General features: G+C 42.6%; 48 protein-coding genes and 5 pseudogenes (2 of these 53 cut by a window edge). 34 read left to right on the top strand and 19 right to left on the bottom strand.

Annotated features, from left to right (window positions below):
• From ACSLFW_RS09540 to ACSLFW_RS09500, 9 genes are all read left to right on the top strand, one after another.
• Positions 1-6,680: the 3' portion of a YDG domain-containing protein gene (locus tag ACSLFW_RS09540; RefSeq protein WP_436555557.1), read on the top strand. It extends 772 nt beyond the left edge of the window; only the last 6,680 of its 7,452 coding nucleotides appear in the window; its start codon lies beyond the left edge, outside the window; the stop codon is at positions 6,678-6,680.
• Positions 6,568-7,704 carry a hypothetical protein gene (locus tag ACSLFW_RS09535; protein ID WP_436555556.1) on the top strand — a complete coding sequence of 379 codons (1,137 nt, stop codon included), beginning with the start codon at positions 6,568-6,570 and terminating at the stop codon, positions 7,702-7,704. The genes ACSLFW_RS09540 and ACSLFW_RS09535 overlap by 113 nt, the downstream gene beginning before the upstream one ends.
• Complete coding sequence (locus tag ACSLFW_RS09530) at positions 7,655-8,173, top strand: T9SS sorting signal type C domain-containing protein (protein ID WP_436555555.1); 519 nt, start codon at positions 7,655-7,657, stop codon at positions 8,171-8,173. Before ACSLFW_RS09535 ends, ACSLFW_RS09530 begins: the two co-directional genes overlap by 50 nt.
• A 147-nt stretch (positions 8,174-8,320) precedes the next feature.
• Entirely contained in the window at positions 8,321-8,455 is a 135-nt protein-coding gene (locus ACSLFW_RS09525) for a hypothetical protein (protein ID WP_436555554.1), read from the top strand.
• A gap of 161 nt (positions 8,456-8,616) precedes the next feature.
• Complete coding sequence (locus ACSLFW_RS09520) at positions 8,617-9,165, top strand: phage tail protein (protein ID WP_436555553.1); 549 nt, start codon at positions 8,617-8,619, stop codon at positions 9,163-9,165.
• Between the two features lie 22 nt (positions 9,166-9,187).
• The gene (locus ACSLFW_RS09515) at positions 9,188-9,736 is read left to right on the top strand and encodes a phage tail protein (protein WP_436555552.1); all 549 of its coding nucleotides are present in this window, start codon (positions 9,188-9,190) and stop codon (positions 9,734-9,736) included.
• An 87-nt stretch (positions 9,737-9,823) separates the two neighbouring features.
• The gene (locus ACSLFW_RS09510) at positions 9,824-9,901 is read left to right on the top strand and encodes a tail fiber protein (RefSeq protein WP_436557420.1); all 78 of its coding nucleotides are present in this window, start codon (positions 9,824-9,826) and stop codon (positions 9,899-9,901) included.
• Positions 9,902-9,960: 59 nt separating this feature from the next.
• A complete protein-coding gene (locus tag ACSLFW_RS09505; RefSeq protein WP_436555551.1) occupies positions 9,961-10,284 on the top strand; it encodes a hypothetical protein in 324 nt (107 codons plus the stop codon).
• Positions 10,285-10,399: 115 nt separating this feature from the next.
• Positions 10,400-10,831: a hypothetical protein gene (locus ACSLFW_RS09500; protein WP_436555550.1), complete on the top strand. Its 432-nt coding sequence runs from the start codon at positions 10,400-10,402 to the stop codon at positions 10,829-10,831.
• On the opposite strand, the gene ACSLFW_RS09495 is transcribed toward ACSLFW_RS09500, so the two are convergent.
• The gene (locus ACSLFW_RS09495) at positions 10,820-11,002 is read right to left on the bottom strand and encodes a hypothetical protein (protein ID WP_436555549.1); all 183 of its coding nucleotides are present in this window, start codon (positions 11,000-11,002) and stop codon (positions 10,820-10,822) included. The two genes, ACSLFW_RS09500 and ACSLFW_RS09495, sit on opposite strands and share 12 nt — an antisense overlap.
• A 108-nt stretch (positions 11,003-11,110) precedes the next feature.
• On the opposite strand from ACSLFW_RS09495, the gene ACSLFW_RS09490 reads away from it, so the two are divergent.
• Positions 11,111-11,470 carry a T9SS type A sorting domain-containing protein gene (locus ACSLFW_RS09490; protein ID WP_436555548.1) on the top strand — a complete coding sequence of 120 codons (360 nt, stop codon included), beginning with the start codon at positions 11,111-11,113 and terminating at the stop codon, positions 11,468-11,470.
• Here ACSLFW_RS09490 and ACSLFW_RS09485 read toward each other — a convergent pair whose 3' ends face one another.
• Genes ACSLFW_RS09485 through ACSLFW_RS09465 form a run of 5 tightly spaced genes read right to left on the bottom strand, consistent with a single transcriptional unit; the run spans position 11,471 to position 13,902 of the window.
• Positions 11,471-12,139, bottom strand: coding sequence for a response regulator (locus ACSLFW_RS09485; protein ID WP_436557419.1), 669 nt, complete (start codon positions 12,137-12,139; stop codon positions 11,471-11,473). It lies immediately after the preceding gene.
• Between the two features lie 26 nt (positions 12,140-12,165).
• The gene (locus ACSLFW_RS09480; RefSeq protein WP_436555547.1) at positions 12,166-12,402 is read right to left on the bottom strand and encodes a sensor histidine kinase; all 237 of its coding nucleotides are present in this window, start codon (positions 12,400-12,402) and stop codon (positions 12,166-12,168) included.
• Positions 12,402-12,950, bottom strand: coding sequence for a histidine kinase (locus tag ACSLFW_RS09475; protein ID WP_436555546.1), 549 nt, complete (start codon positions 12,948-12,950; stop codon positions 12,402-12,404). Before ACSLFW_RS09475 ends, ACSLFW_RS09480 begins: the two co-directional genes overlap by 1 nt.
• Positions 12,928-13,581, bottom strand: coding sequence for a hypothetical protein (locus ACSLFW_RS09470; protein ID WP_436555545.1), 654 nt, complete (start codon positions 13,579-13,581; stop codon positions 12,928-12,930). Before ACSLFW_RS09470 ends, ACSLFW_RS09475 begins: the two co-directional genes overlap by 23 nt.
• Before the next feature lie 6 nt (positions 13,582-13,587).
• The gene (locus ACSLFW_RS09465) at positions 13,588-13,902 is read right to left on the bottom strand and encodes a hypothetical protein (RefSeq protein WP_436555544.1); all 315 of its coding nucleotides are present in this window, start codon (positions 13,900-13,902) and stop codon (positions 13,588-13,590) included.
• A 731-nt stretch (positions 13,903-14,633) separates the two neighbouring features.
• Between ACSLFW_RS09465 and ACSLFW_RS09460 the strand changes: the two genes are divergently transcribed.
• The 7 genes from ACSLFW_RS09460 (at position 14,634) to ACSLFW_RS09430 (ending at position 29,229) form a co-directional block, all read left to right on the top strand.
• Positions 14,634-18,368, top strand: a complete 3,735-nt coding sequence (locus tag ACSLFW_RS09460; protein WP_436555543.1) for a beta strand repeat-containing protein — start codon at positions 14,634-14,636, stop codon at positions 18,366-18,368.
• Positions 18,329-19,330 carry a T9SS sorting signal type C domain-containing protein gene (locus ACSLFW_RS09455; protein WP_436555542.1) on the top strand — a complete coding sequence of 334 codons (1,002 nt, stop codon included), beginning with the start codon at positions 18,329-18,331 and terminating at the stop codon, positions 19,328-19,330. Before ACSLFW_RS09460 ends, ACSLFW_RS09455 begins: the two co-directional genes overlap by 40 nt.
• A gap of 370 nt (positions 19,331-19,700) precedes the next feature.
• Positions 19,701-20,873: a hypothetical protein gene (locus ACSLFW_RS09450; protein ID WP_436555541.1), complete on the top strand. Its 1,173-nt coding sequence runs from the start codon at positions 19,701-19,703 to the stop codon at positions 20,871-20,873.
• Complete coding sequence (locus tag ACSLFW_RS09445) at positions 20,821-21,315, top strand: fibronectin type III domain-containing protein (RefSeq protein ID WP_436555540.1); 495 nt, start codon at positions 20,821-20,823, stop codon at positions 21,313-21,315. Before ACSLFW_RS09450 ends, ACSLFW_RS09445 begins: the two co-directional genes overlap by 53 nt.
• An 11-nt stretch (positions 21,316-21,326) precedes the next feature.
• Positions 21,327-22,436 carry a hypothetical protein gene (locus ACSLFW_RS09440; protein ID WP_436555539.1) on the top strand — a complete coding sequence of 370 codons (1,110 nt, stop codon included), beginning with the start codon at positions 21,327-21,329 and terminating at the stop codon, positions 22,434-22,436.
• Positions 22,437-22,441: 5 nt separating this feature from the next.
• The gene (locus ACSLFW_RS09435) at positions 22,442-28,777 is read left to right on the top strand and encodes a GEVED domain-containing protein (RefSeq protein WP_436555538.1); all 6,336 of its coding nucleotides are present in this window, start codon (positions 22,442-22,444) and stop codon (positions 28,775-28,777) included.
• A gap of 62 nt (positions 28,778-28,839) precedes the next feature.
• Positions 28,840-29,229: a hypothetical protein gene (locus ACSLFW_RS09430; protein ID WP_436555537.1), complete on the top strand. Its 390-nt coding sequence runs from the start codon at positions 28,840-28,842 to the stop codon at positions 29,227-29,229.
• On the opposite strand, the gene ACSLFW_RS09425 is transcribed toward ACSLFW_RS09430, so the two are convergent.
• Together ACSLFW_RS09425 and ACSLFW_RS09420 are read right to left on the bottom strand one after the other, a co-directional pair.
• Complete coding sequence (locus ACSLFW_RS09425; RefSeq protein ID WP_436555536.1) at positions 29,154-29,573, bottom strand: hypothetical protein; 420 nt, start codon at positions 29,571-29,573, stop codon at positions 29,154-29,156. The genes ACSLFW_RS09430 and ACSLFW_RS09425 overlap by 76 nt on opposite strands.
• A 179-nt stretch (positions 29,574-29,752) precedes the next feature.
• On the bottom strand, positions 29,753-29,878 hold the full coding sequence (locus tag ACSLFW_RS09420) for a hypothetical protein (protein WP_436555535.1): 126 nt from the start codon (positions 29,876-29,878) through the stop codon (positions 29,753-29,755).
• A 341-nt stretch (positions 29,879-30,219) separates the two neighbouring features.
• Between ACSLFW_RS09420 and ACSLFW_RS09415 the strand changes: the two genes are divergently transcribed.
• From ACSLFW_RS09415 to ACSLFW_RS09390, 6 genes are all read left to right on the top strand, one after another.
• Positions 30,220-31,260, top strand: coding sequence for a hypothetical protein (locus ACSLFW_RS09415; RefSeq protein ID WP_436555534.1), 1,041 nt, complete (start codon positions 30,220-30,222; stop codon positions 31,258-31,260).
• Positions 31,248-33,563, top strand: a complete 2,316-nt coding sequence (locus tag ACSLFW_RS09410) for a GEVED domain-containing protein (RefSeq protein WP_436557418.1) — start codon at positions 31,248-31,250, stop codon at positions 33,561-33,563. The genes ACSLFW_RS09415 and ACSLFW_RS09410 overlap by 13 nt, the downstream gene beginning before the upstream one ends.
• 187 nt (positions 33,564-33,750) lie before the next feature.
• Positions 33,751-34,749 carry a hypothetical protein gene (locus ACSLFW_RS09405; RefSeq protein WP_436555533.1) on the top strand — a complete coding sequence of 333 codons (999 nt, stop codon included), beginning with the start codon at positions 33,751-33,753 and terminating at the stop codon, positions 34,747-34,749.
• Positions 34,655-36,085 carry a hypothetical protein gene (locus ACSLFW_RS09400; protein ID WP_436555532.1) on the top strand — a complete coding sequence of 477 codons (1,431 nt, stop codon included), beginning with the start codon at positions 34,655-34,657 and terminating at the stop codon, positions 36,083-36,085. The genes ACSLFW_RS09405 and ACSLFW_RS09400 overlap by 95 nt, the downstream gene beginning before the upstream one ends.
• 221 nt (positions 36,086-36,306) lie before the next feature.
• Positions 36,307-37,152 carry a T9SS sorting signal type C domain-containing protein gene (locus tag ACSLFW_RS09395; protein ID WP_436555531.1) on the top strand — a complete coding sequence of 282 codons (846 nt, stop codon included), beginning with the start codon at positions 36,307-36,309 and terminating at the stop codon, positions 37,150-37,152.
• 463 nt (positions 37,153-37,615) lie between these two features.
• A complete protein-coding gene (locus tag ACSLFW_RS09390) occupies positions 37,616-38,224 on the top strand; it encodes a hypothetical protein (RefSeq protein WP_436555530.1) in 609 nt (202 codons plus the stop codon).
• Positions 38,225-38,237: 13 nt separating this feature from the next.
• Here ACSLFW_RS09390 and ACSLFW_RS09385 read toward each other — a convergent pair whose 3' ends face one another.
• A complete protein-coding gene (locus ACSLFW_RS09385; RefSeq protein ID WP_436555529.1) occupies positions 38,238-38,498 on the bottom strand; it encodes a hypothetical protein in 261 nt (86 codons plus the stop codon).
• 97 nt (positions 38,499-38,595) lie between these two features.
• On the opposite strand from ACSLFW_RS09385, the gene ACSLFW_RS09380 reads away from it, so the two are divergent.
• From ACSLFW_RS09380 to ACSLFW_RS09340, 9 genes and pseudogenes are all read left to right on the top strand, one after another.
• On the top strand, positions 38,596-39,102 hold the full coding sequence (locus ACSLFW_RS09380) for a hypothetical protein (protein ID WP_436555528.1): 507 nt from the start codon (positions 38,596-38,598) through the stop codon (positions 39,100-39,102).
• 227 nt (positions 39,103-39,329) lie between these two features.
• Entirely contained in the window at positions 39,330-40,868 is a 1,539-nt protein-coding gene (locus tag ACSLFW_RS09375) for a hypothetical protein (protein ID WP_436555527.1), read from the top strand.
• A 273-nt stretch (positions 40,869-41,141) separates the two neighbouring features.
• A complete protein-coding gene (locus ACSLFW_RS09370) occupies positions 41,142-42,980 on the top strand; it encodes a T9SS sorting signal type C domain-containing protein (protein WP_436555526.1) in 1,839 nt (612 codons plus the stop codon).
• Positions 42,981-43,111: 131 nt separating this feature from the next.
• The gene (locus tag ACSLFW_RS09365; protein WP_436555525.1) at positions 43,112-44,383 is read left to right on the top strand and encodes a tetratricopeptide repeat protein; all 1,272 of its coding nucleotides are present in this window, start codon (positions 43,112-43,114) and stop codon (positions 44,381-44,383) included.
• The gene (locus ACSLFW_RS09360; protein WP_436555524.1) at positions 44,371-45,138 is read left to right on the top strand and encodes a sensor histidine kinase; all 768 of its coding nucleotides are present in this window, start codon (positions 44,371-44,373) and stop codon (positions 45,136-45,138) included. Before ACSLFW_RS09365 ends, ACSLFW_RS09360 begins: the two co-directional genes overlap by 13 nt.
• Before the next feature lie 30 nt (positions 45,139-45,168).
• A complete protein-coding gene (locus ACSLFW_RS09355; protein WP_436555523.1) occupies positions 45,169-45,582 on the top strand; it encodes a response regulator in 414 nt (137 codons plus the stop codon).
• Complete coding sequence (locus tag ACSLFW_RS09350) at positions 45,579-45,899, top strand: LytR/AlgR family response regulator transcription factor (RefSeq protein ID WP_436557417.1); 321 nt, start codon at positions 45,579-45,581, stop codon at positions 45,897-45,899. The genes ACSLFW_RS09355 and ACSLFW_RS09350 overlap by 4 nt, the downstream gene beginning before the upstream one ends.
• Positions 45,900-46,000: 101 nt before the next feature.
• Complete coding sequence (locus tag ACSLFW_RS09345; RefSeq protein ID WP_436555522.1) at positions 46,001-46,465, top strand: hypothetical protein; 465 nt, start codon at positions 46,001-46,003, stop codon at positions 46,463-46,465.
• 45 nt (positions 46,466-46,510) lie between these two features.
• A pseudogene (locus ACSLFW_RS09340) lies at positions 46,511-47,520 on the top strand (pesticidal protein Cry7Aa).
• Here ACSLFW_RS09340 and ACSLFW_RS09335 read toward each other — a convergent pair.
• The 9 genes and pseudogenes from ACSLFW_RS09335 to ACSLFW_RS09295 form a co-directional block, all read right to left on the bottom strand.
• On the bottom strand, positions 47,497-47,736 hold the full coding sequence (locus ACSLFW_RS09335) for an alpha-glucosidase C-terminal domain-containing protein (protein ID WP_436557416.1): 240 nt from the start codon (positions 47,734-47,736) through the stop codon (positions 47,497-47,499). The pseudogene ACSLFW_RS09340 and the gene ACSLFW_RS09335 sit on opposite strands and share 24 nt — an antisense overlap.
• Before the next feature lie 63 nt (positions 47,737-47,799).
• Positions 47,800-48,203 (bottom strand): annotated as a pseudogene (locus tag ACSLFW_RS09330) (alpha-amylase family glycosyl hydrolase); the annotation flags it as partial.
• Between the two features lie 29 nt (positions 48,204-48,232).
• Positions 48,233-49,057 (bottom strand): alpha-amylase family glycosyl hydrolase, encoded by an 825-nt coding sequence (locus ACSLFW_RS09325; protein ID WP_436555521.1) that lies wholly within the window; start codon positions 49,055-49,057, stop codon positions 48,233-48,235.
• 114 nt (positions 49,058-49,171) lie between these two features.
• Positions 49,172-50,719 (bottom strand): replicative DNA helicase, encoded by a 1,548-nt coding sequence (dnaB, locus tag ACSLFW_RS09320; RefSeq protein ID WP_436555520.1) that lies wholly within the window; start codon positions 50,717-50,719, stop codon positions 49,172-49,174.
• Positions 50,720-50,860: 141 nt separating this feature from the next.
• Positions 50,861-51,814: pseudogene (locus ACSLFW_RS09315) on the bottom strand (acetyl-CoA carboxylase carboxyltransferase subunit alpha).
• A gap of 140 nt (positions 51,815-51,954) precedes the next feature.
• Positions 51,955-52,838: pseudogene (locus tag ACSLFW_RS09310) on the bottom strand (DMT family transporter).
• On the bottom strand, positions 52,825-53,907 hold the full coding sequence (locus tag ACSLFW_RS09305) for an LptF/LptG family permease (protein WP_436555519.1): 1,083 nt from the start codon (positions 53,905-53,907) through the stop codon (positions 52,825-52,827). Before ACSLFW_RS09305 ends, ACSLFW_RS09310 begins: the two are co-directional and overlap by 14 nt.
• 86 nt (positions 53,908-53,993) lie before the next feature.
• Positions 53,994-55,123 (bottom strand): annotated as a pseudogene (gene tgt / locus ACSLFW_RS09300) (tRNA guanosine(34) transglycosylase Tgt).
• Positions 55,124-55,304: 181 nt separating this feature from the next.
• A complete protein-coding gene (locus ACSLFW_RS09295; protein WP_436555518.1) occupies positions 55,305-55,562 on the bottom strand; it encodes a hypothetical protein in 258 nt (85 codons plus the stop codon).
• Positions 55,563-56,020: 458 nt separating this feature from the next.
• Here ACSLFW_RS09295 and ACSLFW_RS09290 point away from each other — a divergent pair, with 458 nt between their 5' ends.
• Complete coding sequence (locus ACSLFW_RS09290) at positions 56,021-57,028, top strand: glycoside hydrolase family 30 protein (RefSeq protein WP_436555517.1); 1,008 nt, start codon at positions 56,021-56,023, stop codon at positions 57,026-57,028.
• A 26-nt stretch (positions 57,029-57,054) separates the two neighbouring features.
• A complete protein-coding gene (locus ACSLFW_RS09285; RefSeq protein WP_436555516.1) occupies positions 57,055-57,300 on the top strand; it encodes a glycoside hydrolase family 30 beta sandwich domain-containing protein in 246 nt (81 codons plus the stop codon).
• On the opposite strand, the gene ACSLFW_RS09280 is transcribed toward ACSLFW_RS09285, so the two are convergent.
• A protein-coding gene (locus ACSLFW_RS09280) for an ArnT family glycosyltransferase (RefSeq protein WP_436555515.1) crosses the window boundary here: on the bottom strand, positions 57,284-57,671 show its 3' end. 854 nt of this gene lie beyond the right edge of the window; the window shows 388 of its 1,242 coding nt (coding positions 855-1,242); its start codon lies off the right edge, out of view; its stop codon occupies positions 57,284-57,286. The genes ACSLFW_RS09285 and ACSLFW_RS09280 overlap by 17 nt on opposite strands.

Below are 57,671 nucleotides of genomic sequence, written 5' to 3'. Positions count from 1 at the left end.
TTGGTTCTGCCAACACTATCGTACGTTTTACTAATTCAGGTGGAGTATGGAGTGCAGCATCGGCTGGTTTTACACTTAATGCCGCAACTGGATTAGCCGTTGACTGGAATGGTTATTCTTTTTCAACAGGTGCAAATGGCGCCAAAATTTATGCTTGTAACGGCACAACTTTAGTTTCTGGTAATGATAACGGAACAGCTGCAATTACGACAACGACATTGCGCACTTTAACCGGTAATAACGCTTTCCGCGGATTGGCTTTTTCTCCTGTTAAGGAAACCATCAACTTGGGTGCATCGACACCAGTAGCAGGAAATGTTTTTCAGGGAACAAATGACAAAGTATTATTCCAACTCACGCTTACTGCGGATGAAGGAAACTCAACCGTTAAGAAATTAATCGTTGCGCAAACCGGAACTTCTAATATCGCTTCAGATTTAACAAGCATCAGACTCATAGACGATGCTAACGGAAATGGTATTTTTGACGGAGGCGAAACAGTATTGTCAACCGGTACAGTTTCGGGTTCAAATATTACTTTCGACGGAATTTCTCAAACTTATATTACCGAAAGCAGCAGCAAAAACTATTTAGTCGTTGCTAATATTTCGGCTTCGGCTACAGGAACATTCATTCCTTCTGTAGCGACAAACAAAACCTTAAATTCGATTAACTATACTTCAAATGTTGTCAACGCAGGAGGAAGTTTTGTCACTATTGGTGTTACGCCACCAACCGGAAACGCACTTACATTTGTAACTGCTGCTACTCCGGTTATTGCACACACAGGAACATTAGCTGCACTTTCCACAACATACGGAACTGCCTCATCAACAACTTCATTTGACGTTTCAGGAACGGATATGACGGCCGGAATTTCTGTAAATCCACCGGCTGGTTTCCAGGTTTCTACAACTTCTGATTTTTCTGCCAATGTTGGAAGCAACGGTTCGCCGATTACGGTTGGCGCTGCAGGAACTATCGCTTCAACTACGGTTTATGTACGTTTATCTTCAACAGCGACAGTAATCAGCTCACCTTATTCAGGTGATATCGTATTGTCAAGTACCGGTGCTGCGTCACAAAATGTGGCTGCGGCTTCAAGTACTGTTAGCACAAGGGCGCTTACTATTACTGGAATTACTGCGAATAACAAACAATTCGACGGAAACGATACTGCTACCTTAAGCGGAACTGCAACTTTAGTTAACGTTGTAAATGCTGACAACGTAGCATTGACCGGTACGCCAACGGCTACTTTTACAAGTTCTGCGGTGGGTACTGCGATTCCGGTTACGGTTACAGGTTACAGCCTTACAGGAAGCACTGCGCCAAACTATACGCTTAGTCAACCAACAGGATTGGCTGCGAATATTACAGCTTCAGGTCAGACGATTACTTTCGGAGCATTGCCTTCTAAGTCTGTAAGCGACGATCCGTTCAATTTAACGGCTACTGCAAGTTCAGGTTTGACTGTAACCTATGCCAGTTCGAATGAAGCGGTTGCAACAGTAAGTGGCGATACAGTTACGATTCACGGCGTTGGAGATACAGTCATTACAGCTTCACAAGCTGGGAATGCTGAGTATGCCGCCGCTGCGGATGTACCTCAGACTTTAACTGTTGTTGGATTGGCAGATCAGACGATTACTTTCAACGCGTTAGCCAATAAAGTTTACGGTGATGCTACATTTGAATTGACTGCTACGGCTTCTTCAGGATTAGCCGTTAGTTATTCAAGTTCAAATCCTGCTGTTGCGACAGTTTCAGGAACAACCGTAACTATCGTTGGTGTTGGAACAACTAACATCACCGCTTCACAAGGAGGTAATGCGACTTACAATCCGGCTCCGAATGTAATCCAGCCATTTACTTCTACTGCGAAACAACTGACTGTAATCAATGCCGCCGTTACGCCAAAAGTTTATAACGGAACAAATGCTGCTACCATCACCGGCGCAACTTTATCCGGAACAATAGGAAGCGACGTCGTTACACTGAACGGCGGCGGTACTTATGATGATGTGAATGTAAATACCGGAATCAACGTAACAACAGCCTTTACTTTAGATGGCGCTGATGCTGCGAAATATACTGTTGCACAACCAGTTTTGACCGGAGATATCACTAAAGCTTCACAAACTGTTGTATTTGGTGCTCTGGCACAGAAAACAATTTTCGATGCCGATTATACAGTAACGGCTACATCTGCAACTTCGGCAACAAATACAATTACTTATTCAAGTTCGAATCCTGCTGTTGCAACTATTACCGGAAACACTGTGCATATTACAGGTGCCGGAACAACTACGATTTCAGCGTCTCAGGCATCAAGCCAGAATTACAATGCTGCTAACACTGATCAGGCATTGGTGGTCATATCCCCATTGTACCTGAATCAATTTACGGGAACTGCTGCTTGTCCGACACAAGGCAATACGCCTTCAGTTCCTACGCATGTTACCGGAACTCCTTTGACAAGAACTACAATTTTGTGTAATTCTACAGGAAACGTATTCAACTCTAACACATTAAATAATACTGCAGCTGTAAGCAATACTTCATACATCGAATTCTCTGTTTCAGCGGCTACAGGATACAAGCTGAACCTGACCGGAGTTTCTTTCTTCAGACAAGGCAGCAACACAGCGCCAAACAGTCTGGAAGTGCGTTACAGTACAGACAATTTCGCTACTTCAACTTCATGGGGCGCTGCGCCATTGACGCCAACTGCAGGTACAGTTGCCACGTGGGATTTTGCCGATTTCAGTTCTGCTACAAGCGGAACAGTTACTTTCAGAATTTATCCTTATGGAACACAACGTGCAGATTTAGGTGCCGGCGCTGCTGCTGCATCAGGAACTTTCAGATTGGATGATGTGACGGTTTTAGGAACTGCAACACTTGTTCCAACCCCGGTGATTGCATCAACCGGAACGCCTGCGGCGCTTTCAACAATTTACGGAACTGCATCAACTACAACTTCATTCAACGTTTCAGGTGCAGATATGACTGCTGGAATTTCGGTAAATCCACCTGCTGGATTCCAGGTTTCAACAACTTCAGATTTTTCTGCAAATACAGGAAGCAACGGTTCACCGATTACAGTTGGTGCTGCCGGCACGATTGCTTCAACTCCGGTTTACGTGCGTTTATCAGCTACTGCTACACCTATCGCTTCCCCTTACTCAGGAGATATCGTATTGACAAGTACAGGCGCTGCGACAGTAAATGTTGCTACCGCTTCAAGTACAGTAAATACAAAAGAATTGACCATTACAGGTCTTACTGCCAATAATAAGGAATATGACGGCAATACAACTGCTACTTTAAGCGGAACTGCTGTATTGAATGGCGTTGTAAATTCTGACGATACGACACTTACAGGAACACCAGCTGCTACTTTCGACAGTGCCGCTGTTGCGAATGCAGTTCCGGTACACGTTACAAGTTACAGCCTTTCTGGCACAACTGCTGCTAATTATACTTTGACGCAACCAACGTTGTCAGCTAATATTACAGCTTTAGGACAAACGATTACTTTTGCTCCGATTCCGACAAAAACAACAAATGATGCGCCTTTCGCGTTGACTGCTACCGCAAGTTCAGGACTTACCGTTACTTACGCAAGTTCGAACCCGGCAGTAGCTACCGTAGCAGGTGATACTGTTACGATTGTAGGTACAGGTACAACAACTATTACCGCTTCACAAACTGGTGACGCCACTTATGGCGCTGCACCAAATGTTGACCGTACATTGACAGTAAATGCATATGTACCACAATTTACACCGGGAAGAATCGTTGTAACACGTGTTGGTGCAACCGGTTCAGGAACTGCGCCTACAAGTGCTGCCAACCCTGTATTTTTGGATGAATATACAACTTCGGGAACTGCAGGTGTTTCATTTGCATTGCCGACAACTTCAGATGCAACTGTAAACAGGATTACAGATAGTGGAAGTGCAACTTCAGAAGTACAATTGAATCTTTCTGCAGACGGACAATACCTTACTCTTGGCGGATACGATGCTGCTGTTGGACAAACCAGCGTTAACAGTACAGCCAACATCAGAAGGGTTATCGCACGTATCAATAACTCTGGTGTGGTTTCGACGAGCGTAATGCCGAGTACCATCCACGGAAGTGGTTTCAGATCGGTTACTACAGTTGACGGTTCACGCTACTGGACTGGCGGAAACGGAACCGGTGTTACCTCTTTAACACACCAGGGAAATACGACTACGGCTACGCCAACTACAATTTCATCGACAGTTACTAACCTTCGTACGGTTTCAGTTTACAACAACCAATTGTATGTAAGTACAGGTTCAGGAACAACAGGTGTTTATAAAGTAGGAACTGGCTTGCCTACTACAACCGGACAGGTTTCAACCGTTAATTTAGCCGGTGGTGATCCATATGCTTATTATATGGTCAACAGAGGTGGAACCAACTGGAACACTTATGTTGCTTACGTAACGGTACCGGGAATCTACAAATGGTCATCAACCGACAATGGTGCAACATGGACGGCCCGCGGAAGTGTAACCACTACTCCTATCGCCGGCATCATCGCACAGGTAAATGGTTCAGATGTAGATATCTACGCAACTTCTGCTGGAACTGCAGGAACAACGCCGGTTGCGCCGGTGATCATTAAATTGACAGATACCGCGCTTTTTGATGCAGCCATAACAGGAACAGCTTCTGTAATTGCAACGGCTCCTGCAAATACTTTCTTCAGAGGAATTGCATTTGCTCCGGCATTACTTACTCCGGCGATTTCTAACACTACATTGGTTGCTTCAGGAACTGTTGATGCTACTTTCAGCAATTACACGATCACTGCAGTAAATTCTCCTGACAGTTATGATGCTACAGGTTTACCCGCCGGATTAACGGTTGACAGCATTACTGGCGTCATCAGCGGAACACCAACAGTTGCAGGAACTTTCAACGTAACGATTTCTGCAACAAACGGCGCAGGAACAGGTTCGGCCACTTTAGTAATCACCGTTGCAAAAGCAAACCAAGTGATTACTTTTAACGCATTACCAGGCAAAGATATCAGTGATCCTGATTTCGTATTGACAGCGACTTCTGCTACTTCAGCAGTGAACCCGATTACTTATACAAGCTCAAATCCGGCGGTAGCAACAGTTACTGGCGATACGGTTCACATCGTTGGTTCAGGATCAACTACAATTACAGCGCACCAGGCAGGAAATGCGAACTATAATGCTGCTGCGGATGTACCACAAATCTTGAATGTAACGAACGGCGGACTTTCAGACCAAACCATTACATTCAACACTTTACCGAATGCGGTTTACGGCGATGCTAACTTTGCTTTGACAGCGACAGCTTCTTCAGGATTGACAGTGAGTTATATCAGCTCAAACCCTGCAGTTGCAATAGTTTCCGGAAACACAGTAACAGTTGTCGGAATCGGAACAACCAACATCACGGCTTCACAAGCAGGAGACGGAAGTTACAATCCGGCTCCAAACGTTATTCAGTCATTGACAGTTACAGCAAAACAACTTACCGTAACAGGTGCTTCGGTAACTGCTAAAACTTATGATACCACAACAGCAGCTACAATCACCGGAGCTACGCTTTTCGGAGTTGTAGGTTCTGATGTTGTGACTTTAAACGGCGGTGGTGCTTTTGACGATGCCAACGCAGGAATAGGCAAAAATGTCACTACAACTTATACGCTTGGCGGTGCTGATGCGGCGAAATATACATTGGCACAACCAACATTGACAGGTGACATCAACAAAGCCAGCCAAACGATTACATTTCGCCCAATTTCTCAAAAAACAACGTTCGATATAGATTTTGCACTGACGGCTACTTCGGCTACATCTGCCATAAATCCGATTACTTATTCGAGTTCAGATACAAATGTGGCCACTGTCACAGGGAATATGGTTCATGTCGTTGGAACCGGAACAACTATTATCACAGCTTCACAGGCAATGAGCCAGAATTACAATGCTGCTACCAGCGTTGACCAGTCAATGGTTGTTGTAAATGCGTTATACCTGAACCAGTTTACAGGTGCGACAGCTTGTCCGACACAAGGAAATGTGCCTACTACTGCCGCCAATGCTACAGGTTCGCCTTTAACAAGAAGTACAACAACTTGTCAGTCTACAGGAAATGTATTCAACTCGACAACGCTTAATAACACAGCTGTCGTAAGTAATACTTCTTATATAGAATTTTCAATCAAGGCGGCTGCGGGCCACCAATTGAACCTGACTTCGGTTTCATTCTTCAGGCAGGCAAGTAATTCTGCGCCAAACCGTATGGAAGTACGTTACAGTACAGACAATTTCGCAACCTCAACTTCTTGGGGCGCTGCACCGGTTTCTCCGGTTGTCGGAACTGTAGCCACTTGGGATTTTGCCGATTTTATTGCTCCGGAAGGCGCAACGGTATATTTCAGGATTTACCCTTACGGAACACAACGTGCCGATTTGACTGCTGCTGCAGCTGCTGCTTCAGGAACTTTCAGGGTTGATGACGTGTCGATTTTCGGAACAGTTACCGAAGGTGTTACCTGGAACGGAACCGCATGGTCTAATATTACCGGACAGAACAGCAGCTTTAAATACCAGAATCGAAGGCACATACAATACCGCTGCAAATGGAGAATTCACTGCTAAAAACTTAAGTGTTAATTCTGGTTCATTTACAATCAGTACAGGAACAGATATTTCTGTAATCGAAGATGTAACCAACAACCTCAGCGCTGCTAATTTTGTAGTAGAAAACAACGCCAACCTTATCCAGACAGGAAGTATCAATAATAACGTTGGCGCAATTACCGTTAAACGCAATGCCGTGATGAGAAGATTGGATTATGTATACTGGGGATCACCGGTTGCGGGACAGTCTTTGAAATTGTTCTCTCCTTACACCGTGTCTCCTGTAAATGCTCCGGGCTTCCCTACTCCAACCGGCGCATCGCGTTTCTATACGCTTGATGAAACTACTAACAGTTTTGCAGTTATTGCTGATCCACTCAACACTTCATTTGAATTGTCGAAAGGTTATATGTTGCGTGCACCGAACAATTTCCCGGCTGCCGGTACTCCGCAAACTTTCAACGGGGTATTTACGGGTGTACCAAATAATGGTGATAACGGTATCGCAATTACGAATACAGCTGTAACCGGAAAAGGATATAACATGTTGGGTAACCCTTATCCATCGACCATGAATGCTGATTTGTTCCTGGCACAAAATCCGGGTGAATTGTACTTCTGGACACACACCAATCAGGATGCCCCTTCAGGAGCGAATTATGCAACTTACACCACTTTTGGAACAGCTTCAGCTGCCGGTGGTGCAACGCCTGACGGAACGATTGCTATCGGACAAGGATTCTTGTTGAAAACTGCTTCTACGGGAACTGCTACTTTCCTTAACACGATGCGTAATGGGGTTAACAATGCAACTTTCTTCAGAAATGCAAATGTTGAAAAGAACCGCATCTGGATGAACCTTACTAATTCAGTTGGCTTACAAAACCAAATCCTTGTAGGTTATATGGACGGCGCTACGAATGGTGTTGATACTTCTATCGATGCTACGCAAATCGAAAGCGGCATCGATAACATTGCAACAATGATTGGAAGTGAGAAGTTCAACATCCAGGGCACGTGCGCTTCCATTTGCAGTTACTGATGAGATTCCGATGAGTTTTAATGCACTTGCTGCAGGAACTTTCACGATCGCTATTGACCACGTTGACGGCTTATTTGAAGGTGAGCAGAATGTTTACATCAAGGATGCTGTAACAGGAATTACGCACAACCTGAAAGAAAGCGGCTATACATTTGCTGCCGAAGCAGGAACTGCAACAAACCGTTTCAGCGTAGTATTCCAAAACACAACTCTTGGGGTTGAAAATCCTGTATTGGATGCCAACAGCATTGTGGTTTTCAAACAACAAAATGTATTGCAGGTGAATTCAGGAAGCAACACAATGGCTTCAGTTAAAGTATTTGATGTAAGAGGCCGATTGATTGACGAATTGAACGGAATCAACACCAATACTGCTTCATTGACTAATTTGAAAGCAGAACAAGAAGTATTATTGGTTCAGATTACAACAACCGATAACAAAGTAGTTACTAAGAAAGTAGTTTACTAATACTTTAAAAATTCTATTGAAAGCCTTCCGGGAAACCGGGAGGCTTTTTTTTTGAAAAAATTTAGCGCCGGTTTAAAAAACAGGTATTTCTACGTGTATCCAGTTTTATTTTCCTTTTTATTTTTGGAATAACCAAATCAGACTATCATGAACAGAAATTTAATCTACGAAAAGAACAGCATTACCATCATCACAGTTTTCTTCAAAAAATTAGGATTGTTTACTTTATTTATGATGATTGCATTTTACTTTTTCATGGTCTTCCGATTATTCCATTATTAATTCAGCATAGTTACGTTAATAACAATAAGCCGTTGATTTACAGCGGCTTTTAAAATTAGGTATATATACGTGATTTTTAAAAACAGGTATAAATACGCTATTTCATGACAAAAAACCAATTTATATTTGAATAACTATTAACCAATTAAAAACTATAATTTATGGAACCTTATTTAGGACAAATTATGTTATTTGCAGGGAATTTCGTCCCGGTAAACTATCTGCCTTGCGACGGGTCGCTCCAGTCGATTGCCGAAAACCAAGCTTTGTATATGTTACTTGGTACTACTTATGGCGGAGATGGCATGACTACTTTTGGTATGCCGGATTTAAGAGGAAGAGCGCCTCAGCATTTCGGGACAGGAAACGGACTTCAGCCAGTGACCCTTGGTCAGGTTAACGGTTCGGAGACCAATACACTGAGTACATCGCAACTGCCTTCACACGGCCATACGTTTACGGCAACGGTGGCACCGGCATGTAACAATTCGGATGAAGAAACCTCAGCTGATCCGGCGGGAAATTTCTTGAGAAGATTTCCGAATACCAACACTTATTCGAACACTCAAAACGGACAAACCGGACAATCAGCACCATTCAATCTTAATTTGATGGCAGCCGGCGCGTCATTTCCTTTAGAAAATACACAACCATCGTTAGCAATGACATTCTGCATTTGCAGCGCCGGAATTTACCCATCACAAAATTAATAACTAATAAAAAAATATATTTATGGAGCCAATAATAGGATCAATAATGGTATTTGCAGGAAACTTCCCTCCCAGAGGATGGGCATTCTGCGACGGATCAATCTTAGCAATAGCATCAAACACAGCTTTATTCTCAATTTTGGGAGTTACTTATGGCGGAAACGGCACTACAACATTTGCCCTTCCTGATTTAAGGGGAAGAACGCCGGTGAACGCCGGAACAGGACCCGGACTTACACAAAGATTTCTGGGTGAATCATACGGTGTCGAAAATGTTACAATGCTTAGCGCAAACATGCCTGCCCACACGCATGCAGTTACAGGAACTGTCGGAATTGGTGCTAACTCGGCTGTAAATTTGGCGGCCGACACTCCGGTAGGCAACTATCTTAGCGCAACTTCTGATCAGGCATATGCACAATCGACCAACGCGGTAATGGGCAACTCAACTGTAACGCCGGGTCAGATGACATCAGTCACCGGGCAGGGCGTACCTTTCAATGTGATTCAGCCATCATTAGGCCTGAACTATTGCATCGCGATCTATGGAACTTACCCAGCAAGACAATAATCAAACTAATTTAAAAATATAAAAAAATGGACCAAATTTTAGGACAATTGATGTTATGGGCAGGTAATTTCGCCGAAAGGATGGGCAATGTGTAATGGCCAACTTCTTCCAATCGCTCAGAACTCTGCACTATTTTCGCTATTAGGGCACGACCTACGGAGGTAATGGCACAACTAATTTTGCACTTCCCGATTTAAGGGGAAGATTGGCTATCCACGCCAATAATGGAATCCCTGGGCACTGGATTGACTCCGGTTACTTTAGGGGAGGTTTACGGACAACAATCTGTTACCCTGAACGTTAGCAATATTCCGCCACACGCTCACTTTCCATTGCCGACACCTGTTACAGTTGCAATTCCGGTATCAAGCACTGATGATGCCGATATTGAAAACCCGGTAGGCGCTTATCTTCACAATACAGGCGCCGACCTGACTTATGCGGGAACTGCAAATGCACTAATGGGCGTGGTAAATGCCAATGTAACCGTGCAAAATGCAGGCGCAAACCAGCCGGTAAATACAATACAGCAGCTTCTTTGGGATTGAACTATTGTATCGCACTCCAAGGTATTTTCCCTTCAAGGAATTAAACAAAAAAATACAATTAAGAAAAATCCCTAAAGCAATGCAGGGATTTTTCTGTTTAATACACATAAGTATCATGAAAAAAATTTACTTCTTCAGTCTAGCACTGACGTTACTTACAATTAAAAATATGACTGCACAAACACTCAATACCGGAGATGTAGTCGTAATCGGATATGGCGTAGATATAGGCGCTACTCCTTCTACCGACGAATTCAGCTGGCTGCCGTTGGTCAATCTCGATGCAGGCACAAAGCTCTATTTCACCGATGCCGGTTATAATGCTATTGAAAATAAATTTATGGGCGCAGGACTCAATGATGAAATCCTGCTGCGTTACATCGTGCCTGCCGGAGGCCTTTCCGCGGGAACAGTAATGACTTTTACTGAAACTGCAATACCTGCCAATTATACTGTCATCAACGGAACGCAATTCGGCACCGATTATAATTCACTGCTCACACTTGCCAATTCCGGAAGATCAGATTTTCGTCTTTCAATCAACTGATGACGAAAATGCGCCGGCAACTTTCGGCACTACAAATCTGAACCCGCTTTTTATGGTTAACGGAAGCTCATTATCGTTTACGGCTTTAAATTCGACAACGGCAGAAATCTTTCCTGTTTCAAATATACATAACGTAACCAATCTGCCAATCGGACTGACAAATGCTGTCAATGCAGTTGCGGTTGGAACCGGGCCGCTTGAGGCGGATGAAACCGATAATGCACGTTACCAGGACCGACTTCAGGTTCAAGGGATGAAATTTTATTCGCCGTTTCGCAATTGTCAAATTGGGGGCGCTATGATGTCGCCTTTGGAAATGACATCGACTTTGATACGACAGTAACCGGCTGGAGCGCAAATGGAGCTACAACTTATTCAATAGGGCTTTCGGTTAGAGACCATTATTTTGCAGACGATTTGAAAGTTGCACCAAATCCGACAAAAGGTGTTTTGAATCTTAATAATCTTTCAGGGCAGAAAATAGAAATGATGAAAATTATCAATGCGACTGGCCAGGTTATTCAAACCTACGACGGTTTTTACAATACCATTGACCTTTCCGGATTGGCTTCGGGAATTTATTTCTTACAATTAAGCACTGCCGATGCTTCGGCTATAAAAAGGATTGTGGTGCAATAATCAGTTCTCGATTTTTAATTGTACGATTTTATTCTGAATGGCATAAACCACCAAACCGGCAATGTTACGCGAGTCTGTCTTGAGCAGTAAGTTGTTGCGGTGACCTTCAACGGTGCGCGGACTTACAAATAATTCTTTTGCGATTTCGGCACTGTTCCATTGTTCGCAGATGAGTTGCAGAATTCGTATTTCCCTTGCGGTGAGATAATTGGTATCCAGACTGCTTTTTGTCGTTTTATTAAGGAGCATATCATCGTGTATGATTTTCATCACATAATCGGTATAATAAAAACCTTTCTCATCTACTTCGTTGATGGTATGGATGACTTCCTGTGGCGTGGCATTCTTCACTATAAAAGATACGGCTCCAACCTGGATCATATTTGCAATGAAAGGTTTTGTATTGTAACTGGTCAAGGCAATAATTTTAATATTCGGCCAGTTCTTGTGGATGATTTTTGTGGCTTCGACGCCATTGAGCATTGGCATCTTTAAATCCATCATAATGATGTCAGGTTGCTCGGGTTGTTCGGTCAGATAGGTAATCAGCTCTGAACCATTGGAGGCTTCAAAAAGAATTTCGAAATTTTGTTCGCGTTGCAGCAGGAATGAGATTCCTTTTCTGAACAATACTTCATCGTCGGCTAAGGCTATTTTAATTTTATTTATGGGCCATAAAATTGAAATTAAGGTTATTAGAATGTGAATGTTACTTTTAATCCATTGTCTTTTGAACTGTTAAAATTAATGTTTCCGTTGAATATTTCTACACGGCTTTCGATATTTTTCATACCGAGGCCTTTTTTATTTTTTGCTTCTTCTACATCAAAGCCGATGCCGTTATCAGTATAATCGCAGGTTTTCACTCCGTTTACCTCATGAAAATGAATGGTAATAAGTGTTGCTTTTCCGTGTCGGAGCGAATTATTCATCAACTCTTGCAAAATCCGGAAAATCTGCAGGTGCAGATCTTCTTCGAGATTATTAAAAACAATGTCATTTGTAAAATGGATATTGACCCTTTTGGCCGTCTTGAATTCGAGGCACAATTCTTCAACAGCCGCCTGTAAACCAAATTTTTCAAGCACCGGGGCAAAAGGTCGTGGGCAATCCTGCGTGAATTTTCGAGTGCTTTAGCGGTGAGATTGATGATATTAAGTGTGATTTCTGATAATTCCTTTTCCGATAAATTGGGTGTTGTCAGCAAATGGCTGTTCAGTGAAACGATATTGAGTTTTGAACTGATATCGTCGTGAAGATCCTGTGCAATGCGTTTGCGTTCTTCTTCCTGCGTCAGGATTACGGAGTGCAGCATCTCGCGTTGGTGGTTGATTATGAGGTCTTTCTTTTCGAGTTCGTGCTGTACGATTTTCTTTTTGGAGAAATAATAGAACATAATTAACAATACTGTCATAAGCACGAATGCTAGTGAAGTATATATAATTACGGCGATAATATCATTTTCCTGAATAACTTTCATTTCCGGATTTTTTTTTCTGCAATACTAAAAGCTGAAGTTCATAAAAAATAAATATTTGATATACTATATATAAAAAAGAATTGAGTGTCCATGGTAATGTATTGTATTTAGAACTCAGTTTTGTAACAAGATTACCTGCAAGAAACAAAACGGTACTCGCAAAAAGATAAATAAAAACCCCCATATTGATATAATAAAACTGCTTTTTTTCATTCAGTAAGTTGTAAAAATGAAATGTAGCATAAATTGTAATCAAAAAAGAGGTTAAAAAGATTTCAAAATAATTAAAAATCTTAAACAACTCCGGGTTAATAGCATATTGTATCGATAAAGCTAATAAACCTAATAATGTAAATATCCAAACCACCTGTTTCTGCTTTTGATTAATCATAAGATTATGATAAAAAAAGCTCAACAAAATAAATTGTAGAATAAGATAAAAGTGTGAAAGAAATAAATTGTTTAAATGCCGGTAATAAAATACATTAGAAAATATTTGTATGACACAGATTACTAAAGTATAAAAAGCAAAAATTTTAAAGGCTTTTCCGTTAACAGAAAAGCCCTTTAATAGTAATATTAGATTAACTAGTAAAAAAAAGTAACCAATATTAGCAAGTAATTCGTTCATTATTATTTATACATTATATAATGGACTTGATGGATCGCATGTATTTGGACATGGCTTTGTAAAATCATAAATATACCATCCTTTACCTTCATCGATAAGATCTTCACCATCTGCATTAACTCCAACCAACATAAGGTGTGCCCCACCTTTGGGATCAACACCCATGTAAGCGCGAACATTGGCAACTTCCGGTTCGTTGTATAGCTGAACGGTATCTTCTTCAGGAATCAGAAAAGCTTTTACTGAACTCACCGGGTTTGTTCTCCATCTTTTCGCCCAGTCTTGTGCGGTTGCTAACGGAATTGTGTTTGTGTTTGTCATAATTAAAATTTTAGGGGGTTTTTAAAATTGTTTCATTTACTCGTGATAAAACTAACGATAAAAAAAATACAAATATTACTTTACTAAAAAAACGGGTATTTTTACGCGAATTGAAAAACAGGTATTTCTACGTGGTTTTATTCCGGTTTTTTAAATTAAATTCGCATCATCGGGCGTTTATGTAGAATTATGACTACATTACCTTGATATTTAGTCACATCAAAACCAAGCATTTACCTTAAAAACCCCTGGGATTATGAAAAAAACATTACAATTATTAACCGTATTGCTGCTTTTAAGCTTTGGCTTTAAGGCGAAGGCCAAACACTTGCTCCCGGCGACATCGTTATCATCGGACTTGCCGTAGATACCAACGGAGATGAATTTTCCTGGATGCTGTTGATTAACCTCAATGCCGGTACTGTCATTTATTTTACCGACGCCGGATGGAATACAGTTGACGCCGCTTTTATGGGGTCTGGACAAGCTGGTGAAAGTCTTTATAAATTTACAACTCCTACAGGAGGAATTCTTGCCGGGCAAGTACAGACTGTTAATGAAAATATGACATTGGCCGGAAGTAATTATACGGTCATTACCGGTACGCGTTGCGGTAGCGATACCGCCCTTACACTGCCAAATTCAGGAGATCAGATTACTGCGTTTACCAGTAACCTTGCAACTGGCGATGCTAACTTTGGCGCATTAGGAAATGGTTTAGGGGAAATCTTGTGCCGCTTTATGCTGCAACCCTTGCTACCACGAACTGGGCATCGGCAACCGGAAATACGGCTTCTTATCCGACAAGTTCTACGAGGAATAATGTTTCTAATCTTGTTCCCGGGCTTACAAACGGTACCAATGCGATGGCAATCGGAACTGGTCACGGAGAAATCGACGAATCAGACAACGCCCGTTATGAAGTGCAGCCTTCAACAGCTGCCAGTAAGGCGGTGATTTTATCACGTGTTTCTACAATGAGCAACTGGAAAAGATATGATGGTACTGCCGGAGCAGAATTTCCTGACCTGGCCACTAATACTACTGCAGGATGGACTAATTTTCTAGGTGGTAATTATACTGTTAATGGGTCTGATAACATAAAACCGGTCTGCCAGTCAATAACGCTTGTAGGAACACCGGCTGCTAATTCGGCATCTGTTAGTTATACAGTAACATTTGACGAAACGGTTTCTAATGTAAGTACAGATGATTTTACAGTTGCAACCGTTTCAGGAACTGCCGCAGGTACCGTTAGTGGTGTTAGTGGCAGTGGTGCATCCTATACGGTTACAGTTAGCAGTATTACCGGAACGGGAACTTTGAGACTCAATCTTAATGGCAATTCTAACATTGTTGATTCTTTTGGTAACGGAAACGGAACAAACGGTTTCGTCAACGCTGTTAACGGAACTATCCACTCCGCTGATCGTGATAACCCGACTGTATCAATTGCTTCACCACAGTCAAGCCCTACAAATGCAGCGAGTATTACTATCAATATAACATTTAATGAATCTGTTACCGGATTTGACATCAATGACGTTGGTGTTTCTAACGGGAGTAAAAGTAACTTTACAGGTAGTGGTGCCAGTTACTCTTTATTAGTTACCCCAACTGCAGACGGAACTGTTACCGTATCGGTTGGTGCAAACGTTGCGATTGACGCAGCCAATAACAACAACAATGCAGCTTCGAATTTTACGATTACTTCAGACCGGACACAACCTACGGTAAGCATTACATCAGCAGTAGCCAACCCGACCAATTCAAGTTCATTTGCAGTTACGATTACTTTCAGCGAATCGGTTACAGGTTTCGTAGTGGGCGACATCACAGCTTCTAACGCCTCACTTAGTGGTTTTTCCGGAAGCGGCAGCAGCTACACTGTCAACGTTAACCCAACCGTCGACGGAAATGTGACCCTCAATATCAATTCGAATGTCGCTGCAGACGGTGCAAATAACGGCAATTCGGCAGCGACGCAATTCAGCAGGACATCAGACAGGACTTCTCCTACTGTGAGTATCACGTCATCAGCCAGTTCAGTGACCAATACCAATCCGATTCCAGTAACGGTAACTTTCAGCGAAGCCGTCTCCAACTTCGTGGCGGGCGACGTTGTAATAGGAAACGGGACAATCTCCGGATTTTCGGGAGGAAACGGTGTTGCTGTATATACTTTCAATGTTGTGCCTTCCGGAAACGGAACTGTTACAGTAAATGTAGCCTCAGGCGTCGCCAATGACGCTGCCGGGAACAACAACACGGCCGCAACACAACTTTCACGTACTTTCGATAACACGCAGCCAACGGTTTCTATGACATCGGCTGCCGGAAATCCAACGAATACTGCAGCCATCCCCGTGACGGTTACTTTCAGCGAAAGCGTAACGGGTTTTGATTCAAGTGACATTTCCCCGGGCAACGGATCGATTTCAGGCTTCTCAGGATCAGGAGCCAGCTATTCCTTCACCCTTACGGCATCATCAAACGGTACGGTTACGGCCAATATCGTAGGAGGGATTGCGTTTGACGCGGCAGGCAACGGCAATACGGCAGCGGCACAATTCAGCAGGACTTACGATAATGTTCGCCCGGCTTTCACTACTCCACCACCACCACCAGGTGTTACAAATTTGAACCCTAGTACAGTAAATATAAGCCTTACAGAATCTGTCACCGGATTTGATGCATCAGATATATCAGTTGTAAATGGCTCAGTAGTATCGCTTTCAGGAAGCGGATCATCATACACCGTAACAGTAAGTGCTGCGGCAAATGGAAATGTAACTGTAAATGTTGGGGCAAATGCCTATAGTGATGCTGCAGGAAATACGAACACTGCTACTTTCAGCTACACTTATTTATATGATAATACGAGTCCATCAGTGAGTATCACCTCTTCGACAAGTGCAACTACAAATTCGAATCCTATTCCGGTTACAATTACTTTCAGCGAAGCTGTTTCAAATTTCATTCAATCGGATATTACTGTTACAAACGGATCAATCACAGGTTTCTCCGGAGGAAGCAATGTTGCTATTTATACCTTCAATCTCGTACCGGCTGGTACCGGAACTGTAACAGTAGATGTTGCCGCTGGCGTTGCCGCTGATATTGCCAGCAATACTAATACAGCTGCCACACAATTAAGCAGGGTTTATGATAGTTCTCAACCGACATTGTCGATTACATCATCGGCGTCAAGTCCGACAAACGCCAGTACTATTCCACTGACCTTTACTTTCAGCGAAAGCGTTACAGGATTTGATGTTACTGATATAACGACATTCGGAGGTTCACTTTCAGGATTTTCAGGTTCCGGTTCAGTTTACACGGCAACCGTTACACCTTCGGGCGATGGCTCGATTACGCTATTCGTATTTCAGAACAGCGCTGTCGATGTTGCCGGAAACGGTAACACTTTCGCATCATTCAATATCGTTTCTGACAGGACAAGGCCTACCGTTACGATTTCTTCACCACAAACTTCTCCTACAAGCACCAATCCGTTTACTATAAATATTACGTTCAGCGAATCCGTTACTGGTTTTGACGTATCAGATATTACGACTACAGGTTCTGGTTCGCTTTCGGGCTTTTCCGGAAGCGGCGCTAATTACTCTGTCAATTTCACAGCAAGTGGTAATGGAAACAAAACTTTCAATATTGCACAAAATAAGGCAATTGATGCTGCAGGAAACAATAATTTTGCCGCGGCACAGTTCAGTATGGCTTATGTAGCGCAGTGTTCTCAGAATACCGTTTGGAATGGTCTTTTCTGGACAAACGGGGATCCGATTGCAACGCAGCCGGCAATCATCAGCGGCGATTACGTTTCATCCGATGTCAATCCAGGTGGTTTCTCTGCCTGCAGCCTTATCATTGGTAACGGAGCCAACGTCTTTATCAGCTCCGGCGATGTGCTCAACATCAGTGGCAATGTAACCGTTCAGGCCGGATCGCCGACTACTTTCGCAAATGGTTCTACTCTGAATCTGGGCGGAAATCTAATTTCACAGGCGAACGCATCTGTTACCTTTGAAGACAATGCGAACCTGATGCAGACTGCGACTTCTAATAACAACTCAGGAAACATTACTGTTAAAAGAAGCGCGCTGATGCGAAGACTGGATTATGTATATTGGTCGACTCCGGTGGCAGGGCAAAACCTGAAATTGTTCTCGCCATATACTGTATCTCCTGTTAATGCACCGGGTTTTCCAACACCAACCGGTTCGTCTCGTTTCTATACGTTTAACGAGTCAGGAAATGCTTTTGCCGTAATTGCCAACCCTGAAAACACCACCATGGCAGCCGCACAAGGTTACATGGTAAGCTCCCGAATAATTTCCCTACCGACACAACGCAGCAAATTTTCAACGGTGCCTTCACGGGAACTCCGAATAACGGGAATTATTCCATGCCGGTTACCAACAACTCAGGACAAGGATATAACATGATTGGAAATCCTTATCCGTCGCCAATTAATGCAGATTTATTTCTGGCTTCGAATCCCGGAACACTTTATTTCTGGACGCACGTTGATCAAAATGCCGGAAGTGCTGCGAACTATGCGACCTATACAACTGTCGGGACTGCTGCGGGCAGTGGCGGTGAAATACCAAACGGAACTATTCAGACCGGTCAAGGTTTTATGCTGAGAACAACAACGGGAGGCACGGCTAGTTTTACAAATGCGATGCGTATTGATAACCATGCCAACCAGTTTTTCAGAACTGCTACCAATGACAAAAGCCGTATCTGGCTGAACTTATCATCTTCAACAGCATTCATGAATCAGATGCTTGTTGGTTACCTTGAAGGTGCGACAGTCGGTGTTGACCAATCTGTTGATGGAAAGTTGATTGATGACAACAGCACTACCCTTTCAAACCTTATCGATAATAACACCTACACGATTCAGGGTCGTCCTATGCCTTTTGAAAATACCGATGTTGTTGCGTTAAATTTCAAGGCTGTTTCAGCTGACACCTATGTAATAGGTATCGATCACGTTGACGGATTGTTCGCTGACGACCAAGCTATATATATAAAGGACAACATTACCGGAATTGTACATAATATAAAGGAAAGTAATTATAGCTTCGCCTCTGAAGCGGGAACTTTTACGAACAGGTTTGCAATCGTTTTCCAGAATACTAATCTAGGTATTGAAAACCCGACTTTAAATTCTGACAATGTAGTTGCTTATGTGAAAAATGATATCCTGAACATCAATGCAGGCAGCACGATTATCAAAGACGTAAAGGTTTTTGACTTGCGCGGCCGAATGATCAGCGAAAAGAGCAATATCAATACTACAGTTACAAGCATCGATAATCTTAAAGTAGCACAACAGGTCTTGCTGATTCAGATCACTTCTAAGGATAATCAAACTGTAACCAAAAAGATAGTTTATTAAACATAGTTTTATTTTAAGCAGAAAAGCCTTTCGGGAAATCGAAAGGCTTTTTTGTTTTAAAACAATTTTGCGAGATTGATTTTACTAATTTTCTTATATTATATCTTGTAATTGATTAAATTCTATAGTTTATCTATAATATTTTATTAAAAAGTAAGGGTTTTACTATCTTATTATTATGAATATCACCATATAAATATCAAAAAAACAATCGATTTTGTTTTAATTGTAACACTTTCCTTAGATAACGCCCGAAAATGGGGGAATTACACTCATAAAAAACTACTCTTTTACAAAAATTAAGAAAATGTTAGGAAAAAATTAAGGTTTTTAACTAACTTTAGCTCCTCTTAAATTTAAATGAAATTTTATGTACAAAAATTACAAACCCCTGAGTTCGGGCAAGAGTGCCTGGCTCAGAAAAGACATTGTCGGGTCGCCACCAGTATGCTCAGTAAGAAAGCAAATGGTATTGATGGCGGCTTTTGTATTGATGCTTTTTGCATTCACAGGACAATCGGCCTTTGCGCAAGCTAATAACTACAGTTATTCGGCAAGTACGGGCAACGCGTTGGTTACGATTACCTCCCCGGTAGTATTAACAACCGTCAGCTCCGGATCTGTAGATGATGGTTCTAACATCATTAGCCCCGCAGGATTTACATTTGCCTACAATGGCACAAATTACACCCAATTTGGTATGTCTACGAATGGATGGATCCAATTTGGAAGTGGTACCCCTACAACAGCAAGGCCAACCGCCATTAATGGTTTTGCCGCAAATGCTGCTGTTGCTTTCGAAAGGGATGCTAACCTGAATACGGCCAATGGCGGTTCCATGACGCATGGCCCTGCGACAGGAGGTCTATATGTATTTCAGTTTGTAAATAATTCCGGTGGATCGGGAGGAGGCGCAAGTGCTACTGCTTATATTACGATGCAAATCGTATTATGGGGATCAACAAGTGCAACTCCCGGAAGAATTGATTTCATATATGGATCTCGTCTGGGTTCCCCTGCAACGGCAGGTGTAATCGGTATTACAGACCCTGCCAATACTTTTGTAAATGGTGTTGATGGCTCTAAAGTTTCAGCTACTGCTACCTCTTCCAACTGGCCGGCAGCAGGTACGATGTATACCTTTTTGCCACCGCCACCTTGTAATGGCACACCTGTCGTACGGACCTGCTACACCTATAGCTGCTACTGTTTGTACCGGATCGACACAGGTTTTCACTGTTACAGGCGGTACGTCGGGAGTTTCAAATTTAGCTTACCAATGGGAAACATCGGCAGATGGATTAACCGGATGGACAAATGTTTCCACAGGCTCCGGAGCTACAACAAAAGTATACACTACAGCAGCTTATGCAAGTGGAACTCAGTATTACAGAATGAAAAGTACCTGTACTGCGACAGGGGATTTCGATTATTCGAATGTCGTTTCCATAAGCGGGCCTGCATCTCCTACAACCCAGGCTTCTGGAATTGTGGCAACAAATGCAACCACAACAAGCATCACAGCTACATGGACGATTGGTAACGGTAATAACCGTTCAGTTTTTGTAAGCGATACAAACTCATTTACTGATCCTGTAAACGGTGTTTCTCCTGGAACTGCCAGCGCAGCTTATTCAGGAACAGGACAAAAACTTGTTTATGACGGAACGGGAACTTCAGTAACGGTAACCGGTTTGACAGTAGGTACAACTTATTATTTCAGAGTGTATGAAAGCAGAAAGTGTACATCACCTAATTACTTTTACAATACCACAACTGCCGTTTCAAACCCTGTTGGAATTGGCACTGCTGACAAACTGAAATATACTATCACAAGAAATACAGGTATCACCTATACACCAGTTTCAGGATCGGCAATTACGGTAAGTGCTACAACAGGAACATCGGATGATACCAATTACGGTCGTTTACGTTCTTCCCGTTCAATTATGCGGGAACAACTATATCTTCATTCAGACCTGTAACTAACGGTTTCATGACTTTGAATGGTACCAATACAAATACTTCATTCAACAACGGACTTACAAATGCCACAGGTAATAATTTTGTATTAGCACCTTTTTGGGAAGATTTGTACCTGAATAATGCTACACCAAACTCTCAATTCGTAAAGTACGAGATTACAGGTACTACACCTAATCGTGTGCTTACGGTACAATGGGAAAATGTAGAACTTTTCAATTATCCTGCTGCAAGTTTGAATTTCCAGGTTAAATTATACGAGGTTGATAGCCATATCGAATATGTATATGGCGTAATGCAAGGTTTTGACGGAACAAATCCGAATAACGGTACTGTGACCAACGGACTTGCATTTAGCTACACTATGGGTATGACAGCATCAACATGGGGCGTACCTGCTTTAGCCGGCGAAGCAATTGGATTACAACAGGCTAATACTCTTAGCTTCTCAAGTCTTGGAGGTATTACCCAAAACGAAGGTCTGAATAAGCTGTCAGTACTTCCTGAGTGTTCAAGTATGTATACTTTTACACCAGCTGGTTCAGTAAGACCAAACGATGCTTATCCGGGTGTACCTTCAGCTCCTTCAAATGATGAGCCTGGTACAGCGATAACATTGACTGCATTACCTACTATTCCATCTAATTTCTGCGGCTCATTTTATACATCAGCATTTGCAACACCAAGTGCAGGTGTAGCGGCTCCTATCGCGAGTACGATTGCAGATGACGACGTTTGGTTCCAGTTTACTGCAAACTCTACCAATACCACAATTACTTTACGTGGTGCTGGAGGATATGACGCAGCAATGCAATTATTCAACGATGGTGATTACCTTACTGTATTAGCTCAAAAAAATGCGAATAATATGGCTGGCACATCATTAACCGAAACCATTACACAAACAGATTTTACAACTGTAATCGGTCAGGTATATAAAATCCGTGTATACCATGCGGGTGGGGAACACAAGCAACTGCAACTGCAACTGTTTCAAGTGGAGCTATTACAGGATTTACAGTTACGACTCCTGGTAGCGGTTATATCACTTGTTACGGTGGTGCAGGAATTACTGCAACTCCTTTTGTTTACATTACAGATCCAACAGGAGCAGGTGCTGTAGCAAAATTGACTATCACGAGTGGTGCTGTAACCGGAATTGCAATACAAGGTTCGCAAGGAGGTGCAGGATATACTTCACCTACTGTAACAATAGCACCATCAAGCTTTGGTGTTACTGGTGATTTCTCAATCATCGTAAATGCAACACCGGCACCGCCTGCAAATGATAACATTTGTACTGCAACTTCTATCGTACCGGCTGCAAACTGTACTCCGCTTGCCGGAAATACTTTTACGGCTACAGCTTCACCACAAGCAGCTTGTGGAGGTGTTGCTGATGACGACGTATGGTATTCTTTCGTTGCGGGAGACACCAATATCATCACAGTACAATCAGGAGTAGGTTTCAATGCTTATGTAGAACTTTTAAGTTCTTCAGACAATACCTGTACAGGTACGCTGACTTCACTAAGCTGTGTAAACAATACAACAGGCGGTGGAATCGAGACAATATCTCCAACTGGCCTTACTCCTGGCAACACTTATTTTGTACGTGTTTACAACGCTACATCAGGAACCGGATCAGGTAACTTTACAATTTGTATCACTTCTCCTGTACCGGTATGTACAACGAACAGTACACCGGCAAATCTTGCTACAGGAATCTCAATGACGCCAACATTTACATGGGCAGCGGCAACTTATGCTACAAATTATGACCTTTATGTTGGAACTGCTTCAGGAGCAGAAACATTATTCGCAAATTCATTAACCACCAGCTACACTGTGACTACGCCTGCGTTGGCAGCCAGCACTCTTTACTACTGGTATGTTGTGCCTAAAAACACAAATGGTACCGCAGTTTGCGGTGTTGCGAATGAAACAAGCTTTACAACTGTTTCATGTTCTGAACCAACTAATGTATTGGCAACTAATGTCACTACATCATCTGCTGACATTTCGTGGGCTGCCTCTCCGAGTGCTCCTGCTGACGGATATCAGTATGAAGTGCGTACTTCTGGTGCTGCAGGAAGTGGCAATACAGGACTTACAGCCTCTGGTACAACAAACTCTTTAAGTGTGCCTTTGTCGTCATTGGCAGCCAATACTACCTACTCTATTTATGTAAGGTCGGTCTGTAACCTTGGGTCAAGCTTATTTAGTACGTGGACATCAGTTGTAACTTTCTATACAGGATATTGTGTTCCTACTTATACAAGCGGGGCAGGTTCTGGTGACGAAATTACTAATGTAACATTAGGCACTTTAAACAACAACAGCGGTGCTTCAACTACGCCATACTATACCTATTATAATGCTCTTGCAGCACCTGTTATCGGACAAGGCGTTACTTATCCTGTATCCATATCTTTCGGTACAGATGGTAATCAGTATGCAGCAGTATGGATTGACTTTAACCATAACTTGACTTTCGAGGCAAGCGAAGGATTTATTTCAACTGTAAGCGCAGGCGCAAGCGGCACAACTGTAATTAACGTTTCAGTTCCGCTTAATGCTGTTCCAGGCATTACCCGAATGAGGGTACGTGGAGGAAACGATACCCAGCTTACTACGGCTCAGGCTTGTGGCGCTTCTTCAAGCGGATTTGGAGAAACAGAAGATTATAATGTAAATATCTCCCTTAGCAATAACTGCTCAGGCACACCTGATCCAGGAAACACATTATCATCTGCAGCTTCCGTGTGTTCCGGTGCTAATTTTAGCTTGAGTACACAAAATACGACTACAGATTTTGGTATCTCTTACCAATGGGAAAGTGCCGACGATGCTGGTTTCACAACCAATGTTACTGCACTTGGAACCAACGCTACACAGACTACAAATCAATCATCTGATAAATACTATCGTGTAACTGTAACATGTTCAAATGGTGGCGGTATCGGAGTAAGTACTCCGGTATTGGTAACCATGAATCCATTCTACAACTGTTACCCTGCGGTATATGCGTCTGATCCAGACGATGAAGACATCAGTAATGTAACTGTCGGAACCCTTAACAATTCAAGTACCTGTGCAACTGTTGGAGGTGCTGGATCTGTATTGGGCAGATACACTAATTTTACTGCTGTAAGTGCTCCAAACCTTGAGCAGCTTCAGAGCTATAACTTCTCGTTGACTCAGACAACTTGCGGAGGTACATTCAGCAATTTATTCCAGATTTACATCGACTTTAACCATAACGGAAGCTTCGCTGAAGCTAATGAAAAAGTGTACACACAACCCGCTACTGTTTCAGGAAACCAAACCATTACCGGCTCTTTCGTAGTGCCGATTGATGCCGTTCCTGGTACAACCGGTATGAGAATCGTTAACGTTGAAGGCGGCTCTGCTGCAACCAACTATGCGACTACAGCTTATACTTATGGTGAGACTGAAGACTATTTGGTTAACATCGTAGCTACATTTGCTTGTACAGGAACACCTACTCCAGGAAATACATTAAGTACAGAAAGTGCTACTTGTGCAGGTTCTAACTTTACATTAAGTGCGCAAAATGCTACATCAGGAAGCGGCGTTACTTATCAGTGGGAAAGTGCAGACGACGCAGGATTTACAACCAATGTTGTTGCACTTGGCACATCACCTACTCAGGTGACAAGCCAGACAACTGCGAAATACTACCGTGTAAATGTTACATGTAGTGGTAATACCGGTACCAGTAACCCAATTCAGGTTGGTGTTATCCAATGTACTTATGATACTGCTATTGCTCCGGCAACTTATACCTCAATTATTTCTACAGGTACTGTGCTTCCGGGATGGCAAAATCTTGGTACAACAGCTGGTGATGATAACGTATCGACTACTGTATCGCTAGCAGGAACTACATTCAAATATATCGGTACTTCGGTAACCGGTTTCCAGATGAGTTCTAACGGATGGGCAACATTCAATACTGCAAATACATCTACTGCATTTACTAACAGTCTTGTTTCCACTGCTCAAAACAAAGTTTTGGCACCGTTCTGGGATGACTTGGTGATGACAGGTACGAATTTCGCTAACCGTGACAGTAACTTCCGTTACCAGATTTCTGGCACACTTGGTTCAGGTTCGGCGGTGATCACAATGGAATGGGCAGGATTAGAGCGTTTCAACAACCCTGGTCCAAACCTCAACTTCCAGGTTAAACTTTATGAAAGCGATAACCATATCGAATTCATCTATGGTAACTTTGAAGGATTCGACGGAACTTTAACTTCTGCTTATTCATACAGTACTGGTTATAATGGTACTAATCCGGCAGGAACTTCACAATTGGATCGTTTTGCTTTGCAAACACCAAATGCGAATCATTTCTCTGCAACTACGGATCCTGCAAGTCATATCATCATGCCTGCTTGTAATACTATGATTACATTTACACCAGGCGTTTACACAGGATTGACATCAGCTCCGACAGTAGTTGCTCCTGGTAACGATAACTCAGCAGGCGCATTTACGCTTCCGGTTCTTGGATCTCCTGCTACTTCTTACTGTGGTACTTACTACACTTCAAGAGGCGCAACGAATTCAGCCGCCGGTCAGGCTTGTGCTACTACAGCCGGTAATGAAGATGATGATGTATGGTTTAAATTCACTACTACATCTGCAACTGATTATGTTATAAAACTTCGTACTTCACCAAATTACGATGGTGTCTTACAATTGCTTGATGCTTCTTTGGCACCAATTACTTGTGTTAATGCTACAGGTGCAGGTGCAATCGAAACGATTACAGCAACTGCACTTACATCTGGAGGAACAGATTACTATGTAAGAGTTTTCCATAATGGTACCACTATTGGAACCAGCAGCGGTGAATTCTCATTGAGCGTAAGTGAAGTGATCAGTGCTCCACTGAATGATAATATTGGTGGTGCTGTTCCATTGACAGTAAATACAACTTGTTCAGCAACTGCTTCTCCGCAACCAAGTATTTTGGCTGCGACTGCTTCTCCGCAAGCTGTTTGTGGTGGTACTGCAGATGATGACGTTTGGTATTCATTTACTGCAACATCTACCGCTAACACCGTAACTGTACAATCAGGCAGTGGTTATAATGCTTACCTACAGGTATTCTCTTCATCTGACAATACTGCAACAGGTACGCTTACGTCTATGACTTGTACGAATGCTACGGCAACTGCAGGGGTTGAAACTTATGCAGTTCCGTTCGTTCAGGGCAATACTTATTTCATCAGAATTTACCACGCTTTAGCTGGTACCGGTTCAGGTAACTTCACTGTTTGTGTTACCGCTCCAATTCCTGGTTGTGTTGCTTCACCGACGGCTCCGGTTAACGCCTCTTCATCTTGTCCGTCAGTAACTGCTACTACCCTATCATGGGCTGCGGTTGCAAATGCTTCGGCATATGATGTATATTTTGATATGGTTGACGGTACAACTCTTGTATCGCCGGATCAAGCTGGATTAACTTATGATGCAGGTGTTCTTGCTGCCGGAAATTATTTCTGGAGAGTTATTCCTAAAAGTGTTAACGGTGCAGCTTCGGCTTGTTCAACTTTCACATTTACAGTAAATGCACCATCAGTAGGTGGCGCAGTAAGTGGCGGAACTCAGGTATGTTCAGGATCGACAAGTGGCTTGTTAACATTATCAGGTCATACAGGTTCGATTGTACGTTGGGAAAGTTCAGTAGCGCCATTTACAACATGGACGCCGATTGCAAATACCACTGCGAGCTATACTTCCGGTGCTTTGACTCAGACAACTCAATTCAGAGCTGTAATTCAGAACAACGGATGTGCTACTGCTAATTCAACTGCAACAACTGTAACCATCAGTTCTACTACATGGAGCAGTAATGCATGGAGCAACGGTACGCCGAATGCTACTACAGGAGCTGTTATCAGCGGTAATTATTCTTCAACCGGAGACTTGACTGCTTGCAGCCTTTCTGTAACTTCGGGAACGGTAACCGTTAATCCAGGACACGATTTCGTTATTACAAATGGTGTAACAGTTTCAGGCGGTTCATTGACTTTCGAGAACAATGCCAACCTTATCCAGACAACTGCTGCTGCCAACTCAGGCGCCATCACGGTGAAGAGAAATGCAACAATGAGAAGATTGGATTATGTATATTGGGGTTCACCGGTTGCAGGACAGGATCTGAAAGTATTCTCTCCTTACACCGTATCACCAATTAACGCACCAGGTTACCCTACTCCGACAGGAGCATCGCGTTTCTATACAATGGATGAGACTACAAACAGTTTTGCAGTTGTTGCTGCTCCACTGGGCACGCCATTTGCGCCTGCTAAAGGTTATATGCTTCGTGCACCGAACAATTTCCCTACGAATGGCACACAAGCCACTTTCAACGGGGTATTTACAGGTGTACCGAACAACGGAGATGCTGCAATTGGTATTACATTTACACCACCGGCAGGAAAAGGTTTCAACATGATAGGTAACCCTTATCCATCGACTATCAATGCTGATTTGTTCTTGCAACAAAACCCGGGTGAATTGTACTTCTGGACGCATACCAACCAGGATGCACCTTCAGGAGCGAACTATGCTACTTATACCACATTCGGTACAGCTTCGGCTGCAGGTGGCGCAACTCCTGACGGATCAATCGCTATTGGTCAAGGTTTCTTGTTGAAAACATCAGCTTCAGGAACTGCAACGTTCATGAACTCGATGCGTACAGGTAATAATAGTGCGACATTCTTCAGAAATGCAAACACCGAGAAACACAGAATCTGGTTGAACCTTACCAACTCGGTAGGTTTACAAAACCAAATCTTGATCGGTTATATGGATGGTGCTACCAACGGTGCTGACGTATCAGTAGATGCGAAACAAATCGAAGGCAACATCAACAACATTGCATCGATGATTGGTGAGGAGAAATTCAACATCCAGGCACGTGCATTGCCATTTGCTGATACTGATGAGATTCCGATGAGCTTCAATGCTTTGACAGCGGGCGACTTTACAATTTCATTGGATCACGCTGACGGATTGTTCGATATCACTGAAGGCCAGGATGTTTTCATTAAAGACAACCTAACCGGACTTACACACAATATTAAGGAAAGCGCTTATGCATTTGCTGCAGAAGCAGGAACTACAACCAACAGGTTCAGTGTTGTATTCCAGAGCACAACCCTTGGTGTTGAAAACCCAACGTTTGATGCAAACAGTATCGTTATCTTCAAAAATGACAATGTTGTGAACATCAACTCAGGAAGTGTAACCATGGCAGGTGTTAAGATCTTTGACATCCGCGGCAGGTTGATTTTTGAACAAAAAGACATCAATGCTACAACTGTTGCACTTACCAACTTAAGGGCAGAACAGGAAGTATTGCTGGTTCAGATTACTTCTACAGATAACAAAGTGGTTACTAAAAAGGTTGTTTACTAATTTAGCCCGCTAAGTTTAAATAATTAAGCCTCCCAATCGGGAGGCTTTTTTTATTGTTCGATTTGTACAACCTCTTGTTCGATTTTGCCAGAGGCTTGTTCGATTCTGCCAGAGGCTTGTTCGATTTTGCCAGAGGCTTGTTCGATTCTGCCAGAGGCTTGTTCGATTTTGCCAGAGCTTTGTTCGATTCAGCCAGAGCTTTGTTCGATTCTGCCAGAGCCTTGTTCGATTCTGCCAGAGGCTTGTTCGATTTTGCCAGAGCTTTGTTCGATTTTGCCAGAGCTTTGTTCGATTCTGCCAGAGCTTTGTTCGATTCTGCCAGAGGCTTGTTCGATTTTGCCAGAGCTTTGTTCGAATTGAAAGCAGGCTTGCTTTATTACCAGTGCTTGAATCTGATTTTTGAAATTGCCTTGTATACTACTGAGTCGCTGTCGAGTATTGTGAACAGGTAGTCTTTGGCCTTATTGGCAGTATCTACAAGATTATCCTGTGTGTTGTAAACGGTGTCGTTCCTGATACTCCGGGCGTTGTTGAGCGGCACGTAGGCATCGGCTACTGCTTGTGTTTTTTCGAGCATTGCTGCCTTTTTATCCTGATAGGTGGCAATTTTGTACTCGGTTTCGTTGGGATTGTAGTTGGGTGTGCTTTGCAGCAGGGCAATCAGGCCGTCCATATTATTGGTACGCTGGTCATAGCTCATTTGTGATACGGAGTAGTTGGATTGCTCTTTATCGGGATCGGTTGCCGCTGTTGCTGAAATTTTCCTGACGCCCTTAAGCTTCCGTACAACGGCCATGAAATCTTCGAGCTGTGCCTGGGTGACGCCTTCGGTAGCTTTGTAGGCCTTGCGGAGCCTGGTCAGTTCTCTGTTGAGCGGCTTGAAAATCGATTCCCTTTCGTCTACGGCAAGCGTGTAAGGGGCAACCAGGTCATTTACATTTTTTTGTTGCGCCGCAGCGTTTGCATAGAGCGTCTTTAGATTTGGAAGGCGCAGGTTGGGATTGGCGGGATTGTGAGTGCCCCGAGTGCGGCAATGTGTGTGTTGAGGAGATTGAGATTGGCAATGTTCTTTGCATGCCCGACTTCTGATGTTGATGCCATAGGTATCTGGTTTTAAAGGTTATGGTTACTATGGCGGTAATATATTATATTAAAATTTAAATCGATTAGGTAGAAATACCTGTTTTTGTAGTTAGTATCCGGTGGTCAGTAGTTGGTGGTATCAGCAATAAGTAATCCTTTTGTTGGAACAACGGGGTGTTTGCTGAAAAATGGCCGCCGCAGATGGAGCAATTAAGCAGGTCATTTTTTTCTATTTCCATAAAATTACAGTCAAAAACTGCCAAAAATTGCACTTCGACGGAAATTTAGGTTACTTATTGATAATTCATTGCGAATACAATTTTTAATATGAAAATTAGCAGCCTCAATCTCAGATAAATATGAAAAGAAATTATCCTTTTTCTTTGGAAGCAAAATTGTGTAACCGATTTAAGTACAGTGTATTATTCCTCGTCACTATGCTTATCACCTGGTTTGGAAATGCGCAAACCACGGTAACATCCAACCTTATTAACAACAACGGTAGTACAACCGCGGTTTTTACATTCAGGAATGCCAACGCCTATGATGTTGTCATTACAGATCTGGCGGCTGTGGCAGGTTCAACCGCTACACAAACTGCGGAGTTGTGGTATAAGACCTCGACTGCAAATCCGGGTGTTCCCGGAGCGATCAGCGTTGTCAACGGATGGACATCTGTCGCAACAGCAACAGTGGCTACGACAGGAAACCTGGATAACTCTGTAACCCAACCGATGCTCTCGGGAATGTTGCTGACGGTACCAGCGAATTCTTATATGCGACTGGCCTTTACATTGTCGGCTTCGCTGCGTTACAGTACCATCAACAGCCAGTCTACCACTTTTACGAGTGGAGGTTGCAGTATTATCGTGAGCGCTAATAATGGATATGCCGGAACTGCAGACAATCCGAGCTTTACACCGAGGGGCTTTATAGGATCACTGACTTTCCATCAGATAACCTTATGCCCGGGGACGCCAACTCCCGGAAATACTACCGGGCCAACCGCTGCCTGCCCGGGTGTAAATTTTACTTTGGGCGTACAATTCCCGGCTGCTGAAACAGGTTTAAGCTATTCGTGGCAGCGTGCAGATGATATTAACTTTACAACCAACTTTGAAACGCTTAGTGGTGGGAGTTATAAATTGGTTACCAACCAACCTTCTGCAAAATACTACCGTGCAAGAGTAAGCTGTAGTGGCAATATAGCGTATAGCACACCGCTTTACATTCCGATGGATTTATTTTCCAATTGTTATTGTACCCCGACTTACGAGACCGGGATTGTAGGAAATGGCGACCAGATTACGAATGTGACACTTGAAACCCTTAATAATAGTTCAGGCGGAGTCCGTCACCGTTCTATACTTTCTTCAGCAATGTTGCCATTCCGGATTTAACGGCATCTACGACCAGTACGCTGTCGGTAAGCTACGGTCCGGACGGTGCACAGTTTTGCGCCGTATGGATAGATTACAACCATAATGGTGTATTTGATGCTTCGGAAGGGACTTTGTGTAGTGGTGATGCCTGTCCGAACGGAACATCTGTAATTAATATCGCTATCCCGCAAAACGCCCTTTCGGGGAATACCAAAATGCGCATCAGAGGTGGTGACGACAATGCCCTGACTACTGCCCAGGCTTGCGGTGCTACCAATAGTGTGTATGGCGAAACCGAAGATTATATTGTAAATATCCTGCCGGCGCCACCTGCCAATAACAATTGTGCCGGTGCTGAAACCCTGACGCTGGGTGCTTTTGGAAGCTGTCTTGCCAATACGGCATTAGGTACGACAATTGGTGCTACGCCTTCTGCGGGAATAGCAAAGACGAGTTGTGACATGGGCATTTATAAAGATGTTTTTTATAAATTCAACAGCGGGAATAATACTGAAATCAGCCTTAATTTTACTAATCTTACGGGTGTCTGCCAGTTTGGTTTATATACCGCCTGCGGAACCGGATTTGCGAATGTGTGCTCTTCGACGAGTTACTCCGGTAATATTGCCGAGGTAATTCCGAATACGACTTATTATATCGTTGTCTGGTCGAATCCGGGTAGTGAAGGTACGTTTGCGCTTTGCGTTTCGCAGACAGCGCCATGTGCCATCACCACCAACTGGAATGGGTCTGCGTGGAGCGCGGGTGCACCAAACAGCAATAAAGGCGCTTCATTCTCGTCTGATTATTCCTATACAGCTGATACGACAGTTTGTAATATCACGGTCAATTCAGGAACTTTGACAGTTAATTCCGGTTATGACCTTAATGTTCTTGGTGCAATTACAGTCAATTCACCGGGAGCGATGATTTTGGAAAACAATGCCAACCTGTTACAAACGGAAGGATTTATCAATACGGGAAATATAACGGTAAAACGCCAGGCCAACATGAGAAGGCTTGATTATGTATACTGGGGTGCTCCGGTTGCCGGGCAGGATTTGAAACTGTTCTCGCCGTATACGGTATCTCCTACTAATGCACCGGGTTTTCCTACACCTACTGGCGCATCGCGTTTCTATACTTTAAATGAATCTACCAACGGTTTTGTAGTTATCCCTAATCCATTGGGTGTCTTGTTCCTGCCCGGAAAAGGATATATGCTGCGCGCACCGAATAATTTCCCGGATGACGGATCGACCGCTACTTTTTCCGGAGAATATAATGGCGTACCCAATAACGGCAATGCATTAATCCCTATCACCAACACACCCGGAACGGGAAAAGGGTATAATATGTTAGGAAATCCGTATCCTTCAACGATAAGCGCCAGTTCATTTTTGGCGCAAAATCCGGGAGAATTATATTTCTGGACACATACGAACCAGGATGCACCTTCAGGCGCGAATTATGCAACTTTTACCACTTTCGGAACTGCATCTGCAGCAGGAGGCGCAACGCCTAACGGAACAATTGCCATCGGGCAAGGATTCTTATTAAAAACGGCAACATCCGGAATTGCCACATTTACCAATGCCATGCGCAGCGGGAACAATACGGCCACATTCTTTCGCGACGCGAATACTGACAAAAGCCGGATTTGGTTGAATCTTTCTAATGAAACGGGTATGCAAAACCAAATTTTAGTAGGCTATATGGATAGTGCAACCAATGGTATTGACACTTCTATCGACGCAAAACAGATTGAAAGCAATATCAACAATATTGCATCATTAATCGGAGAGGATAAATTCAACATTCAGGCGCGTGCGATGCCATTTGCCGTTACGGATGAGATTCCGTTGAGTTTTAATGCAATTGCTGCAGGAACTTTCAGTATCAGTATTGATCATGCTGACGGGTTATTTGCTAATGATCAGGAGGTATACCTTAAGGACAATGTTTCGAATATCATTTATAATCTGAGCGAAGGTGCTTATACTTTTGCTGCCGAAGCAGGAACGACCACAAGCAGGTTCAGTATTGTATTTGAAAATTCAACACTTGGAATCGGGAATCCTTCTTTGAACGCAGACAATCTTGTGATTTACAACAATAATAATGTATTGAATATCAATTCAGGAAGTATGGAGATGACTGATGTGAAAATATTCGATATTCGCGGAAGGCTGATTTTTGAGCAATCCGGAATCAACGCGAATACCGCTGCATTAGACAACCTGAAGGCACAGCAGGAAATGCTATTGGTCCAGGTTACATTAACCGATGGTGAAGTAATCACTAAGAAAGCAGTTTATTAAAGAGTGTCTAAATCAAATAAGAAAAGCCTTCCGCAAATCGGGAGGCTTTTTGTTTTGCACAAAGTACGAATCTGAAATACAATTTTTCTCGTACGCATATAAGTAATCATTTGTTAAAATCCTTTAAAATAAAAATTTGTAAATTTGTGAGTGCTCAGAAGCATGTAACCTACCTAAATGATAATCTATGAAAAGAACATTACATTACTTAGCGCTTTTATTGACAGTTTTAAGCAGCCCCGTTGTTTTTTCACAATGCCCGGCTGGTGACGTCACCATTACAAATCAGGCCGATATTGATAATTTCGGAACAACCTACCCTGCCTGTACAACGATCAGCGGAGTTCTGACGGTGTCAGGATCTGACATTACTAACCTCAATGGGTTTGCCAATATCACAACCGTCACAGACTATATTGATTTTAGTTCAACGCCTTTGCTGACATCCCTTTCGGGATTTAACAACCTGACATCTGCGGGCGGATTTTATCTCTATTTTGAAACAGCGCTTTCAGATTTGTCGGCACTTGGCAATCTTTCAACGATTACGGCAATAAGTCCGTTAGGAGGAAATGTACAGTTTTACGGGAACGATAATATGCCAAACATTACGCTGCCTGCACTCACTTCTGTGCCCGGTTTCGTTGACATTACGCTTAATTCGGGGCTGACAACATTATCATTTCCGGCGCTTACAAGCATTGGCGGTTCATTTTCGGTAAGCTCTAATCCGTTTTTGCCGCAAATGTCTTTTAATAGTCTGGCATCAACCGGTTATTTTTACATTGAAAATAACAACAGCCTTACTGATCTTTCCGGATTTTCATCAATTGCAACGATTAATACTTATATCGATATTTCGAACAATCCGATTCTCGCAAATATTTCAGGACTCAGTAACCTTACAACGTTAAACGGATATATCCAAATTGATAACAATCCGGCGCTGACAAGCCTTTCAGGCCTTGACAATTTAAATCCTTTAACACTTACAGGCATTAATATCAGAAATAATGCAACGCTTTCGGTTTGTAATACGGCACCTATATGTGCTTTACTTGGTGGAGCCTGCCTTTCGGATATCCATACCAATGCACCAGGGTTGCGAAAGTGCTGCGGTTATTTCGACAGCTTGCAGTATACCATGCCCAACAAACGTAACACTTTCTACGCAAGCAGAAGTTGATGATTTTGGTGTTACTTATGCACATTGTAATAATATTGGCAGTAATCTGACATTGTCGGGGCCAGACATTACAAATGTTGAAGGACTTTCACATTTATATACAATTGGCGGAGACCTTGATTTTTCAAGCACGCCTTTATTAAATGATCTTTCGGGTTTTGATCATCTGACTACTATTGGTGGTGCATTTTATTATTATTTTCAGAATCCTGCAATTGCTGTTGTAAATGCGTTTCCGGCACTGACTACCGTGGGTGGCAATTTTGTTGTCTATGATTGCGACGGACTAACGAGTTTTACTGCTGCTAATTTGCAAACTGCTGGCGGTGTGCAGGTGGGGCTCAATGATAATATGACGACTTTGGCGTTGCCAAGCCTCACAACTGTATCTGCTGATTTTACTGTATACCAAAATAATGTATTGGCAAATCTTGATTTCTCTGGCCTCAATTCGACCGGGAATTTTTATTTTGAAGAGAATAACAGCGTAACTGATATGTCGGGATTTTCGAATCTGCAAACGGTGAATGGCTATTTCGACATTACCAATATTCCACTGTTGACATCAATTACAGCATTCTCAAATCTAACGGCGATAACCGCTTATATACAAATTGAAGAAAATGATGCCATTGCTAACCTTTCAGGATTGGAAAATGTAAATCCGTTGTTACTTACGGGCGTACACATCAATAACAATCCAAATCTGGCTGTTTGTAATATTCCCGGAAGTATCTGTATTTACATCGATAATGGATCGCTCAATGTTCTGGTTGCCAACAATGCCAACGGCTGTAACAGTGCTGCGGAGATATCATACGCCTGCAGCCTGAATTGCATAAGTTATACCACTTGGAATGGCGTTAGCTGGAGCAATGGTGTTCCGAACGCGGATACCGGCGTTACAATTACCGGAGACTATACTTCTGCAGGTAATCTGGACAGTTGTTCGTTTACCGTTCTTAATAATGCAGATGTTACGATAAGCTCAGGCGATGATTTGTATGTAAAAGGAAAAGTTGACGTTCAGTCAGGGACAATGACTTTTGAAAATAACGCCAATCTATTACAGTTTTCCGAAACCGTACCCAATCAGAATGCGGGCAATATCATTTACAAACGCAATGCGCAAATGCGACGTCTTGACTATGTATACTGGGGCGCTCCGGTTTTAGACCAGAATCTTGGCGATTTTTCTCCGCAAACCGTAACCACCCGTTTTTATACATTAAATGAAACAACGAATAGCTTCGCAGCAATCGATCCGGCTTTGAACGATTTTGTTCCCGCAAACGGTTATATGATCCTGCCCCGAATAATTTTCCTACGACGGTAACAACTTTTGAGGGTATTTTTACAGGCGCTCCCAATAACGGGTCGTATTCTGTCCCGATTACCAATTCCGGTTCAGGAAAAGGGTTTAACCTTCTTGGAAATCCCTACCCTTCTCCGATCGATGCCGATTCATTTCTGACAACCAATCCGGGCACTTTATATTTCTGGACACATTTCAATCAGGTAGCCGCATCAGGCGCCAATTATGCGACTTATACTACAATGGGCGCCGCAGCTGCTACGGGTGGAGCAACGCCTAATGGCTATATTCAGGCTGGCCAGGGCTTTTTACTTAAAACAGCAACAAATACAGACGCTATATTTACGAATGACATGCGCAGCGGCAATAATGACGGACAGTTTTTCAGGACAACTAATAATATTGAGAGACACCGTATATGGCTGAACCTGTATAATGGCGAAAATATGATGAATCAGGCGCTTGTCGGATATATAACTGGCGCGACCAACGAAGCCGATGCTTCTATTGACGGGATTATGAATTATGACGGAAGTTCCATTTCAAGTATCATCGGCAATGAAAACTACACAGTTCAGGGACGCCCATTGCCTTTTGCTCCTACAGATGTAATTCCGTTGAATTTTAAAGCACTTGCAGCCGGAACTTTCACGATTTCGCTTGATCATGCCGACGGACTATTTTCAGCAACTGAAGATTCAGCACAGGATATATTCATTAAAGATGAGGTCTCCGGGATTGTTCATAATATAAAAGAAAGTCCGTATGTCTTTGCTGCAGAAGCGGGTACAACGGCTAACAGGTTTAGTATTGTTTTCGAGAATTTAACGCTTGGTATGGAAAATCCTGTTTTCGAAGCCAATAATGTGGTTGTTTTCGAACAGAATCAAATTTTAAATATCAACTCCGGAAGTACTATGATGTCTGGCGTAAAAGTATTCGATACACGCGGCAGATTGATATTTGAGCAATCCGGGATCAACTCAAACACTGTTGCACTAAACACCCTCAAATCTGGTAAAAATGTATTACTGGTTCAGGTAAAAGATACAAACAATTATACCGTCACTAAGAAAGTGGTATACTAGACTTTAAGACCATAAAAATTATTTAAGCTCTCTTGCGTGAAACCGAGGGAGTTTTTTTTTATAAAATAATGAAAAGTGAATGTTCAATAATTAAGAAAATTGAAACCCTTTTTAGCAATTCCTTAACCTAAACCCAATGACAATGCGTTAAAGTTTTCTTAACGTAAATTTTAACATTAACATTTAATCGAAAATTGAATATTTTTTTCACATTTCAAAATGTCATTTAGGATTTTTTTAAGATAATATTTTACGAAAAATTTAATAATTATATTAAATAACTAAAATCTTTATTTTTATGGATTTTATTGCATTATTGTTATAGATATAGGTGTTTTTATGATTTTTGTGATAATTCCTCCTTCAAAATCGCTATTTTTATGCCCTTAATTTAAATTATTATTATGAATTACAATTACAATCATTTTGAAGGAGGTAGGGATGCTTCGTTCAGGAAGAAGATGTGGGAAGTACGGAATCTCCGCCTTCAACTTTCTTTAAAGCCAATAAAAAATCCTGGCTTTTAGGGATTTTTATGACGATGGTACTGTTGATGAATTTCAGCGGATTTTCACAATCTGCCAGCAGTTATACTTTCAGCGAATCTACCGAGGCTTTTTCTGCTGTAGTCGGAACCAATTCAACTGCAACTGGTGACGATGGAACGCAATCACCAATCAATATTGGATTTACCTTCACTTTTGGAGGTGTTAATTACACAACTTTCGGACTTACCACAAATGGTTTCCTTAAATTGGGTGGTGCTGCAATCACTTCAACCGGAGGTTTTTCAAACGGGCTTTCAAACAGCGCAACCAATAATCCTTTGCTGGGTGTTTTTTGGGACGATAACCACAGAAATGCCGGTTCAATCCAATACCTGACGTCAGGCGTTTCTCCAAACCAAATCCTTGAAGTATCATGGACAGGTGTTAACATTGGCGGTAGCGGAGCAACAAGTGGCAGCTCGACCGCTTCTTATAAAATCAGGCTTTACGAAACAACTAATGCCATTGACTTTATATATGGAACAATGGGAGCTGCGGAACACTTTCGGCATCTATTGGTCTAGCTGACACAACTTCTTACCTTAGTGTCACACCAGGTTCGCCTTCTACAGTTTCATCAACGACTGCCAACAACAGTATATCTTCTACTACTGCGTTAGTTGGTAAGAAATTTACTTTTACACCTCCTCCTCCGTGTGCAGGAACACCAACACCTGGCTCTATTCCGGCTACGGCAGGTGTATGTAGCGGCGGAACAACCGGCACGACGCTAACTGCTACAGGATACACTTCCGGTGTTACTGGAATTACGTTCCAGTGGGAAGAGTCTGATGACAATGGTGTTGCAGATGCATGGGCTAATGCCGTTGGCGGAAGCGGTGCAACTACAGCAGCTTATACAACCCCGGTTGTAGTTGCTAATATTTACTACCGCTTGAAAGTGACCTGCAGCGGATCGGATGCCTATACGAACGCTTCGCTGGTTTCACCGATTAACTGTTCTTTTGACATTACAAAATCAAGTTCTTCTTACGTATCAATTGCCGGTACCGGATCAAGCCTGACAGGAACATGGAGAAATGGAAATACTAACACTGATGACAACTTAAGTGCTTCACAGAATATCGGGTTTAACTTCCCATACAAGGGAGGTAACTACAGCACTTTCTCCGTGTCTACAAACGGATACCTGACTTTCAATACTGGTACTTCTGCAACCGGTTCTGGTCTGAGCGCCTACGGATATGATAATTCCTACTTTACAAATACTTCGGGAACTTTATTGTCTTTAGCTCCTTATTATGAAGATTTGGTAACGCCGGGCAACCCTGGAAACATTGCCGGTTTGAACGCTGCTTTCAAATATGCACTTAATGGTACAGCGCCTAACAGGGTTGCAACTATCGAGTGGATTGGAATGGAAACTTTCAACAACGCCTGACTAAACCTGAATTTCCAGGTTAAATTATATGAAACTACAGGTGTAATCGAATATAATTACGGTACGTTTGAACAATTTGCAGGTACTGCCAACTATGGTTATTCTTATACAGTCGGAGTTAACGGTGCAACTGTAGCTGCCTCTCCAACTGTAAATCAATTACAAACACAACAGATTGAAAATACTCAGGCATTTTCAAATGTTGCTAAAATACGCTTTCAGCGGTAATGAGTTGTAACACGACTTATACATTTACGCCTGGAACATACAGCGGTGCATTAGCTCCGGCAGCATTGACAAATGACGAGCCAGGTACTGCAATCGGATTGACTGTTAATCCATCTCCGTGTACAGGCTTCTGCGGTACTTATTACAGCAGCAAAAACGCAACGGCTTCTGCAGGAATTGCAACTTGCGGTGCCGGTACTCCAGGTACTCCGAACGACGATGTTTGGTTTACTTTCGTAGCAAGCACGTCACAACAAACCATTACTGTTCGCGGTGGTGCAGGTTACAATCCTGTAGTACAATTGTTCTCTGACGCCGGTATTACGCCACTTAACTGTGTTAACGCAACAGGTGCCGGACTTACTGAAACTATCAACGCGACAGGACTTACCCCTGCCGCAACTTACTATGTACGCGTTTACCACGAAACTGCAGGATCATCTTCAACTCCAACTTTAGGAACTACAACTGCAGCTGCAGGTGCCGGAGATTTTTCTATCTGTGTGAATGAAATCGTACCTCCCCCTGCAAACGATGACATTTGTGGCGCTGTGAATTTATCAGTAGGCACGAGCTGTTCAGCAACAGCTGGTTCAACAGTAAATTCAACTGCAAGCGCTCAGGCAGTTTGTGGCGGTACAGCAGATGATGATGTATGGTACAGCTTTACAGCTTCTACGGCAACTGATGTTATAACCGTACAATCTGGCGCTGGTTTTAACGCCCACTTTCAAGTTTGGAGTTCATCTGACAATACTTGTACAGGTACACTAACTTCTGTAACTTGTGTTAACAATACATCAACTGCAGGTACAGAGACTTTCACAGGAACAAGTTTTGTTCCCGGAAATGTTTACTTCATTCGTATTTACCATTCAGCTTCAGGAACAGGAACAGGTGCTTTCACCGTTTGCGTAACTGCCGCTCCACCGGCATGTATAGGTAACCCGACTACTCCTGCAAACGGAGGAACGGCATGTGAGGCTGTCCCAGTAACTTTGACATGGCCAGCAGCTTCAGGCGCTACAAGCTATAACATCGTTCTTGACGGTGGTGCTCCAATTAACCAGGCAGGAACCAGCTATAATGCGGGTGTATTAGCCCTTGGCGGACACACATGGTCTGTATTTCCGGTTAACAACGCAGGTGCAGCGACAGGTTGTAACACATGGACGTTTAGTGTTGAAAGTCAACCGGTAATCGGAACTATCAGCGGACCTTCTGCATTGTTTACTGCTCAAAGTGGTTCCTTCTCTGAAACTGGCGGTACTGGCGGTACATTACAATGGCAATCTGCTACCGTAACAGGTGGTCCTTACAGCAATATCGCTACTGCTACCGGAAACCCGCAAAATATTTCATTTGCAAGTCCGGGCACTTATTATATAGTTGCTACCCGTACGGTTGGCGGCTGTACAGTTGTCACTTCAAACGAACTTACTGTAGTGGTATCTGTTCAGGGTGATACGCCTTGTGCACCAATTGCTTTGGTTGTTGGTTCAAACTGGGCCATACTCAAATGCAGGTGCTGCGATTGATACAGGCGAAGTTGTTCCTCCCGGAACTGGTTGTTCTATCCAGACAGGATGGTGTAATAACACTTTGAACAACACAATCTGGGAACTTTCACAGCGCCTGCTTCAGGACGTGTAATCATCCAGGCCAGTGGTTTTGATGATCAATTAGCGTTATATTCTGCTACCAACTGTGCTGATTATTCAACATTTACACTATTAGCCGCGAATGATGACAGCGGTGATGAAAGCGGTCACGGCGGAACAGCAGATTCAGCTTATATCGATGCTATCTGTTTGGTTCCGGGAAATACTTATTATGTACAATTAGACGGATACAGCAGTACAGGTACTGCAACTATCGTTATTACTGAAGTTGCTTTAACTGTCCCGACATTTAGCGCTGTAGCTCCGGTTTGTAACGGAACAGTGGCTGCTTTGCCTACAACTTCTACCAACAATATTACTGGTACATGGAGTCCTGCAATCAACCCGAATGCTACAACGGTTTATACATTTACACCTGATGCAGGACAATGTGCTGCTTCTACAACGCTTACGATTACTGTTCCTTCAACAACCTGGAATGGCGCTGCGTGGAGTAACAGTGCACCCACTTCTACCACATTAGCGATTTTTGAGGGTGCTTTTTCTTCAACAGGGGATTTATCAGCTTGCCGCGTATTGGTAAACAGTGGTGCGGTTACGATTAATTCAGGAAACGATTTTACTGTTGCTAATGCTGTTACAGTAAGTGGCGGTTCATTGACTTTCGAGAACAATGCCAACCTTTTGCAAACTACAAATGCTGCTAACTCAGGTGCAATTACTGTGAAACGCAATGCAACAATGAGAAGATTGGATTATGTTTACTGGGGTTCTCCGGTAGCGGCTCAAAACCTGAAAGCGTTCTCTCCACAGACCGTTTCTCCTCCGGTAGGTGCTTCACGTTTTTATACTATGGATGAGACGACCAACAGCTTTAGCGCTATTACAACTCCAGAAAATGCTACGTTTACGTTAGCTAAAGGTTACATGCTTCGTGCTCCGAACAATTTCCCTACAAATGGCTCACAAGCTACTTTCAACGGTGAATTTAATGGCGTACCGAACAACGGTGATGCTGCTATTGCAATCACAAATACACCGGGAACAGGACAAGGTTTCAACATGTTAGGAAACCCTTACCCATCGACGGTAAGCGCTGATTTATTCCTTGCACAAAACCCGGGCTCACTTTATTTCTGGGCACATGCTAACCAAAATGCTGCGTCTGGAGCTAATTATGCTACTTACACGACTTTCGGTACAGCTGCTGCTGCAGGCGGCGCAACTTCGGATGGAAGTATTGCTGTCGGACAAGGTTTCTTGTTGAAAACAGCTGCTTCCGGAACTGCTACATTTACAAATGCGATGCGTACAGGTAACAATACTGCCCTTTTCTTCAGAAACGCTACTGTTGATAAAAGCCGTATCTGGTTGAACCTTTCTGATGCAAATGGCACCCAAAACCAAATCCTTGTAGGATATATGGATGGCGCTACCAACGATGCTGACGTATCTGTAGATGCAAAACAAATCGAAGGCAACATCAGCAACATCGCTTCTTTGATTGGTGGCGAGAAATATAACATCCAGGCGCGTGCTTTGCCATTCGCTGATACAGATGAGATTCCGTTAAGCTTCAATGCGCTTACTGCAGGAACTTTCTCAATCGGAATCGATCACGTTGACGGATTGTTCACTGGTGACCAAAATGTTTACGTTAAAGACAATGTTTCCGGAATCATCCATAACATCAAAGAAAGTGCTTATACTTTTGCTGCTGAAGCCGGAACAACTACTAACAGATTCAGCGTGGTATTCCAAAGTACTACACTTGGAATCGAAAACCCTGCATTTGATGCAAACAGCGTCGTCGTTTACAAAAACAACGATGTATTGCACATCAACTCAGGAAGCATGACAATGTCTGGCGTTAAGGTATTTGATATCCGCGGAAGATTGATTTTTGAGCAATCAGGAATCAACGCAAACACTGCGGCTTTGACCAACCTTCGCGCTGCACAGGAAGTGTTATTGGTTCAGATTACATCTGCCGACAATAAAGTCGTAACTAAGAAAGTAGTTTACTAAATAGGTGCGCTTTAAATAAATTAAGGCCTTCCGGGAAACCGGGAGGCCTTTTTTGTTTATTTGCAATCTTCATTTTATCGATGTAAATCAGTAAGTTTACTAAACCATTAAAAAAAATCCCCCTCGGCAACATGTTCAAAAAACTGGCTGCATTTTTTTTACTTTTTACTTTTACAATAGCATCCGGGCAAACGGCGTCTGCTACCGATAGTCTTAAAAACGCGCTCGAAAATTATAATCGCCAAAAGACAAAATCAGGACGAAAGGGATTTTCTATAGCCGATTCTACAAAGGTGAATCTCCTGAATTCCCTGTCTTTCCGTTATTTCATGAGCGATTCCAAGCAGGCAATCGCTTACAGCAACGAATCATTGGCGCTGGCAAAAAAAATCAATTACAAAGACGGAATTGCCTATGCTTATATTGCACAGGCGCAAATCAATGATTTTAAAGGCAATTACCAACAGGCCGTTGATTATACCAAAATGAGTATTGCCATCCACGTCGAAAACAAAAACAAGAAGGCGCTCGCCGACGAATACAGCCAACTCGGCATTATATATTCTGAAATGGGCAATTACCCCGAAGCGATGAAATTCAGTCTCATTGCGCTGAAAATGTATGAAAAAGAAAAAAATACGCTTTTCATCATAAAGGCTTATTCGAATATCGCCATCATATACAAACAACAGAAAAAATACAAGGAAGCTTTGGCGACAAATGCAACGGCGATGAAAATCATCCAAAAAGTAAAAAATACCGAAAGCAATTATTTTGGCTGTTATATTCAGAATGAAATCGGCGAAATCAACCTGAGACAAGGCAAATATGACAACGCGCTCAAAATCCTTTTGCCGGCACTGAAAGCTTCCGGAAAATTCACGGACGATTATCTTAACGCCAACATCTGTATTGCTATCGCCAACTCCTATTCTGCATTGAAAAATTACCATCAGGCAGCAGGTTTCTATTTCAAGGCGATGGCAGCTTTGCGCAAAATAGGCGATGTTGCAGGGGAAGCCAATTGCATCATCAATATCGGTTTCAGCAATTTCAAGCAGGGATTTACGGCAAAAGCCATCGAAGAAACCAAAAAAGGTTTACAACTGGCACAGTCTACAGGCTATTTGGAATGGCAGCGCAACGCTTATGAAAACCTTGCGGAAATGTATGGCAGCACCAAAAACTATAAACTGGCATACGAAAATCACATCCAGTTTAAGAAACTAAACGATTCGCTTTTCAACAAAGAAAAAGACAAAAAGATTACAGAATTCCGTCTCTCCTACGAATTCGATAAAAACAGGAACACCTCAAATCAATCCAGGAAAAAAAGGATGCGCAATTGCAAATGGAAACCCAAAAACAGCGCAATACCAAATATGCATTCATGGCAGGACTGATTTTTGTCAGCCTTCTGGCAATCGGGATCTTCTATAACCTGAAACGCAACCAGAAACAAAAAGCCATTATAAACGAACAGAAAAACCTCGTTGAAAAGCAACATGCGCAAATCAGCCTTTCTTTAACTGAAAAAGAAACGCTGTTGCGGGAAATCCACCACCGCGTAAAGAATAACCTTCAGATTATTTCGAGCCTTCTGAACATCCAGGCGCAGGGCATACAGGATGAAAACGTGCTTTCTTCCTTACAGGAAGGGCAAAGCCGCGTACAGGCAATGAGCCTGATTCACCAAAATCTTTACCAGTCTCAATTCATCAACAACGTCAATATCGAAAATTACCTGAAGGATTTAATCCAATATCTTTCGGATATCTTCAGGGAAAGCGATAAAAAAATCGCTATTTCCATTGAAGCATCCGGAATCGAATTCGACATCGATACTGCAATTCCACTCGGACTTATCGTAAATGAGCTTGTCTCAAACGCCTGCAAATATGCTTTCGAAAATCGGCAAACCGGCAACATCAATATTAAGATTGAACACATAAACGATGTTGATTACAAACTCTGCGTAAGTGACGACGGAAAAGGCCTTCCGGAAGATTTCGATGCAAAAAACAGCACATCACTCGGACTCAAACTCGTAAAAATCCTTTCGCGGCAATTAAGAGGCGTGCTTTCGGTCACATCGGCAAATGGATTGACTGTCTTTTCGGTACAATTTAAAGATCTTAAGGCCTTTTTGAGCAACTGATTTAGTAACTTTATGCCATAAAAGAAACTGATGATCCGGATTTTAGTTGTAGAAGATGAGCTCATAATTGCAGAAGATATGTGTAATGTGCTGTCGAACATGGGTTATGGCGTTGTCGGGAATGCAATGGATTATGAAGAAGCAATCGCTTTCCTCGATGCAGAAAAACCCGATCTGATACTTTTAGATGTCAACCTCAACGGAAAAAAAGACGGTATCGATCTGGCTGAAATCATCAACCAAAATTATGAAGTGCCGTTTATTTTTACGACTTCTTATTCTGATGCGGTGACGCTGGAAAGGGCGAAAAAAACCAATCCAATCAATTATCTTGTAAAGCCTTTCAAGAAAGAACAATTGTTCACGGCTATCGAAATGGCTTTCCACAGGCTCGATAATCCGGCAAAACCTGAGAATGCGCTTCCGCCGAAACGGATACGCTGATTATTAAAGATGCGATTTTCATTAAAGACAAATTCAAATACACCAAACTGCTCACCTCGGATATTTTATGGATTAAATCTGAAGGGAATTATCTTGAAATCCACAACATCCGCAGTACAGAATTCATACGTGGTTCATTGAGCAATTTTATGGAAAGGCTGAGCGGAGCAAATTTTTTCCGTACCCACAAATCTTATATTGTCAACCTGGATTACCTTGTGAAGCTCGAAACCAACACCGTTACGATTGCCGCAGACCGCATTCCGATTACGCGCAGTTATGCCGACGAACTCATCAAACGCCTCAATATACTATAGGAGATTTGGTGCTTTACAACGGAAATTTTTCCATCTTCACGGGATTTACATTCCAATTCGTTTAATTTTTTTATATTCGCTTTAACTTTTAAGCTTTTAAAATGAAAAAAGTAATCTTATTTTTTGCGCTTTCGCTGATGTTATCCGCATGTAATGGTTCTGAAAACGAATCAAATGCCAATGAAGACGATCCGATTTTGGGCACCTGGAGCCTCGCTTCAAAAACGTTCCACAATCCTACAACTGACATCGATACACCTATCGTACTAAAACCTTGTGAACTGGAAACCGCTTATACTTTTAAAGCGGAAGGTGCGAAATTTACCGGAGCCGAAAGTACTTATCATACCACAACGTCAGCTTGCAGCACCGAAAACCTTATGGGAAGATGGGGTCATGAAGATGACAATTATTATATGCTTTACAACAACAATACGATAAGCCTTGCGTGGACTGAGGTTGTAATCTCCGGAAGTACGCTGACGACAAAAGTTGTCAATGGTGACGGCTCTCATTATATCTATACCCTGGACAAAACAATAATTTTGTTCACCTCACTATATTAAAAGCATCTTTCGGGATGCTTTTTCTTTTAGCGGCAATTAAAATTTATGATTAAAGTCAACAAACACGGCATATTGCTGCGCAGCCGCCATCTCGATTTTGAACGGGAAGGCGTGCTGAATCCGGCTGTAATTCGCGAAGGCGAAAACATTCACCTTTTTTACCGCGCTGTCGCGAAAGGCAACATATCTACGATTGGCTATTGCAGATTAGATGTCGCCACTCCATTTAAAATTGCGGAACGTTCTGAAAAACCTGTTTTATTTCCCGGATATGGTTTTGAAAAGCAAGGCATTGAAGACCCGAGAATCGTCAAAATTGAAGATGATTATTGTATTTCCTATACCGCTTTTGACGGAACGAGTGCGTTTGGGTGTGTTGCAACTTCTCAATATCTTAAAAATTTCCGGAAACACGGCATTATCGTCCCTAAATTTACCGGAGATGAATGGCAGGATTTCTTAAAAAGAAAATCGATTGACGAACGTTATTTTACATTAAATTCAGGAAGCCAATATATATGGGATAAAAATTTGGTGTTTTTCCCAAGGAAAATAAACGGGAAACTCGCTTTTCTGCATCGCATTCGTCCCGGAATTCAATTCGCAACTGTTGATACCATTGAAAATCTTACTCAGGAATACTGGAAAAAATACATCGAAGATTTCGAAAAGCATATTGTAATCGATCCAAAATATGCGCACGAATCAGCGTTTATCGGCTGTGGCTGTCCTCCAATTGAGACAGAACATGGCTGGCTTTTGATTTATCACGCGGTCCAGCCTACTTCCAACGGATTCATTTACACCGGCTGCGCGGCGCTTTTAGATTTAGAAAATCCCACTAAAGAAATCGTGCGGCTGCCCTACCCGATTTTAGTTCCTGACAGGAATGGGAACTGCATGGAAAAGTAAATTCAGTGTGCTTTCCGACTGGCGCTTTGGTTATTGATGACATAATTTACATTTATTACGGCGCTGCAGATTCGCAGATTGCTGTGGCTACAACCAGTTTTTCCGGTTTGATTGCTGAATTATTTTACAACTTCCCGACTTAACACCAGCGTGCTGTAAGCTGGCATTTCGATGTTAACCCCTTTTGTAATTGACATTTTTTTGTTGGAAAAATATATTTTGTTATACACTTCAAGTTTAGCCGGTAGTTTAACTTCACTTATTTTTCCGCTAAGGTTGTGCAATACCAAAACAGATTCTGTGTCAGCAACGCGCAGGAACGCAAGCAGAGCAGTATTTTCAACAGCTACAGCTTGCATCTCGCCATAAGTAAGCGCTTTGCTATTGTTCCTCAGGTTTATAAAAGTTTTATAAAAATTGAACATTGAATTCTTATCCTTAATCTGCGTCGCTGCTGCAACCACCGTGGCATCAGTGTCGTATTTTGGTTCCATCCATTTGGTGCGGAATTTATCTTTCGCCTGAACATCCCACAAAAACGGCTCACGGATATCCTGGTCGGTTTCTTGCCCGGCATCCCCAATTCTTCACCATAATAAATATACGGAGAACCCGGAAGCGTCAGCAATATCGCCGCCGCCATTCGCGCCTTGTCCTGATTGTCGTTAACCGCGCTCATAATCCTGACCTGGTCGTGGTTGGTTAGAAAAGTCGCATCAACATAATCAGGATTGACAGATTTGTAAAAATCGCGTATTTTTAAATGTTCGGCAATCAGCGTACTTGCATTTTCATCGTTTACCGCTTTTGTAATCGCAAAGCCCATATCGAAATTGAATAATGCCGGTAGTCCTTTCATATACCTGCAACCACATCAGCCGGCGCCCAGACTTCCCCAACGAGATACACTTCTTTATTGGCTTTTTGCATTTCACTACGGAAATAAACCCACCATTTATGATTGTCGGTCGGACGATCGTCAGGAAAAATGTGGCGTGCCGCATCGAGGCGAAATCCGTCAACGCCGATTTCCGTCAGCCAGAATTTGCCGACCTTGAACATTTCCTCACGCAATTTCGGGCTGTCATAATTCAAATCAGGCATATTCCTTCCGAAATAAGAATAAAATAGGTAATCGCTGCCCTCGACTTTGTTCCAGCGGTTACGATTGTCAGAATCACCTGCAATGATTTTTGCAGCCATTTGCGTTTGCGGATCATCTTTGTGTGTCCAGACATAATAATCGCGGTACGGACTGTTGCTATTGTCCTTAGCATCCAAAAACCACGGATGTTTGCTGCTGCTGTGGTTGATCACCATATCCATAATCACTTTGATGTTGCGCTTGTGCGCTTCTGCGATAAATTTCTTAAAATCTTCAATCGTTCCGTAATCTGGGTGTATGCCGTAATAATCGGTAACATCGTATTTGTGGTATGATGGCGACGGATTAATGGGCATCAGCCAGATGCCTTCAACGCCCAAATCTTTAAGGTAATCGAGTTTAGCGGTCATGCCGTTGATGTCGCCAATACCATCGCCGTTCGAGTCTGCAAAAGACTGCACAAAGATCTCATAATTGACATTGCGTGGCCATTTACTGACGTTTTGGTCTTGGGCGAAAGTTGGCGAAAGATTGCACAGAAATAATAAAAGCAAAAAGCAAATTGATTTTTTCATGGGATTAGATTTCGGATTTCTAATGTAAGGATTTATTCCGCAACTTACTTTTGTGATATTGTTAAAACGAAAAAACCTCCGGGATTACCGAAGGTTTTTATAGTGAATTAACAATTAAAAAGGCACATCGCTGTCGTCGTCAGCATTGTTGATGTTGCTGCCGAAAGCTTCATTTGGCGATGGTAAATGTTTTGTCGTGAATGGATTGTCATCATGGTTCATTTTTGATGGAAGATCGTCATAACCGCCGCCAAAATCTTCAAGGTTGTCGAATTTACCAAGATTTCCGATAAATTTCAGCCTGATATTTTCCAAACTACCATTACGGTGTTTTGCGATGATGAATTCTGCCTGCCCTTCTGTTGGAGAATGTTCGTCGTCATCCCATTCATCGATTTTATAATATTCCGGACGATAGATAAACGAAACGATATCCGCATCCTGCTCAATCGCCCCCGATTCACGAAGGTCTGAAAGTAGCGGTCTTTTACTCGAGCCACGCGTTTCAACGGCACGCGATAATTGTGAAAGCGCAATCACCGGAACGCTTAATTCTTTCGCCAATGCTTTAAGATTTCGCGAAATTGTTGAGATCTCCTGCTCTCGGTTTCCACCGCCTTTTCCGTTGCTGCCACCTGCTGTCATCAATTGAAGATAATCGACAATGATAAGTTTGATACCGTATTGTGATGCCAGACGACGAGATTTCGCCCGCAAATCGAAAATAGAAAGCGATGGCGTATCGTCAATATATAATGGTGCTTTTTCTAAGTTTTTTACTTTGATGGAAAGCTGTTCCCATTCGTGTTTTTCGAGTTTTCCGGTACGCAATTTTTCGGAGGAAAGTCCGGTTTCAGATGAAATGAGACGCGTAATCAATTGAACGGATGACATCTCCAAAGAAAACAAAGCTACCGGCTGCCCAAAATCAATCGCAATATTTCTGGCCATCGACAATACGAAAGCGGTCTTACCCATACCCGGACGTGCCGCGATGATGATCAGGTCACTTGGCTGCCAGCCAGAGGTTACTTTATCGAGTCTTTCAAAACCTGTCGCGATGCCGCTTAAACCTTCTTTTCCGGCGATTTCCTCGATTCTTTTCTTCGCTTGTATCACAAGACTTTGCGCGGTTTCAGAACTTCTTTTGATGTTGCCCTGCGTTACTTCGTATAGGCGCGATTCTGCTTTATCCAATAAATCGAAAACGTCAGTCGTTTCATCGTAAGATTCTTCAATGATTTCAGAAGAGATTTTGATAAGGCTTCGTTGGATGAATTTCTGCAAAATAATCCGCGAGTGGAATTCAATGTGCGCCGAAGAAGAGATTTTTTGCGTAAGCTGAATCAGGTAAAAATCGCCTCCTGCCAAATCGAGCTTGGCGTTCTTTTTAAGCTGCGATGATACTGTTAATAAGTCGATGGGCTGTGTATCGGTGAACAACTGTACAATCGCCTCGAAAATGTATTTGTGGGCGTCTTTGTAAAACGCGTCGGGCTGTAAAATATCGATTACCTCATCTACCCCTTTTTTATCGATCATCATGGCGCCCAAAACGGCCTCCTCGAGTTCGAGTGCCTGCGGTGGCAGCTTGCCTTTCTCAAGGTTGATGATGGTAGTTTTATCTACTCTTACCGGGTTAATATTTCTGAGATTTTCCATGTTGCGAATGTAAATAAAAATGTATCTAAAATCGGCTTAGAGTTATAACGGCGACTTGTTGATAAATAGTGTTTTTATGTTGATAACCAAAAAAAAATCCGAAACCACAGGGCTTCGGATTTGATATAAATTTGTAAGAATTTACTCCTTATATTCGCCCATCTTGCTGTATTTGTCCATTCTTTGCGCCACAAGTTCTTCTGTTGATAAGTCTTTGAGCTCGTTGTAGGCTTTGGAAATATACTGGCTTACGGTTTTGAATGTAGTTGTCCTGTCGTAATGCGCTCCGCCCAGTGGTTCCGGGATAATGTCGTCGACAAGCTTTTGCTTTTTCATATCGGCGGAAGTCAGTTTGAGTGCTTCCGCAGCCTGTTCTTTGTATTCCCAGCTTTTCCAGAGGATGGATGAACAGGATTCCGGTGAAATTACTGAATACCACGTATTTTCCATCATCAGTACCCTGTCTCCAACGCCGATGCCGAGTGCGCCTCCAGAGGCACCTTCTCCGACGATTACAGAAATGATCGGGGTTTTTAATTTTACCATTTCAAAGATATTCCTTGCGATGGCCTCTCCTTGTCCGCGCTCTTCAGCTTCCAGACCTGGATAAGCACCGGAGTATCAATCAGTGTTAAGACCGGAATGCCGAATTTCTCTGCCATTTTCATCAATCGCAACGCTTTTCTGTAGCCTTCCGGATTTGCCATTCCGAAATTGCGGTACTGGCGGGTTTTTGTGTTGAAACCTTTTTGTTGTCCGACAATCATAAATGACTGTCCGTCGATTTTACCGAGGCCGCCAATCATGGCTTTGTCGTCTTTAAAATTCCTGTCACCGAAAAGCTCGAGCCACGAATCGCCGCAAATGGCATTGACGTCTGTCCATTGTATACGGGCGGTTTGGATGTCTCGACAACTGGACACGTTGCCAGGCGGTCAGGTTTTTGTATATCTTTCGCTTAGTTTCCTCAAGTTTTTTCTCAATCTGTTTGCAGGTATTGGTCACATCGATGTCTGATTCTTTACCGATGATCGCGCATTTTTCGAGTTGTTCTTCTAACTCTTTAATGGGAAGCTCAAAATCTAAATATTCCATAGGATTGGTGCATTTTTGATTAAAGTTGGAACAGCAAAGATAAAATATAAAACCGTTGCTGAAAGTGTTTTTTTGTTTAATTGTGAACAGCGGCGATTTGGAGATTGGCGATTTTATTCGTTTATGAAGATTCGAAAATATCAGGCTTCTTTTTTGTAATGCTTAATGACGCCGTTCAGGATTACCGTTGCCAGGATTACAAGTGAGCCGATGTAGAATGGAATGCTCATTTTTTCTTCTTCACCGAGGATGAAAAATGCGAGGATGATGCCGTAAACCGGTTCGAGATTCGTGGTGAGCATCACAGTGTAGGGCGACAATTTTTTCATTACCTGGACCGCGGCGGTGAAAGCGTAAGAAGTACAAATGGATGACAAAATAATGATGTACATCCAGTCTTTTCCGGAAACGCTGAAAAATTGCGGCGTAAATTTTCCCTCATACAACAAATAAATGGAAACGAAGATAAATCCTGCGAAAAATTCATATAGCGCAATAACCGATGCATCGTGTTTTTGAATCAATTTCCCATTAAAAATAGTAAATAATACACCTACGAATACGGAGAAAAGCGCGCATAAAATTCCGTCTAAAAAACGCACTTCGACCTGCATGATTGTAAAAAGACCTGCGATGATGATGAGCCCGAACAAGACTTCATACCACAGCATTTTTCGTTTAAAGAACAGTGGCTCGAGAATCGCGGCAAAAAATGCGCCCATCGAAAACATCGCCAATGTTATGGAAACGTTGGAAATATTAATTGCCTTAAAGAAAAATATCCAGTGGATCGCAATGAGCAAGCCAACCATAATAAGCTGGAAAATTGCTTTTGAAGCCAGCTGGATCTTCTTTTGGTAAACAGCAGCCAAACGAGCAGGAAAATTCCGGCTAATCCCATTCTGTACCAAACCAAAGATGCTTCGCGAACGGTGATGAGGTCACCCAAGACAGCCGTAAATCCCCAGATGAATACGATTAAATGAAGATGAAGGTAGGATTTTATGTTGTTATTTTTTGGCATTGCGAAGGAGGTAAATCGCCAAAATGCCAAAAACGGTATTCGGAATCCAAACGGCAATCAGTGGCGGAATGCTTGACTTTTCTGCCAATACGCCAAAAATCTTATCGAAGAAAATATAGGTAAAAGCCAATCCGATCCCGATGGCGAGATTAACGCCCATTCCGCCACGACGCTTCATCGAAGAAACGGCAACAGCAATAATCGTCAGGATAAATGCAGAAACAGGAATGCTGTACTTTTTGTACAAAACCACCAGGTAAGTGTTGATATTGGCAGAACCACGCGCCCTTTCTTTTTTGATGAATTTGTTAAGTTCGCCAAGACTCAGCGTTTCTGCAACATAAACCGTCGGCGTTAAATCGTCTAAATCGAATTTGAAAACGGTGTCTTTTTTTTCGGCAGATTCGATGCGGTCTCCCAATTCACCAACGATACGTTTTTTGTAGTTGGTCATGGTGTAGTTTTTCTTGGTCGCATTCCAGTGAATTTTGTCCGCTGTGATTTTGAACAGCATTTTCTCCTTGTTGAATTTTTCGAGTGAAAACTGGAAAGCTGTTTTGGAATTCTGGTTGAAATTCTGAACGTATAAGTACTCGCCCTTACTGATTTCACGGAATACATTGGTTGTTTCGCGCATTTCCGTTCGTCCGCTGCCGCGAAGATACATGTACCTGAAGTTGTTGAAGCCTTCGCTGGCTTTGGGCACGATGAAAAATCCCATCAGCAATGCAAAAACAGAAACCATTGTCGCGCCTATAATATAAGGCCTTAAAAATCTTGTGAATGAGATTCCGGAACTCAGGATAGCAATAATCTCCGTATTATTTGCGAGTTTCGATGTAAACCAAATCACCGATAAAAACAGGAAAATCGGGAACAGCAGATTAGCAAAATAAACCGTAAAATCATAATAATAAATAGCAATCTTCGAAAACGGCACTTTGTTCTGGAGCATTTTATTGACCTTTTCAGAAACGTCGATAACAATTCCAATCGGAATAAAAAGCAACAGCATCACCGAGAAAGTGGCGAGGTAGCGTTTGAGGATGTATTTGTCTATGATGCTCATAAAGGTTCAGGGTTTTGGGTTCAGGGTTCAGGGTCGCGGCGAATGGCACAAGTTCTACCCTGTACCCTACACCTTTTACCTTGCACCTAAAGCCGCTGGTTGATTTGTTTTACCATTTTTTCTTTCCATTCGCGGAAATCTCCTGCTAAGATATGTTTTCTGGCTTCACGAACCAACCACATATAAAACCCAAGATTGTGTATTGTTGCGATTTGCTTGCCGAGGTATTCGTTGGCAGCAAACAAATGGCGCAAGTAGGCTTTGGTATATTCCGTATCCACGAAAGTGTGACCCATTTCATCAAGCGGCGAAAAATCGGCTTCCCATTTTTTATTTTTGATGTTGATGGTACCTTGCGAGGTAAACAACATTCCGTTTCTGGCGTTTCTGGTCGGCATTACGCAATCGAACATGTCAATTCCCAAAGCGATATTTTCGAGGATATTAATCGGAGTTCCAACGCCCATTAAATATCTCGGCTTGTCTTCTGGTAAAATTGCGGTTACGACTTCGGTCATCGCGTACATTTCTTCAGCCGGTTCACCTACTGACAATCCGCCGATGGCGTTTCCTTGCTGTCCTGAATTCGCGATATATTCTGCAGATTGCTGCCTTAAATCCTTATAAGTACTTCCTTGTACGATTGGGAAAAACGTCTGTTCGTAACCATATTTAAATGGTAATTTATCCAAATGTGAAATGCATCGGTCGAGCCAGCGGTGCGTCATGTGCATCGAGCGCTGGGCGTAGCGATAATCGCACGGGTAAGGCGTACATTCGTCAAAAGCCATGATGATATCGGCGCCGATAGTGCGTTGGATTTCCATTACATTTTCAGGCGTAAAGAAATGATAAGAGCCGTCGATATGTGATTTGAATTTCACGCCTTCTTCCTTGATTTTGCGATTGGCTGAAAGCGAGTACACCTGATAACCGCCCGAATCAGTAAGGATATTGCGGTCCAATTCATGAATTTATGCAATCCGCCGGCTTTTTCGAGGATTTCGGTTTGCGGGCGCAGGTACAAATGATAAGTATTTCCGAGGATGATATCCGGATTGATTTCTTCTTTTAATTCGCGTTGGTGCACGCCTTTTACTGAGGCAACCGTTCCAACTGGCATGAAAATCGGGGTTTCAATAGTGCCGTGATCGGTAGTAATTGTTCCGGCACGGGCTTTGGTTTGCGGATCTGTCTTTAGTAATTCGAAATTCATATGGCTTTTATCAGCCGCAAAGATAATTTATTTAGGATTTTTCAATCCGAATTTAGGATTTTATTTAACATCTTCGCTACAGGGCAAAAAAATCCCCGGAAGTTTTGATTTCCAGGGACAGTTTTAAATTACCATGGCTTTTTTACGTTGTCTGCCGTGATTGCTGCCTGTCGGTGATTTGTTACAAGCTGCAGGGTATTGCCGTTGCCGTAATCGCCGACCCTGATCTGTGCGGTTTGGCCAGCCTGCAAAGTTTGTTCGCGCCATGACTCCTCTCTTCCCTGATTGAAAAGATTGTACTTAACTTCGCCGGGCCATCGTTTTTGATCGTAATGACTGTCTTGTCATTGGAATCGGTTCGCTGATAATGCACGCGCATCATTGGCTGAATGTTGTCTGTAATACTGCCTTGTAGCAGATTTTCGTTTGAATTTTCCATAAAATGTTTTTTCAGGGGGTTTAATAAAATTTTTCGTTATGTAAAGCAACAATTTATAAACAACCCGGATACGCGTAGAAATACCTGATTTTCAATTATTGAAAAAATATTTTCAATAAAACTGTAACAAATTCGCTATCCATTCTTCTTTATAGTAAGTCAATCAAAAACACATCATCAATCGGGAGAATCTTCTGACGTTCCACAATATTCTTGCGGAACGTCTTTATTTCAGCCCGTTCTTAAATTTAAAAATTCCGTATTTCCTGTTCCCAAAAGGTGATTTTTTGATAAGTTTGTAACAACCATGACAAACCGACTTTTATGAAATCTTCTTTCAAAGCATTATTAATGCTGTTTTTATTGCTTTAATCGTTTCTTGCAGCAGCGTAAAACCTGATTCCTTAGCGACTTTTCCCAATGCAGAATACTGGCTGACGACTGCTGATAAATCTTCATTGCTGGCGAAACAAGCTCCAATCATTTTTGCAGATAACAGCAACTCGAATCCGACAATAACTGTCGACGAAAGCCAGACTTTCCAGCAAATTGACGGTTTCGGATATTGTCTTACCGGCGGAAGCGCTACACTCATCAACAATATGGCGCCTGAAAAACAAAAAGCCTTGCTGAAGGAATTGTTTGAAACCAACGGAAATGCCATCGGCGTAAGTTACCTGCGCGTCAGCATCGGCGCATCCGACCTTGATCCTGCTGTATTTTCATACGATGATTTAAAGGATGACGAATTTGATCCGCCACTTTCGAAATTCAGCATCGCTCACGACAAAAAAGACCTCATTCCGGTTTTGAAGAAAATACTCGCCATTAATCCGAACATTAAAATTTTAGGTTCTCCATGGTCGGCACCAACCTGGATGAAAGACAACAGCAACTCAAAAGGCGGCAGCCTCATACCGCGTTTTTACGATAGTTATGCGCAATATTTCGTGAAATATATTGAAGCGATGAAAAGCCACGGCATTACAATTGACGCGATTACGGTGCAGAATGAACCGTTGCATCCCGGCAATAATCCGAGTATGTACATGGAGGCGAAAGACCAGTTGATTTTTGTCAAAAAGCATCTCGGGCCTGCATTTGCCGCGGCAAAAATCAACACGAAAATCATTGTTTACGACCACAATTGCGACAAACCGCAATATCCGCTTGAAATCCTGAATGATCCTGAAGCAAAAAAATATGTCGATGGTTCTGCTTTTCATTTGTATGGAGGCGAAATCACGGCGCTTTCAAAAGTACACGATGCGCATCCCGACAAAAACGTTTATTTTACAGAACAGTGGACGGGCGGTCGGGCGATTTCCCAAACGACCTCAAATGGAACGTTGAAAATCTGGTCATCGGTGCTTCGCGCAACTGGGCAAAGACTGTTTTACAGTGGAATCTGGCTGCAGACCCGCAATACAGACCATTTACACCCGGCGGATGCACGACTTGTCTAGGCGCAATCACAATTGACGGCTCAGATGTGACGCGAAATCCTGCTTATTATGTGATCGGGCATGCTTCGAAATTCGTAAGCTCCGGATCGTTGCGCATCGCAAGTAATGCCATAGAAAACCTGCCAAATGTAGCTTTTAAAAGGCCTGATGGGAAAATCGTATTGATTGTATTGAACTCCGGTAAGAAAACAAGCGATTTCAATATTCGCTGTAACGGAAAAAATCTTGCTGCGCGCCTTGACAGCGGTTCGGTGGCTACATTTGTCTGGTAAAAAAAGTACGCTTTTTGAGTTGGATTCCCTGATTCACCAAAAGCAAAATCACAAAAGGAAAAATGACGATGTGAAACCTGTCGCCCTGATTGCAGGAAATCGCAGACATGGCTATGAAATACAATACTGCAGCACCAAGCAGTTTATCGGAAGACACAATCTTTTTTCTTAAAAGGCAATAACATGAAAGCAAAATTCCGGTAAAAGTCAGGATTATGTTCTGCAATTTTGAAAGTGCCTTAAAGAAGAATACTGCAAAATCATAATAATTCGCCTGGTTTTTATTTTCGCAGACGGCAACTGCAACACTTCCTTTGGTGGTATTCGAATAAAAATTGACGCAGTAAGCTTTTATCAGATTAATGAAATTA

The sequence above is a fragment of the Flavobacterium sp. 3HN19-14 genome (genome assembly GCF_051373205.1).
Lineage (GTDB): Bacteria > Bacteroidota > Bacteroidia > Flavobacteriales > Flavobacteriaceae > Flavobacterium.
Note: the sequence above shows the minus strand (reverse complement) of the source record. Positions and strands in the feature narration are given on the sequence as shown.

Bases quoted from the DNA above. Each gene is read 5' to 3' on its own strand.
- ACSLFW_RS09365 (WP_436555525.1), top strand. From the start codon at position 43,112: ATGTTCAAAAAACTGGCTGCATTTTTTTTACTTTTTACTTTTACAATA.
- ACSLFW_RS09450 (WP_436555541.1), top strand. From the start codon at position 19,701: ATGTACAAAAATTACAAACCCCTGAGTTCGGGCAAGAGTGCCTGGCTC.
- ACSLFW_RS09455 (WP_436555542.1), top strand. From the start codon at position 18,329: ATGCCGGTTACCAACAACTCAGGACAAGGATATAACATGATTGGAAAT.
- ACSLFW_RS09510 (WP_436557420.1), top strand. From the start codon at position 9,824: ATGTGTAATGGCCAACTTCTTCCAATCGCTCAGAACTCTGCACTATTT.
- dnaB (WP_436555520.1), bottom strand. From the start codon at position 50,719: ATGGAAAATCTCAGAAATATTAACCCGGTAAGAGTAGATAAAACTACC.
- ACSLFW_RS09415 (WP_436555534.1), top strand. From the start codon at position 30,220: ATGAAAAGAAATTATCCTTTTTCTTTGGAAGCAAAATTGTGTAACCGA.
- ACSLFW_RS09440 (WP_436555539.1), top strand. From the start codon at position 21,327: ATGACTTTGAATGGTACCAATACAAATACTTCATTCAACAACGGACTT.
- ACSLFW_RS09405 (WP_436555533.1), top strand. From the start codon at position 33,751: ATGAAAAGAACATTACATTACTTAGCGCTTTTATTGACAGTTTTAAGC.
- ACSLFW_RS09375 (WP_436555527.1), top strand. From the start codon at position 39,330: ATGAGTTGTAACACGACTTATACATTTACGCCTGGAACATACAGCGGT.
- ACSLFW_RS09355 (WP_436555523.1), top strand. From the start codon at position 45,169: ATGATCCGGATTTTAGTTGTAGAAGATGAGCTCATAATTGCAGAAGAT.
- ACSLFW_RS09525 (WP_436555554.1), top strand. From the start codon at position 8,321: ATGAACAGAAATTTAATCTACGAAAAGAACAGCATTACCATCATCACA.
- ACSLFW_RS09360 (WP_436555524.1), top strand. From the start codon at position 44,371: ATGGCAGGACTGATTTTTGTCAGCCTTCTGGCAATCGGGATCTTCTAT.
- ACSLFW_RS09475 (WP_436555546.1), bottom strand. From the start codon at position 12,950: ATGAAAGTTATTCAGGAAAATGATATTATCGCCGTAATTATATATACT.
- ACSLFW_RS09465 (WP_436555544.1), bottom strand. From the start codon at position 13,902: ATGACAAACACAAACACAATTCCGTTAGCAACCGCACAAGACTGGGCG.
- ACSLFW_RS09345 (WP_436555522.1), top strand. From the start codon at position 46,001: ATGAAAAAAGTAATCTTATTTTTTGCGCTTTCGCTGATGTTATCCGCA.
- ACSLFW_RS09515 (WP_436555552.1), top strand. From the start codon at position 9,188: ATGGAGCCAATAATAGGATCAATAATGGTATTTGCAGGAAACTTCCCT.
- ACSLFW_RS09400 (WP_436555532.1), top strand. From the start codon at position 34,655: ATGCACCAGGGTTGCGAAAGTGCTGCGGTTATTTCGACAGCTTGCAGT.
- ACSLFW_RS09480 (WP_436555547.1), bottom strand. From the start codon at position 12,402: ATGAATAATTCGCTCCGACACGGAAAAGCAACACTTATTACCATTCAT.
- ACSLFW_RS09395 (WP_436555531.1), top strand. From the start codon at position 36,307: ATGGGCGCCGCAGCTGCTACGGGTGGAGCAACGCCTAATGGCTATATT.
- ACSLFW_RS09520 (WP_436555553.1), top strand. From the start codon at position 8,617: ATGGAACCTTATTTAGGACAAATTATGTTATTTGCAGGGAATTTCGTC.
- ACSLFW_RS09325 (WP_436555521.1), bottom strand. From the start codon at position 49,057: ATGAAAAAATCAATTTGCTTTTTGCTTTTATTATTTCTGTGCAATCTT.
- ACSLFW_RS09420 (WP_436555535.1), bottom strand. From the start codon at position 29,878: ATGGCATCAACATCAGAAGTCGGGCATGCAAAGAACATTGCCAATCTC.
- ACSLFW_RS09295 (WP_436555518.1), bottom strand. From the start codon at position 55,562: ATGGAAAATTCAAACGAAAATCTGCTACAAGGCAGTATTACAGACAAC.
- ACSLFW_RS09470 (WP_436555545.1), bottom strand. From the start codon at position 13,581: ATGAACGAATTACTTGCTAATATTGGTTACTTTTTTTTACTAGTTAAT.
- ACSLFW_RS09500 (WP_436555550.1), top strand. From the start codon at position 10,400: ATGAAAAAAATTTACTTCTTCAGTCTAGCACTGACGTTACTTACAATT.
- ACSLFW_RS09335 (WP_436557416.1), bottom strand. From the start codon at position 47,736: ATGCAAGCTGTAGCTGTTGAAAATACTGCTCTGCTTGCGTTCCTGCGC.
- ACSLFW_RS09505 (WP_436555551.1), top strand. From the start codon at position 9,961: ATGGAATCCCTGGGCACTGGATTGACTCCGGTTACTTTAGGGGAGGTT.
- ACSLFW_RS09305 (WP_436555519.1), bottom strand. From the start codon at position 53,907: ATGAGCATCATAGACAAATACATCCTCAAACGCTACCTCGCCACTTTC.
- ACSLFW_RS09425 (WP_436555536.1), bottom strand. From the start codon at position 29,573: ATGGCCGTTGTACGGAAGCTTAAGGGCGTCAGGAAAATTTCAGCAACA.